A 41,874-nucleotide genomic window follows, 5' to 3' on the forward strand; every position below is an offset into this window, starting at 1 on the left:
CGTCCGCGAACCTGGAGGGCGTTAGCCCGGAAGGCGCGCCATCGGGGTGGCCTCTCTTTTGGTTACTTTTCCTGGCCACGACAGAGAAAAGTGACCCGCTGCCCGGCAGGGCTGCGGAAGCCCGCCGCAGGCGAGCACGCTGGCGGCACCGTCAATTCAGAGGCGAAGAGCAAAGCCACTGGATCCCTGCTTTCACAGGGATGACGAGCTGGGGAATGGCCGACGTTCTTCACGCTTCACGCTTGCTCAGCGTCAACAAGAATGACGAAACCCCACAAAAAAAGCCCGCCAATAGGCGGGCTTTTTTCCATCCAGCGCAAGCGCCTCAGAGGATGTAGACAAACATGAACAGGCCCAACCACACCACGTCCACAAAGTGCCAATACCAGGCCACCGCCTCGAACGCGAAATGATGGTCCTTGCTGAAGTGGCCCTTGGCCACGCGCAGCCAGATGATCGCCAGCATGATCGTGCCCAGCGTCACGTGCATGCCGTGGAAGCCGGTGAGCATGAAGAAGGTCGAACCGTAGACGCCGGACTGCAGCGTCAGGTTGAGCTCCCTGTACGCCTCCATGTACTCGTGCGCCTGGAAGTACAGGAACGTGGCGCCCAGCAGCACGGTCAGGCCGAGGAACAGCAGGATCTTCCCGCGATGGCCCGCCTTCAGCGCGTGGTGCGCGATGGTCACGGTCACGCTGGAGGAGAGCAGAATCAGCGTATTGAGCAGCGGCAGGCCCCACGGCGCCACCGTCTGGAATTCACCGCCGACGCGCCCCGGGCCATTGCCGCCACCGGGCCCCCAGCTCGCCGCGTAGTCGTTCCACAGGAACTCGTGGGTCAGCACGCCATGACCTTCACCACCGAGCCACGGCACCGCGAACATGCGGGCGTAGAACAGGGCGCCGAAGAAGGCGCCGAAGAACATCACTTCGGAGAAGATGAACCACATCATGCCCATGCGGAACGAGCGGTCCACCTGGCTGTTGTAGTGGCCGGCCAGCGATTCGCGGATCACCGAGCGGAACCAGCCGAAGAACATCAGCAGGATGCCGGCGAAGCCGACGATGAGCACCGTCTTGCCGAAGCTTGTCTCACCCGGTGGCGCGTTGAGCCAGTGCGCGGCGCCGAACACGGTGACGAACATGACGACCGCGGCCACGATGGGCCAATAGCTCTTGGTCGGTACGAAATAAGCGCCTTGCTGCTGACCCATGGTGCGACCCCGTGGATATCTCTCGTTTACTTCCGCTCCCGCCCTCGCGGGAACTTGGACCCGGAACGCCTCACCGGCGCCACGGACGGATACTGCGACGACAACGCCTCAGGAGTACTTCAGCCCCTGCAGCAGCGACAGCAGGAAGATCGCGATGGCGATGCCGCCGAATACCGCAGCCGTGCGTCGCACACCCTTCCTACGCGCTTCTTCGATCTCTGACTTGGAGTTCTGTTTCATCCGACTCGTTCCCGCAAGCCCCGGCGCGAGGCCGGGGCGGACATGCATGAATTAATCCTCGACGTGCCCGTGGGCCAGTTCGTCGTCGTGGATTTCCGGCGGCAGCGCAAAGGTGTGGTGCGGCGCCGGCGACGGCACGGTCCACTCCAGGCCCTTCGCGCCTTCCCACACGCGGTCCGGCGCCTTCTTCTTCGAGAACCACACCGCGTGGATGAGCACGCCGAGGAAGATCAGCTGCGAGGCGCCGAACAGGAAGCCGCCGATCGAGCTGATCATGTTGAAGTTGGCGAACGCAACGTTGTAGTCCGGGATGCGGCGCGGCATGCCGGCCAGACCCAGGAAGTGCTGCGGGAAGAACAACACGTTCACCCAGATCACGCTGTTCCAGAAGTGGATCTTGCCCCACGTCTCGGAGTACATGCGGCCGGTCCACTTCGGCAGCCAGTAGTAGGTGGCCGCAATGATGGCGAAGATGGCGCCGGTCACCAGCACGTAGTGGAAGTGCGCGACCACGAAGTAGGTGTCGTGGTACTGGAAGTCGGCCGGAACCAGCGCCAGCATCAGGCCGGAGAAACCACCGATGGTGAACAGGATCACGAAGGCGATCGCGAACAGCATCGGCGTCTCGAAGGTCATCGAGCCGCCCCACATGGTGCTGACCCAGTTGAAAACCTTCACGCCAGTCGGCACCGCGATCAGCATCGTCGCGTACATGAAGAAGATCTCGGCGCCCAACGGAAGGCCGACCGCGAACATGTGGTGCGCCCACACGATGAACGACAGGAAGGCGATCGAGGCGATCGCGAACACCATCGCCTTGTAACCAAAGATCGGCTTGCGCGCGAAGGTCGGGATGATCTCGGATACCAGGCCAAAGGCCGGCAGGATCATGATGTAGACCTCGGGGTGACCGAAGAACCAGAAGATGTGCTGGAACAGCACCGGGTCGCCACCGCCAGCTGCATTGAAGAAGCTGGTGCCGAAGTACTTGTCGGTGAGCAGCATCGTCACGGCGCCGGCCAGCACTGGCATCACCGCGATCAGCAGGAATGCCGTGATCAGCCAGCTCCACACGAACACCGGCATCTTCAGCAGATCCATGCCCGGCGCGCGCATGTTGAGGATGGTGGCGATGATGTTGATCGCGCCCATGATGGAGCTGATGCCCATCAGGTGAACCGCGAACACGAGATAAGCCACCGATTCACCCTGCAGCGACAGCGGCGGATACATGGTCCAGCCGCCGGCAGGGGCGCCGCCCGGCAGGAACAACGTCGACAGCAGCAGCGCGAAGGCGAACGGCAGGATCCAGAACGACAGGTTGTTCATGCGCGGCAACGCCATGTCCGGCGCACCGATCATCAGCGGGATCATCCAGTTGCCCAGGCCCACGAAGGCCGGCATCACCGCGCCGAAGATCATGACCAGCGCATGCATCGTGGTCATTTCGTTGAAGAAGTACGGCTGCACCAGCTGCAGGCCGGGCTTGAACAATTCCGCGCGGATCACCATCGCGAAACTGCCGCCGATGAAGAACATCAGCAGCGAAAACACCAGGTACAGCGTGCCGATGTCCTTGTGGTTGGTCGACATGCACCAACGCACGAAGAAGTTGCTGGGCGCGCCATGATGATCGCCGTGGTGATCGTCGTGGTGCTCATGTGTAGCTGCGTGGGCCATGCCTTACACCTCTACCTAAATGCGAATTCTGTGGAAGGACTGAGGGCTCAGCCCTGGTGGCCCTGGGAAACGGGAGCGTCAGCCGCCTGAGCGGTGGCGGGCGCGGCAGCGGTCGAAGCTGCGGCCGGCGCCTGCGGATTGGCCTGCGCTTCCTGCTCGGCCAGCCACTTCTCGAACTCTTCCTTCGGCAGCGCCTTGACCACGATCGGCATGAAGCCGTGATCCTGGCCGCACAGCTCGGCGCACTGGCCGCGGTACACGCCCGGCTCCTTGATGTTGGTCCAGGCCGCATTGACGATGCCCGGGATGGCGTCCATCTTCCAGCCCAGCGCCGGCACCCACCAGGAGTGGATCACGTCGCCCGCGGTGATCACGAAGCGGATCTTGGTGCCGACCGGCACCACCAGCGGCTTGTCGACGTTGATCAGGTAGGTGTTGTAACCATCGACCTGCACGGCGCGCGGATCGAGGCCCGAATCGAGCTGGCGGGTCTCGTCGCTCTCGCGGTCGAGCTTGGACATGAAGCCGACCTTCTCGATCGCCTTGCCCTTGTAGTCGACGTAGTCATAGCGCCACTTCCACTGGACGCCGGTGACCTTGATGGTCATTTCCGAGCCGGTGGTGTCGGCAAACGTGCGCAGGCCGCCGGTCGCCAGGTAAGCCAGCACGATCAGGATGATCACCGGGATGGTGGTCCACACGATCTCAAGCGTGGTGTTGTGCGACCACTTCTCGGCCACCGCGCCGCGCGACTTGCGGAAGCGGAACATGGCGATGAACATCGCGCCGAACACCAGCATGCCGATGACGACGCAGACACCGAGCGCGACGTTGTTGAGGAAGTACGGCACGGGCGACCATTCGGACGCGCCGCGCGTCATGTTCAACTGCCAAGGCCGCGGATTGGCGAATGCCGCGCCGCCGAACGTGGTGAGCGCGAAGAGTGCGCATGCCGCAACCGCTCGCTTGATGCCGCCAGATGTCATGTCGTGATGCACCTTAGAGTCTGTCTTCATAGTCCAAATGCGCCGCGTTGCTTACCAGTGGCCGGCAGGTGGTAGTCCGTGGTGCAGCTCATGCTGGCTGCATGAGCAAACCGCGGGCTAGCGCATGGTGGCCACTGGTAAGCAACCCGGAGGGCCGGGTCTGTTTGCCCGCAGGGCGGCGTCATCGCTCGGTCATGTATCGACATACATTCCCTCTCTCCTCCTTGCCCCGCGGGCAAACAGCTCCCGGCGCGGCGTACTTGGACTATGAAGACAGACTCTTTTGAACCTACCTGCATTGCTGTCGGTTGAGCTCCTTCAGCAACACCTCGAGTTTCCTTGACAGCTCGGCACGCTCCTCTCCCCCGAGAAAAGCCCCGATTTCCAGCTCCCGTCCGTGCGACGCCAGCAGCAGACGATCCCTCCCCGGACCGGGCCTCAGCTGCACGCGCACCCAATACGTCTGAAAGCGCGCACAGCGCCGACCTGGCAGGGATTGCACCTCCAGCGACGATCCGTCGAGGGTGATGCGTTCACTGCGGTCGCCGGCCCGCCAGGCCACGCCAAGGGCGAAGGCCACCGCGGAAGACTCGAGCAGTGCGAAGAGCGGAGCAAAGACATTCCCCTGCCACGCCCCCAGCACGGCCGTCGTCAGCGCCAGCGCCGCCAGAACTCCGATCAATCGACGCAGATCGCGTCGGCTAAGGGCACGATTGGGCTTGAGCCACAACGTCGCGCACGGCAAGCCGGCAGCAGCTGGTCGAAGCACGATCATGAGAACCCGGCGTGCCTGGAACGCCCTGATCATAGGCTGCGATGGCGTCGATGAGCAAGAATGACGCAGGCACTTGATTTGAAGCAGAGATGAACTACGCCTCTCATGCTTCCTGCTGTCGCAGGCGCGCGATGGAAGCTGAGTTTGCGCGGCAGATCACAGGCCTAGCCCTATCGCGTCGCAAAGCGACCCTGGATTGGACCCGGGGTGCGACCGTTTGCCACAGGTGCGCACATCGCATCCGGCGGCGATATCGCGTACATCGACGGCGCTTTTTTTCGGGGCGTCGCGACAGGGTTCATCGCGACGCACGATGAGCCGAAAGCTCGTCGCTGCACACCTATATATAAGGCTATCGCCCTTTTTCTGCCGCACCGCAACACCGCGTACGGATGCGTGTGTATTACCCCGCGCGTACAATCCCGCGATTCCCCACCTGCCTTTTTGGCTACATCTCTGTGACCCAGCCCATTCTCAGCCCCGAACTTCCGACCGGTGTCGAGCCGGCGCGTGCGCGCATTACCGCCAACTGGCTGCGCGACGAAACCGAAGCGGTCAACGACCTGCTGGCCCAGGCGACGCTGCCGCCGGTCGAACGCGAGAAGGTGATCGACCTCGCCGCCGACCTGGTGACGCGCGTACGCGCCCGCGCCAAGGACCAGAGCGCCGTCGAATCCTTCATGCGCCAGTACGACCTGTCTTCCGAGGAAGGCGTGCTGCTGATGTGCGTGGCCGAAGCCCTGCTGCGCATCCCCGACAAGACCACCGCCGACAAGCTGATCCGCGACAAGCTGGGCGACGCCAACTGGAAGAAGCATCTCGGCCAGAGCGAGTCGCTGTTCGTCAACGTGTCGACCTGGGGCCTGATGCTCACCGGCAAGCTGGTGACGCTCTCGGAGGAAACCCGCCACGACTTCACAGGCGCGCTGCGCCGCCTGGTCGGTCGCGCGGGCGAGCCGGCGATCCGTCTCGCGGTGCGCCAGGCCATGCGCATCATGGGTCACCAGTTCGTGATGGGCCAGACGATCGGCGACGCGCTGGACCGTTGCGCGCAGAAGGAATATGCGGTCTACCGCTACTCCTACGACATGCTGGGCGAGTCGGCGCTCACCAGCGAAACCGCCGAGCGCTACCAGCAGGATTACCGCAACGCGATCGCTTCCATCGGTTCGCGCGGCCCGTTCGCCAACCACACCGATGCGCCGTCGATCTCGGTGAAGCTCTCCGCGCTGCATCCGCGCTACGAAGTGGCCAAGCGCGAGATTGCCCGCCGCGACCTCACCGCCAAGCTGCTGGAGCTGTCGCAGCTGGCGATGAAGCAAGGCATCGCGCTGTCCGTCGACGCGGAAGAAGCCGATCGCCTCGAACTGTCGCTCGACATCATCGGCGACGTGTTCGCGCATCCCTCGCTGGAAGGCTGGAACGGCCTCGGCATCGTGGTGCAGGCGTATGCGAAGCGCACGCCGTTCGTCATCGACTGGCTGATCGAGACCGCGCGCGCCACCGGCCGCCGCTGGTACGTGCGCCTCGTGAAGGGCGCCTACTGGGACGCCGAAGTGAAGCGCGCCCAGGAAAACGGCCTCAGCGGCTACCCGGTGTATACGCGCAAGCCGAACACCGACGTGTCCTACCTGGCCTGCGCACGCAAGCTGTTCGACGCGGGCTCGGATCTGATCTATCCCCAGTTCGCCACGCACAACGCGCACACCATCGCCGCCATCTATCACCTTGCGCAGGGTCGTCCGTACGAAAACCAGCGCCTGCACGGCATGGGTACGGACCTCTACGCCGAGGTGATCGGCAAGCAGAACCTCAACGTGCCGTGCCGCGTGTACGCGCCGGTGGGTACGCATGAGGACCTGCTGCCCTACCTGGTGCGCCGCCTGCTCGAGAACGGCGCCAACACCAGCTTCGTCAACCGCGTGGTCGACGAAACGCTGCCGGTGCGCGAACTGGTCGCCGATCCGTGCGAGACCGTGCGCTCCTTTGCCTCCATCCCCCACCCGCGCATTCCGCTGCCGGTGAACCTCTACGGTGAACTTCGGAAGAATTCCATGGGCGTCAACTTCTCCAACGACAACGAACTGAAGGCCCTCGCCGAGGCAATCCAATCGAAGAACGGTCCGTGGACCGCCGAGCCGCTGGTGCCGGGCGCCAAGAGCGCCGGCGCCACCGTGTCGGTGACCAACCCCGCCGACCGCCGCCAGTCGGTGGGCAGCTATGTCGCTGCCGACAGCGCCACCGTCGAGAAGGCGCTGGCCAATGCGGTCGCCGCCCAGCACAGCTGGGATCGCCTGCCGGCCGCCAGCCGCGCCGCGATTCTCGAGCACGCCGCTGAGCTGCTCGAAGCGCGGCGCGGCGAGTTCATCGCTTTGTGCGTGCGCGAAGCGGGCAAGAGCCTCCCGGACTCGATCGCCGAGATCCGCGAAGCCGCCGACTTCCTGCGCTACTACGCCACCATGGCGCGCCGTCTGTTCGGTCACCCGGAACAGCTGCCCGGCCCCACCGGCGAGAGCAATCAGCTGTTCCTCAACGGCCGCGGCGTGTTCGTGTGCATCAGCCCGTGGAACTTCCCGCTGGCGATCTTCCTCGGCCAGGTCAGCGCCGCGCTCGCCGCCGGCAACGCCGTGATCGCCAAGCCGGCCGAGCAGACCAGCCTGATCGGCTACGCCGCCGTGAAGCTGCTGCACGAAGCCGGCGTGCCGGCCGAAGTGCTGCAGTACCTGCCGGGCGACGGCGCCACCGTCGGCGCCGCGCTCACCCGCGATCCGCGCGTGGCCGGCGTGGCCTTCACCGGCTCCACCGAGACCGCGTGGGCGATCAACCGCGCGCTCGCCGCGCGCAACGCGCCGATCGCCGCGCTGATCGCCGAGACCGGCGGCCAGAACGCGATGATCGCCGACTCCTCGGCACTGCCCGAGCAGATCGTCAAGGACGTGATCTCCTCCGCCTTCCAGTCCGCCGGCCAGCGCTGCTCGGCTGCACGCGTGCTGTTCGTGCAGGAAGACATCGCCGACAAGGTGTGCGACATGCTCGCCGGCGCAATGGCCGAACTGAAGGTCGGCGATCCGGGCCAGCTGTCCACCGACGTGGGCCCTGTCATCGACGAGGACGCCAAGAAGATCCTGGTCGACCATGCCGCACGCATGGAGAAGGAGGCGAAGAAGATCGGCGAAGTGAAGCTCGACGCCGCCAACACCGGCAACGGCACCTTCTTCGCGCCGCGCGCCTATGAAATCCCGGGCCTGTCCACGCTGACCCGTGAAATCTTCGGCCCCGTGCTGCACGTGATCCGCTGGAAGGCGGACGAGCTGCCGAAGGTGGTGGAGTCCATCAACGCCACCGGTTACGGCCTCACGCTCGGCATCCACAGCCGCATCAACGACACCGTCGACTACATCCAGGGCCACGCGCGCGTCGGCAACTGCTACGTCAACCGCAACCAGATCGGCGCGGTGGTCGGCGTGCAGCCGTTCGGCGGCGAAGCCCTGTCGGGCACCGGCCCGAAGGCAGGCGGCCCGCACTACCTGCTGCGCTTCGCGGGTGAGCGTACGCTCACCATCAACACCACGGCGGCCGGCGGCAACGCCTCGCTGCTGACCATCGGCGAGTAATCGCCCGACGGGCCGGCGCCAACGCGCCGGCCCGTTTCTCTCGGAGGTCGCATGCGGATTGCCCGGCTGCTCGCACTGACCTTCGTGACCTGCGCCACCACCGTGCACGCGCAGCCGCAAGACTTCACCCTCCCCGATCCCAGCCAGCTCGGCGTCACCGCCAACGTTCGCTACCTCGACGCCGCCGGACGGCCGCTCGACTATGTGTCGTTCATGCGGCAAGTCAACGACGGCAACCGCTACGCCAGCACCCGTGATGCGCAGACCGGCGCCGCGATGCTGCGCATCGCCGGCCCGGCCCCCGGCCATCACGGCATCCGCATGGCCTTCGGCCGGGGCGATGCGTTTCCGCCGTTCGAACTGCCCGCGCTCAACGGCGAACTGCATCGCCTCGGCGACTACGGCGGGCGCTATACGCTGGTGAGCTTCTTTTTCGCCGAGTGCGCGCCATGCATCGCCGAAGCGCCGATGCTGAGCGCGTACGCACGCGAACATGACGACATGAACTTCGTGGCCATCACCTACGAGGACGCCGCCAGCGCGAAGCGGTTCGCCAAGGAGCGGAATCTCGACTGGCCGATCCTCCACGATGGCCAGGGGCTCATCGACGTGCTCGGGGTCAGCGTGTACCCGACCCTGATGCTGGTGGGACCGGATGGGCGCATCGCCGGCGCCGCCGTCGGCATCGCCATGCGCGACGATCCCACCAAACGTCTGGCCGACCTCACCGGCTGGATCGAGCAGTGGAAGCAGTCGGCGGCAGCGCGCCAGCCCGACGCGCCACACTGAGGGGACAGACGCGGCGCGGAGCCACCGTCTTCCTCCCTATCGGGTGACCAGATCCGGCGAAGCGCCCTCGCCAGCCGGCGCTTCATCGACACACTCCAGCGCAGCATCTTCCACCGGCTGGCGCAGCAGCAGGTCGCAGTCACGTTCGTAGTTGTTCAGCACGCGCCACGGTGGCATGCGACCTTGTCGCGGCAGTGACGGCGCACCGCGTTGCACGTAGCCGGAGGTGAGCGACGCCATGATCGACTCTTGCTGCCGCTCGTTCGCCGGCGCGCGGGGCGTGACCACCTCGATGTGGCGCTTGCGCATCATGGCCAGCAGGCGGCAGACGTAGCTCGCCGCGAGATCGGCCTTCAGCGTCCACGGCGCGTTGGTATAGCCAAAGATGCAGGCGAAGTTGGGCGTGTCCTGCAGCAGCACGCCCTTGTAGGTCACCAGTTCGCCCATAACGCGCGGCTGGCCATCCACCTCGAGCGCCATGCCGCCCAGCGTCTGCATCTCCAGGCCGGTCGCGGTGACGATGATGTCGGCCTCCAGCTCGTCGCCTGACTCAAGGCGAACACCACGCTCGGTGAATTCGGCGATGCCATCGGTGACCACCGAGGCCTTGCCGCTCTTGATCGCGTTGAACAGATCGCCATCGGGCACCACGCACAGGCGCTGGTCCCACGGCGCATAGTCGGGCGTGAAGTGCCGCATGTCGGCATCCGGCCCGAGCTGTCGACGCACACCGGCCTGCAGGAGGGCGCGCACCTTGTCCGGCCAGCGCCGCGCCGCCTTGTAGATCAGCCGGGTCAGGAAGATGTTGCGACGGCGCGCCAGGCGGAACACCAGCGATTTGGGCAGCACGTGCTCCAGCACGGCGGAGATCTTGTCGAAGCTCGGCAGCGACAGGAAGTAGCTGGGTGAGCGCTGCAGCATGGTGACGTGCGCCGCGCCGTCGGCCATCGCCGGCACCAGCGTCACCGCGGTGGCGCCGCTGCCGATGATCAACACGCGCTTGCCGTGGTAATCCAGTCCTTCGGGCCACTGCTGGGGATGCACGCACAGGCCACGGAACCGCGCCGCCTGCGGAAACGCCGGCAGGTAGCCACGATCGTAGTTGTAGTAGCCGGTGGAGACGACGAGGAAGCGACAGCCGAAGGTCCGGATTGCGCCGGTGGCTTCCTCCAGCGTCTGCACCGTCCACTGTCGCGCCACACCGGACCAGGTTGAGGACACCACCTTCAACCCGTACTGGATGTGCCGGTCGACGCCGTACTCGCTCGCAGTCTCCATGACGTAGCGCCTGATCGACGCGCCATCGGCCATCACCTCGAAGGCATGCCACGGGCGGAAGCCGTAGCCGAAGGTGAACATGTCCGAGTCGGAGCGGACGCCGGGATAACGGAACAGATCCCAGGTGCCGCCCATCGCGGCGCGTCGCTCGATGATCGCCACGCGCAGGTCCGGGTGGTGGGTGGCGAGCTGGCACGCCATGCCGATGCCCGAGAGCCCGGCGCCCACGATCAGCACGTCATAGACAGCGGTGGCGCCTGGTTCCATGCCTGCGTTCCTGCCCGTGGTGGATGACGCGACCGGGAGGCATCGTCGAGCGATGCCCTCGGCAGACGATTCAGTACGGCGTCGGCTCGATCATCGCGCGTTCGGCGCTGCACTGGGCGCCCGCATTGGAAGGCACGGCGCGGCGGTAGTCCGCCAGCTCGGCGCGCGCCTCGGCCAGTTGCTGCTGGAACGCTGGCGAGGCGTGCAGCGTCGCCACCACCGCCGCGCCGTTCATGCTGCCCGCCTGGATCGCACTGAGGTTGTGCACGCCACACACCACGCGGCTGTCGCCATAGGCGCGGGCGCGCAACAGCAGGTCGGTGGCGCGATCCGGCGCCAGCTCGGCGAGCACCAGCCCCACCGCCCAGCCGCGCGCGGCATGGCCGGAGGGATAGTCGTAGCTGTGCGCCAGCATCATGGTCGACTGGCAGGTCGCTCCCGGATCGAGCAGGAACGGTCGCTGGCGCTGGTTGGCCTGCTTGGCGGGGCCGGTCGAGGCTTCGGCCGCGCGACTGGTCTCATCCACCAGCGCCGCCAGCCGGGTCAGCCGGGTCGCGTCGAGCGACACTCCCATGGCGCAGCTGAAGGCGGCCATCAAATGAGGCGTCGCGTAATCCACGTCCTGCTGGGCGAGGGTCCAGCGCGGGCTGCCTTCCAGCGTGCGGGTGGCGCGGAATACTCCACGGTCGGCCTCGTAGCGCGGCGTACCCGCCTTGGGCGCGGTCGGGAGCACCACCGCCATCTGCAGGTCGACCGTCGGCGTCGTTGCCGGCGCGGCCGACGTCGCCACAGGCGTCGGTGTCTTCACCGGCGTGCACGCCGCGATCAGCGCCAACACGGACAGCGCGCCGGTCCCGACAACCGGCTTCAGGATCCTGCTCATTGACACGCTCCCCCTCGATCCTTGGTGCAATGCATGAAGCGACTGGCGGTTCGCCATGATATAGATCAAGTCCGCGTCGGGATGGTCCGACGCCCCAGGGGGTGGGAGTTAAGCACGATGAGGTCCGTCGCGGCCGTCACCGGCCATGCCATCGACGATCCCGCGCTGTCGACGCTCAGCGGCGACGCGCGCTTCACCGTGGCCGAGACGCCGCCGAACATCCTGGTCCATCTCACCCAGCTCGCCCTCTCGCACGGCCTGCGCTGTGACAGCTGGTTCGCCGGTTCCGGACTGACCCGCGAGCAGCTCAACGACCCCACCCTCCGCGTGTCCTATCGGCAGGCCCGTTCGGTCATCCAGCGCGCCCTGCGGACGACCGGCGATGGCGGCCTGGGCCTGGCCGTGGGCCAGGGCGAGACGTTGGGCAGTTTCGGGCTGCTCGGCCTGGCCATGATGACCTCGGCCACCTTCGGCGAGGCCATGCGCGTGGGCATCGTCCACCATCGCGTTAGCGGCAGCCTGATGGACGTGAGCTTCGAGGAGATCGGACCGCGCGAGGTCGCTTTGGCGGCATGGCCTCGCTTCAACGATGCGCCGCTGCTGCCGTTCCTGTGCGAGGAGCTGTTCGGCAGCGCGATGGCGATCGCGCGCGAACTGCTGGGTTCGCCGTTCCGGCTGAACCGGCTGGAGGTCACCTACCCTCGCCCGGCCTATGCCGATGCCTACGCCGACTATTTTCAGTGCGAGCTGGTGTTCGGCGCCCGCTACAACCGCGTGATCCTGGACGTGCAGTGGCTGCAGCAGCCGCTGCCGGCGCACAACCCGCTCACCGCGCAGCAGGCGCTGGCGCTGTGCAACCAGCAGTACGACGCCAACGGCGCGCAGCCGGAGATCGTCGCCTCGGTCGAGCGCCTGTTGCGCAGCCACCTGCGCCAGCAGCCGCGCCTGCCGGACGTGGCGCGCATGCTCAACATGAGCGAGCGCTCGCTGCGCCGTCGCCTGGCCGAAGGTGGCCGCATCTTTCGCGAGATCCATGACCGCGTGCGCGCCGAGCGGGCCCTGGAACTGCTCCACGGCGGCACGCTCAGCGTGGCTGAGATAGGCCAGGAAATCGGCTTCAGCGACCCCCGCGAGTTCCGCCGCGCGTTCAAGCGCTGGACCGGCATGCCCCCGCGCAGCGCTCGCCAGCAGGCCGCCTAGGCCGAACCGCTTTCCTTCGCTCGCCCCACCTGTAGGAGCGCCCGCCGTGCGCGAAGAGCCTGCAGGGCGGTGACGCCGCGACTCCCTGGCGCCCCGGCTCGGCAGTTGCAGAACGGCCAGCCAACGCCACGCTGGCCGATTTGCCCCCCATCCACGCCACTGCCGCCCTCCCCGGCGCGCCGGCATTTGGAGACAGTGAGGCGTCATGCAGACAGCCGTTACCGGGGAGTGAAGGCGAACATGCGCAAGACCCATCTATCCGTCATCCTGCCGCTGCTTCTGGCCGCGTGTGGCCACGAGGCGCCGCCGGCGCAGAACAGCGCGGACGCCTCGTTCGAGGCCAAGCTGCAGCAGCAGTTGCTCGATGCGACGCCCGGCACGGTGATCAACATCCCGGCAGGTCATTACCACCTGCAGCGCGGCCTGAGCCTGCGCACCGACGGCGTCACCATCCGCGGCGCCGGCAAGGATCAGACCGTGCTGTCCTTCAAGGGCCAGCTGGTGGGCCCCGAGGGCCTGCTGGTGAACGCCAACGACTTCACCATCGAGAACCTTGCGCTGGAAGACACCAAGGGCGATGCGCTGAAGATCAACCAGGGCAAGAACATCACCATCCGCGGCGTGCGCGTGGAATGGACCGGCGGCCCCAAGACCACCAACGGCGCCTATGGCCTGTACCCGGTCAAGACGCAGAACGTGCTGATCGAAGACTCGGTGGTGATCGGCGCCTCCGACGCCGGCATCTATGTCGGGCAGTCGAACAACATCGTGGTGCGCCGCAACCATGCCGAATACAACGTCGCCGGCATCGAGATCGAGAACTCGGTGAACGCCGACGTCTACGAGAACACCACCACCAACAACAGCGGCGGCATCCTGGTGTTCAACATGCCCAACCTCTCGCAGGCCGGGCACAGCACGCGCGTGTTCAAGAACAAGTCCTACGCGAACAACACCGACAACTTCGCCGCCAAGGGCGCGGCGGTGGCCAGCGTGCCGCGCGGTTCGGGCGTCGTGGTGAACTCGAATGACAAGGTCGAGATCTTCGACAACGACATCGCCGACAACCAGACGGTCAACGTCATCATTTCGAGCTACTACTCCACCAATTACTTCAACAAGAAGGGCGTGGCGCCGGACTACAACCCGTATCCGAAGGGCATCTTCATCTACGACAACCGCTTCAAGGGCGGCGGCGACTCGCCGGACGGCATCAAGCTGAAGGCGCTGAAGACCGCGGTGTACGGCCTCACCGGCAAGCTGCCGGACATCCTGTGGGATGGCTACGTGGATGAGAAGACGCTGGTGAACGGCCTGCCGCCGGCAGGAGACCGCTTCTGCGTCCAGAACGGCGACGTGGGCGTGATCAACGCCGACGGCCCGCACGACTACAAGAATCCCAGCACCGACACCAAGGCGTACCAGTGCACGCTGCCGAAGCTGCCGCCGGTCGTGCTCGATCCGGAACCGAAGGCCTGAGGTAGTTGGCGATGACCAAGTGGTATCTGCGCGCCACGCTGCTGGTGGCGCTGCTGCTCCTGGCGGCCTGCCAGCGAGGCATGGACCCGGTGGCCTTCCATGCGGACGGCCGCCCGCCCCAGCTGAGTGACTGGCACGTGGTGGAAGTTCGCGGCAACAAGCTGGTGCTCAACCAGGGCGTGGTCCCGTATGACCTCAACACGCCGCTGTTCACCGACTACGCGCACAAGCTGCGCACCATCTGGATGCCCAAGGGCACGTCGGCCAAGTACAACCCGACGGACACCTTCGACTTCCCGGTGGGCACGGTGATCACCAAGACGTTCTATTACCCGAAAACGTCCAGCGGCAAGTTCACCGACGTGGCGCGTACCTACGACAGCTCGCGTGATTTCGCCGGCGAGGGACTGGACCTGTCCAACGTGCACCTGATCGAAACGCGCGTGCTGGTGCGCCGCGAGTCGGGCTGGGCGGCGATTCCGTACGTGTGGAAGGATGACCAGAGCGACGCGCAGCTCGCGCGCACCGGCGCCGTGATCCCGCTGACCCTGGTCGATGACAAGGACGCGCGCGAAGACTTCAACTACGTCGTGCCGGACGAGAGCCAGTGCGCCAGCTGCCACGCGCAGGACTGGGTCTCGCGCAAGGTGCATCCGATCGGCCCCAAGGCTCGCCACATCAACCGCGATTACCACTACGCCAGCGGCACCGAGAACGAGCTGGAACACCTGATGAAGGTGGGCTACCTCACCGGCGCGCCGGCTCCGGACCAGGCGCCGCGCAACGCCAACTGGGCGGATCAGCGCGCCTCGCTCGACGCACGCGCCCGCGCCTATCTCGACATCAATTGCGGCCATTGCCACAACCCCAACGGGGCGGCCAACACCACGGCGCTGACGCTGGACCTGACGGCGCCGGAGGATCGGCACCTGGGCATCTGCAAGCCGCCGGTCGCGGCCGGCCGCGGCACCGGCGACCACTTCTTCGACATCGTGCCGGGCTCCCCGGACGACTCGATCGTGACGTACCGCATGTCGTCGGCCGATCCCGGCGAAATGATGCCCGAGCTGGGGCGAAGCACCGTGCACCGCGAAGGCGTGGCGCTGATCAAGGCATGGATCGCGGCGCAGTCGGGGGGCTGCGTGGCGATCCACTAAGGAAATAGCAGCCGCGGCCATCGAGCCGCGGCCTTTTCATTTTGAGGGGAGAAACTTGCTGATGACCATCCGTCCACGTCCGTTGTCCGTCTGTCTGCGCCAACTGCTGTTCGGGGGAAGCGTGCTGCTGCTCGGCGGGGCGCCGCTCGCCGCCTTTGCCGACGACCAGGCCACCGCCGCTCCGCAGGACAACACCAGCGCCAACACGGGCACGCAGGCCAATCCGGACAAGGCCAAGCTGCTGGGCAACGTCACCGTCACCGCGCAGAGCCGCAGCCAGGAAGTGCAGTCGGTGCCGATTGCGCTGCAGATCGTGACGGCCCAGCAGATCGACACGCTGGCCGCCACCGACCTCAGCAAGATGGACATCTTCGTCCCCGGCCTGAACATCGACGCCAGCCAGCCGACCCAGCCGACCTATTCGATACGCGGCATCAGCACCAGCAACTTCGGCATCGGCACGGAATCGGCCGTGGGCGTGTACGTCGACGGCGTGTACGCCGCGCGTTCGGGCGGCTCGCTGCTGGCCTTCAATGACGTCGCGCGCGTCGAGGTGTTGAAGGGCCCGCAGGGAACCCTGTTCGGTCGCAACGCCGCCGCCGGCGCCATTTCCATCGTCACCAACGAGCCCACCGACAAGTTCGAAGGCGATGCTCGCATTCGCATCGGCAACGAGGGCCAGCGCTACGCCGACGCCCTGGTCAACATTCCGATCAACAAGGACATGGCGCTGCGCGTGAGCGTGCTGGACAACCAGAGCGACGGCTGGATCAAGGACGCCGCCACCGGCCAGCACTATGGCAAGAACGACGACTGGGGCAGCCGCATCGTTTACCGGTGGAACTTCACCGACAACACCCGCATGCTGCTGTCGTGGGACCACGAGAGGCTCAACCAGCCGCCTGAGCCGGCCATCGGCCTGATACCGCTGTCCAACGACACCAACGAGCGCGCGCCTTTCCCGGCCGATCCGTCGACCTACCTCAACCCGCTGCACGCCCCGCTCTACAACGATGCGATCGGCGCCGCCGAGACGCGCACCTTCAACGGCGTCACGCTCAGGATCGACCACTCATTCTCCTGGGGCGAACTGCAGTCGACCACGGCCTGGCGCGGCTTCGACACCTTCAATCGTGGTGACTACGACGGCACCAACCACGTCGTCACCTACCTCGACACCACCAACATCGAGCACAACAACAGCTGGTACCAGGAGTTCAAGCTGTCCGGCAACACCGACCTGATGGACTGGGTGGGTGGCGTCAGCTACTACCAGGAGCAGGCGCGGCAGACGAGCCAGACCAACATCAACACCGACAGCCTCGATACGCTGGCGCAGAACGTCTACGGCGTGGGCACGCCGCTGACCGAGATCAGCCAGGCATTCTCCGCGCTGGGCCTGCCCTACACCCTGCTCGGCGACCCGTGGCACGAGGCGATCAGCAACGACGGCAACTTCAAGGCCTATGCCGCGTTCGGCGACGTGATCTGGCACATTACCGACCGTTTCGACCTCACCACGGGCCTGCGCTACACCCGCGATGAGAAGGAGTTCAGCTGGTACAACATGCCGCGCAGCGCGCCGCAGTTCGACGCCACCGTCGCCGCGCTCAAGCAGACCGGCATCTACGGGTTCCTGCCACCCGACGCACAAGCGGTGCTGGCCGCGTTCAGTGGCAACGTGATCTTCCCGACCGACGTGGGCGTGCCGGCCTACGCCAGCAACACCTGGAACAACTGGAGCCCGCGCGTGGTGGCCAGTTACAAGTTCACGCCGGACGTGATGGGTTACGCCTCCATCACCAAGGGCTACAAGGCCGGCGGCTACAACAGCGTGCAGATCGGCTCGACGTTCGCACCAGAGAAGGTGATCAACTACGAGGCGGGCATCAAGAGCGTGTTCCCCGAGCAGAACGTGCTCGTCAACGCCTCGGTGTACTACTACCGCTACGACAACATGCAGTCGCTGGCGCTCGATCCGAACAGCCCCAGCTCCGGCGTGCCGATCTACGTGGTCAGCAGCAGCAACCAGGAAGCCAAGGGCCTGGACTTCGAGGTGCAGTGGCAGCCGCTGGAGAACCTGCACTTCGGTCTCGTGGGTGCGTATATCGACTCCAAGTACCGCAACGCCACCGCTCCCGACGGCGTCGACCTGACCGGCCAGCCGACAGGTGCGCCGTACTTCTCCGGCGCCGCCTCGGTGGCCTACACTTGGCGTAACGTGGCCAACGGCGACCTGCGATTCGACCTGACGCAGGGCTATCGTGGCCCGACGCGCTGCAACGACGATTCGCGACTGCAAGGCAACTGCGTGCCGGGCCTGCCCTTCCCGCTGGGCACCAGCCAGCAGCGCACCGACGCCCGCATTGGCTGGAGCTCGCCGGGGGATCGCTGGGGCGTGGCGCTGTATGGCAACAATGTCTTCAACAAGCGGTACGTGACGGGCATCAACAACATCAGCACCAGTGTGTTCGGCACGCCGTTCGCCTCCATCTCGCCGCCTCGCTTGTGGGGCGTCGAACTACGCGCGAAGTTCTGACCATGAAAGAGCCAAGTCCGAGTCTGCATGCGACGCTGTTGCGACTGCGCGAAGCGCAGTCGCGCGATCCGCTTCCCAACTGGGACACCCGCGCCGGCCGCCTGCGCCGGCTGGAGACGCTGCTGACCGAGCAGCGCGGCGCGTTCGCCGAGGCCATCAGCGCGGACTTCGGCCATCGGCCGGTGGAGGAGACCGACCTGCTGGAGGTGTTTCCCAGCCTCTCGAACCTGCGTCACTCGCTCAAGCGCGGCAAGCGCTGGATGAAACCCCGGCGCGGGCTGGCCAACCTGGCGTTCGTGCCCGGGCGCATCTCGCAGCTGCCGCAGCCGCGCGGCGTGGTCGGCATCATCGTGCCGTGGAACTATCCGCTGTTGCTGGCGGTAGGGCCGCTGATCGACGCACTCACCGCGGGCAACCGCGTGATGCTGAAGATGAGCGAGTTCACTCCGCGCTTCTCGCAGCTGTTCGCCGAGCAGGTGGCGCGCCACTTCTCCTCCGACGAGGTGGTGGTCGTGACCGGCGACGCGGAGGTGGCGCAGGCGTTTTCGGCACTGCCGTTCGACCACCTGCTGTTCACCGGCTCGACCGCGGTGGGCCATCACGTGATGCGCGCGGCGGCGGCCAACCTCACCTCGGTGACGCTGGAGCTGGGCGGCAAGTCGCCGGCCATCGTCGGCCCGGGCGCGCGGCTGGAGTACGCGGCCGAGCGCATCGTGCTCGGCAAGCTGATCAATGCCGGCCAGACCTGCATCGCACCGGACTACGTGCTGGCGCCGCGCGAGCACATCGACGCATTCATCGCCGCCGCGCGCGCCACGGCCCTTCGCTTCTATCCCAAGCTTGGCCCGCAGCAGCAGTACGCCTCGATCATTTCCGACCGCCAGTACGCGCGGCTCTCCCGCCTGCGCGACGAAGCCGTGGCGGCGGGCGCCACGGTCGTGCCGCTCAGCGAAGCCAGCGACCTGCCGGCCCAGCGCCTGCTGGCGCCGGTGATGTTGACGGGAGTGGACGACCGCATGGCGGTGATGCAGGAGGAGATCTTCGGTCCCTTGCTGCCGGTGCTGCCCTACGACTCGCTGGATGAGGCGCTGGCCTACGTCAACGGCCGTCCGCAGCCGCTCGCGCTATACGTCTTCGAAGATCACGGCGCCACCGTCGACCGCGTGCTGACGCAGACCCAGGCTGGCGGCGTGACGGTCAACGACACCATCTACCACATCGCCCAGCACGATCTGCCGTTCGGCGGCGTGGGTCCCTCGGGCATTGGCGGCTATCACGGCGAGGCGGGCTTTCGGACCTTCTCGCATTTCAAGCCGGTGTTCCATCAGGCCCGGCTCAACGGCGTCGGCCTGTTCAACCCGCCCTACGGCAATGTCTTCAAGCGCATGCTGAAGCTGCTCATGCGGCTTGGCTGAACCACGATTCGCTTCGTCGCGCGCCTTGTGCGAGACGACCACCGCACAGCAACGCGCTCCCAGCAGGAAATTCATCGCCCAAGAAAAAAGCCACCCCGCACGCGGGGTGGCTTTTGTTTTACAGCATCGCCTGGGCGATCAGAACTTGTACTGGGCCGACAGGCTCAGCAGGTTGCCGTAGTCGTCCGAGCTGCCGGTGAGCACGTCGCCGGTGGGGCTGGTGGTGTTCATGTGCGCCGCGTTCACGAAGATGTGCGCGTACGAGGCGTTGATCAGGAAGTGCTCGCTCGCCTTGTAGCCCAAGCCGACCGACACCAGCTGGCGGGTCGAGTCAGGCACGCGCGGGTCGCGGGTGGCTTCGTAGGTCGGCGTGGTGTCGATGGCCAGACCGGCACGCAGGGTCAGCTTGTCGTTGACGTAGTAGTCGCCACCGATCGCGGCGTACCAGGTGTTGCGCCAGTTGAACGTCTCAACGGTTGCCGGCTGCGCCGGGTTGGCGTAGTTCACCGTCAGGTTCTTGAACACGTCCCACTTGGTCCAGGACACATCCATACCAAAGCCGAACTTCTCGGCCTGGTGCCAGTAGCTGGCGGTCGCCACGGCCGGGGTGGTGAACGGCGCGGTGCCCTCGGTGTGCTGGAACGGGGTGCCGCCCAGCAGTGCGGAGGCAGCCGGCAGCAGCGCCTGCACATTGGCCGGCACGGTGAAGTTGGCCGTACCTTCCAGCGTGTGCGAGATCTTCGAACGGTAGTCGAAGGCCAGCCTGTCGTTCTGGCTGAGCCTCCAGAACGCGCCCAACTGCCAGCCGTAGGCCCAGTCGTCACCCTTGATGCGGGCGATGCCGTCCGAACCCGGCGGCACCAGCAGGTTGGCCAGCGACGGACCCACCAGCTGCGAGACCACGCCGTTGTAGTTGATGGCGCTGGTCAGCTCGGCCGAGGTCTTCTGCGCGATGCCGCTGACGCCCAGCGCAAAGTTATCGGTCACGTCGTAGGACACCGACAGGGTGCCGTCCAGCGATTCGAACTTGGACTTGATGGCGCTGTAGCGGCCGATCCAGGTGGAGTCGTACTCGGTCTGGAAGCCGAACGGCACGGTGAAGGCCGCGCCCACATGCCACTTGTCGGACAGCTGCGTGGCGAAGAAGAAGGCCGGCACCGGCATGGTGGTGCCGGCATTGCCGCCGTTGCCGCCAGTGATGGCGCGGCCCTGGGCGTCAACCGCCGAGCCGCTGAAGGTGGAACCGAAATTGATCGCGGTGACGTCGGCCTGGAAGTAGGTGCCCTTCAGGTCGGACATGGCCGCCGGGTTGTTGGCCACGACCGAGGCGTCGCCACCCGCGGTGGCCGAACCGGCGTAGGCGCGGCCCATGGCGGCGGCGCTGTCTTCATGCAGCTGGAAAGCACTGGCGTGGGCGTACTGCGGTGCAGCAAGCGAGCCCAGGATGGCCAGGCTCAGCGCGGCGAGGGTGAGCGGTCGGCTCGCGCGCGAAAAGGGACGGAAAGACATCTGCATCAGTTGCTCCTGCTTATTCGTTGATTTGACTCGGGACGTAGCGGGGGACTTGACGACAGGCCAATTTCATACGCGCGTTTGATACCCCTCGCCGGCACTGTGCCGGCTCGATTCGGGCCTTGCAAGTGCGGTCGCAGCAATCAAACGCGGTGATGGCCACCGATCCCCGCTGATCGATGAAGGATGGCCGGAGATCGACGCGCAGCGCAAGTCAGCGGGACGCACTTGCACGGGGCTGTTACCCTTACCCGTTGCCGCGCCGCTGCCTGTGCGCCCTCATCCTCCGATCCACGACGACGGGTGTCACCATGCACTGTTTTGTCTATGCCAGCCTGCGCAAACCCGACACCTACCTGTGGCTGGCCCGTCGCGATGACTTTGCCTGCATCCCCCAGTCGCTGGCGCTGATGTTAGGCGAACTGCGCCTGGCCCTGGAAGTGGAATTGTCAGGCCAACGCAAGCTCCCGCAGGAAGACGCCCAGGCCGTGCTCGAGAACCTGCAGAGCAAGGGCTGGCATTTGCAGTTGCCGCCGCAGCACGCGCTGGCCTCGGCCAATCATCCTGAATACAAGAGCGCGCCGAAGGATCGCGACAGCGACCCGTAAAGAGCGCGACGTCTACCGCCGTTAACGCCTGATTACCTTCTGGCCTCGTCACGATTCCTATACTCCGCGCCCATGGCCTATTCAAAAACGCGTCGCCCGCCTCCACTGCTGCAAGCCCTCGCCTGGTTCGTGCCCGGCTTGATCGCCACCGCGATCGCCGCACTTGGCGCGCATCCACTGGCCCTGATCCCGCTGCTCATCGCCAATGCGCTGACCATGGCGGCGGTGTGCCACGCGATCGGCTTCGACCCGGAGCCTCGCTTCGGGCGCACCGTGCTGCGACGTGGCGCGGCTTACCTGGTGATGTTCACCGGCTATGTGGTGCTGGTGTTTGCGCTGGTGGCGTGGCCGATGCTGCGGCTCAACCAGGCCCCAAGCCTGGGCGCCGCGCTGATGCTTGCCGGCGCGCTGGTGGTGGCGCTCGCGGCGCTGTGGCGCATGTGGCCGGCCTTCGGCCTGGTCTACGTGTGGGATGACGCCTATCCGGCGCAGAGCGACGGCTCGTGGATCTTCACCGCCACCGCGCGCAGCATCGCTTTCGGGCGGCACCTGTCGCGCGAGGAGCGCTTCTTCACCCATTTCCTGCCTGCGGCGTTCTCGCTGCTGGCGCTGGCCTTCATCGCGATCGCGCTGACCGGGCTCTACGGCGTGCTGCCGTCGGAACTGCGCACTGCGGCGCTCACCGTGTACGGCGTGCTGTTGATGCCATTGGGCTGCCTGGTGATCGCCAACCGCACGCTGCGCGCCCTGCTATGCGAGAGCCGCCGTCCGCTGCGCCAGCCGGCTGCCGGCGTGGTTGAAGCCGCGGCGGCTCCGCCGGCGCCCAAGCCGGCCCCGCAGTTGAGCGAACAGGAACGCACCGCCGGCACGCCGGAACAGGCCAAGGCCCTGCTGGCCGCTACCCGCGACGGCGACATCGAGCGCGCACTCGCGCTGGTGGAAGCCGGCGCTGATCCGAACACCGCGCCTGCCGCCGGCGAGCGCGACCAGCGCCCGGTGCTGACGCTCGCCGCACTGCCGCCCGACACGCGTCTGCTGCGCGCGCTGATCGCCAAGGGCGCCGACGTCAATCGCGCCAGCGGCGGACTCACGGCGCTGCTGGCCGCCACCCGCGACAGCTGGCATGGCCGCGCCGATGCGGTGATGACCCTGCTGGCCAATGGCGCCAGCCCGCTGGCCGCCGATGCCGAAGGCAACACGCCGCTGCACGGCGCCGTGCTGAGCGGCGAACCGATCGTGGCGGCGATGCTGCTCGATGCCGGCGCGGCCATCAACGCACTCAACAAGGCTGGCCTCAGCCCGCTCGCCGTCGCCTGCCGCGCAGCCAATTGGCCGGTGGCGAAATTCCTGCTGGAACGCGGCGCCAAGCCCACCCCGGCCGATGGCGAGCCGGCCCTGGTCGCTGCAGCTGGCGTTACGGACGACGACATCGAAGGCGTCAAGCTGCTGCTCAAGCACCGCGCCGCGGTGAATGCGGTGGACGCGCGCCACCGCAGCGCGCTGATGGCCGCCGCCGCCGAAGGCCACGAGCAGATCGCCCGTGCGCTACGGGCCGCCGGCGCCGACGTGAACCTGGCCGACCGCCACGGCAACACCGCCCTGATGGAAGCCGCGCGCGCCGGCGCAGTGGGCATCGCGAAGCTGCTGGCCGAAGCCCAGCCTGACGCACGCGTGCGCAACAGTCACGGCCATGACGCGCTGACCCTGGCCTGCCAGTCGCCGCAGGCCCACGCCGAGATGATCCGCGCCCTGCTCGCGCTTGGCGCCGAAGCCAAGACCATGGGCAGCGACGGCCGCAGCGCACTGGACCACGCCGCCGCCGCCGGCCGCTGGGATCTGGTCGCGCTGCTCGACCCGGAAACGCCCCTGCCCGCCAGCCTCGACCTGGATGCGCTGCCCGAAGGCGCCGATACGCCGGCCCACCTGCTCGACGCGCTGCGCTTTGGCCACTGGGCCATCGTCTCCACCTTCAGCAGCCGCGTGCGCGAGTGGCCGCAGTCGCAGCTCGCCCAGCTCTATCTGGATCTGGCCGCGCCTGGCCAGAGCGCCGGCCGCCGCTGGCTGCTGGACCATGCACTTGATCCCGAGGCTCGCCTGCAGCCGCAGCTGGTGGACGATGCCGAAGTGGGCGAAGGCCATGAGCCGACGCTGCCGCCGCTGGGCCGCCGTCTGTTCGACGCTCTGCTGCAACAGTTGCCCGCCGCCACCGAGGCCGTGGACGACCTGTTGCAGGCGGGCGCCACGCCGGCCGGCGCCGGCCTGCTGACGCAGGCCCTGCTGCGCCTGGAGGACAGCGCCCAGGGCGCGGCCCTGCCGCTGGCCATGCTCGAACGTGGCGCCGATCCGTTCGGCGCGGATGCGCGCGAACGCACGCCGGTGCACCTCGCCGCCACCTTCGGTCACCTGCCCTTGCTGCAGGCGTTGCTGGCGCGCGGCTGCGATCCCAACACCCGCGACAGCAGCGGCCGCACGCCGCTGTTCGCTGCGCTCGAACATGGTGAGCACGCCCTGCCGCTGGTGCGCGCACTGGTCGCGCACGGCGCCGATCCAGAAGCGATCGACGCCAACGGCGAGACGCCGCTCGGCCTCTCGCTGGAACATGCCGCCGTGGAGCGCTGGTTGAACTGGGGCGACTGGAAGCGCCCCACGCGCCCGTTGCGCGCGGACGATCTCCCGGTCGCGGCTGCCGCCGGCGCGCTCGTCGCGGTGGAGCGCCTGCTCGAGCTGGGTTTCGCGGTGGACACGCCGGACCATCAGGGCGCCACCGCACTGCTTCACGCCTGCGGCGCAGGCCATCGCGAAGTGGCGGCGGTGTTGCTGGAAAAGGGCGCTGATCCCGCGCTGGCCGCCACCAACGGCATGAGCCCGCTGGCCGCCGCCGTCAGCGCGCGGCGCGAATCGCTGGTGGCCCTGCTGCTGCAACACAACGTGGCGATCGACCAGCGCCTGCCCGGCGAAGCCACCGCGCTGATGATCGCCGCGGCGATGGGCTATCCGGAGATCACCGAGCAGTTGCTCGACGGCGGCGCCGAGGTGAACGCCGTCGACGGACGCGGCCACGCCGCGCTGCATGCCGCCGCGCAGTTCGGCTTCAACCACAACGACAGCCTGCGCGCACGCCGCCTGTTCGACGCCCTGCTCAAGCGCGGCGCGGACGTGGGCCTGGCCGACAAGGAAGGCAAGACCGCGCTGCTGTTGCTGCTGGGCGCCCACCTGCGCCCCGGCAGCGAATGCGATCCCACGCATATCGGCGCGCTGGTGCCGGTGCTGCTCGACGCCGGCGCCACCCTGGAACACGCCGACCAGCGCGGCGTCACCGCGCTGCACGCCTGCGCCATGCACGCCTTGCTGGCTCCGGCCCGCGTGCTGCTGGCGCGCGGCGCCGATCGACAGGCCGCGGATGCGTTCGGTCGTACCGCGGCGGACGTGGCCCGCGCGATCGGCTACGTCGACATCGCGCACGAACTGGCTGCGCGCAGCGGCTCGGCGATTCCCAGCGTGCGGCAGATCCTGAGGCAACCGGCCCAGCCGGCGGATTGATGCGGGCTCACGCGCGGCGCGTGACCCGGACCGGCGTCACGCCCTGCCGTCGGAACGCCACGGCCCGGCAACACGGGCGGTGCGGGGAGTGCGGGCAAACCATTGCGTCGTCTGCTCCGGCGGCGGCCGCAACGCATGCTCCGGCTGTGGCGGCAGCTGCCGCCAGGCGTTGACCACTGCGTCGAGCGGGATATCGTCCACGCGCCTGATTTCGGGCAGGCCGCCGAGCACGCTCACCGCGCTGCCCGTGGCGCTGCGGGGCGTCCACATCGCCGGCCAGCGATTGCCGAACAGCACCACCAGCGGGCAACCCACCGCGGCGGCCAGATGCGCCGGCCCGGTATCGACCGACACCATGCTGTGCGCCACCTGCATCAGCGCGCGCAGGCGATCCAGCGGCAAGCCACCCTTCGGGGCCACCACCTGCGGATGGGCCGCAGCGGCGCGAATGCCTTCGAGATATCCGGCTTCGGCCGCCGAGCCACACAGCAGCACGCGGGCGTCCGGCATGGCCTCGATGATCGCGCGCGCCAAAGCAGCCCAGCGCTCCACCGGCCACGACTTGTCATCGTCGTCGGCGCGGCGCACGCCGTTCCAACGCATGGTGCGCTTGTTCGCCGCCTGCAGCAGCACCAGCGGACGCCCCGCCATGCCATGCTCGGCCAGCCATTGCCGCACTTCGCGCTGTTCGGTTGGCGTGGGCGCGAGCCGTGGCGAAGCCGGCAGGCCGGAGGCGCCGGGCACGTCATAGAACGCCGCCGGCGTTTCGTCGGCAAAGCGCATCAGCCAGTCGGCCCAGTGTTCGTCCTGCAGCAGCGGCGTGTCTTCGATGAACACACAGTGCTGCGGAGCGATGCCGGCCAGCGCCAGCATCGGGCGCACCTTGGTGCGCGTGCGCACGTCGGGTTCGCAGATGTAGAACGGCGCGCCGCGCAGCGCTCGGAGCGACAGCGCCACGCGCAGGCGTTGCGGGTTGAACCACAGCGCGCCGGACTGGGTCGCGAAGTGCCTCACTTCGTGCACGTCGTCGCAGCCCTCGTACAGCACGCGCGACGTTTCACCCAGCGAGACCAGCCGACACGGCGCGCCATAGCGACGACGCAGCTTGTGCAGCAACGGCTGCAGCAGGATGGTGTCACCCAGTCGGCCGAAACGGATCACGACGGGATGAACGGGCGCACGTTGGCTCATGCACGGACACGAGGGTGTCGGGATCTACCCGATCCCGCGGATGGCCCACCCCCCGGCGGCACGACCCACAGGCGGGCGCCATCATTGAATATCCGTGTCGAAATGAGTTGCGCTTGCGGCGTAAGTTAGCAGCAAGTTTTCTTGCGACGGCATCGCCATCCGCCGCCTGACGCCCGTGCGCTCACCAACGCGGCACGGCGTCCCGCCGGACGGAGCTCAGCGTGTCACATCCTGGTCATCCGGCGTCACATGGGTGGGACGGTCGCGCTCACTTGGCGGCTCGGGCTCCGCATCGGCCTGGTACAGCTGGTCCAGGTCGACCAGCGCTTCGCGGGTGGTCTGCACGATGCGCGCGTCGTCGTCGTACACGAGGTACTGCCGCTTGAGCAGTTCGGCATCGTGGCGACGGAATCGCTCCACCTTGTCGGCCGCCTGCTCGGGCGACATGCCGAGCGCCTCCAGCGTCTGCCGCGTCATCTTGAGGCTGGAGTACAGCGTCTCGCGCACCGGGGCTTCCACGCCCAGGTCCATCAGTCGCCACACGTGCTGGCGATTGCGCGCACGCGCGATGATCTTCACGCCCGGATACAGGCGGCGCACCACGCGCGCCGTGCGCAGGCTCGCCTGTGGATCATCCACCGCCAGCACGACTACCTCGACCTGATCGGCCTGCGCGGCGCGCAGCATTTCGGGGCGCGCCGGATCGCCGTAGAAGATGTTGTCGGTGGCGCCGAAGCGCTGCACCAGGTCGATCTGCTCGACCGAATGATCCAGCGCCACGAACGGAATGCCCTGCGCCCGCAGGACGCGCGACACGATCTGTCCCATACGACCGTAGCCGGCGATGATCACGCGCGGCGAGTCCGCCTTGATGGTGTCGAACTCGCGCGTCTTTTTCGGCTTGGAGCCGAGCTGGCGTCCCATCGCGATCACCAGCAAGGGCGTCAGCGCCATCGACAAGGTGATCGCCAGTACCTGCAGGCCATGCTGCTCGCTGGTGATGAGGCCTTGCTCGCGCGCCAGCTTGAGCACCACGAAGGCGAACTCGCCGCCGCAGGCCAGCAACACGGCGAGGCGCAGTGCGTCCCGTCGGTCGAGCCCGCCAACAATGCGACCCAGCGGCCACAGCAGCGCGCCCTTCACCAACAGCAGGGAAACCACCAACGCCAACACCAGCAGCGGCTGGCGCAGCAGCAGCGACACATCCATCGACATGCCGACGCTGATGAAGAACAGGCCGAGCAGCAGACCCTTGAACGGCTCGATGTGCGATTCGAGGTCGTGCCGGTATTCGGAGTCGGCCAGCAGCACGCCGGCAAGGAACGCGCCCAGCGTGGCGGACACGCCGACCATTTCCATCAACCACGCCGTGCCCATCACCACCAACAGCGCGGTGGCGGTGGATACTTCCACGGCATCAGCGCGCGCCACGAAGCGGAACACCGGGCGCAGCAGATAGCGGCCGCCCACCATCACCGCCACGATCGCGCCCATCGTGCGCAGCACCGCACGCACGTCGAAGCCATGGTGGGCCGAGGCGCTGGCCAGCAGCGGCACTGCTGCGATCAGTGGAATGGCTGCGATGTCCTGGAACAGCAGGATCGCGAACGCCTGACGCCCGTATGGCACGCCGGCTTCCTTGCGTTCGGCGAGGATCTGCAGGCCGAACGCGGTGGACGACAAGGCCAGGGCGCCGCCGATGATGGCGGCCGCGTTGGTGCTGAGGCCCAGCGCGTAATAGGCAATGCTGCCGATCACCAGGCTGGTCGTCAGCACCTGCAGCAGTCCGGTGCCGAAAACCTGGTGGCGCATCACCCACAGGCGTTGCGGCGACACTTCAAGGCCGATCACGAACAGCATCAGCACCACGCCGAATTCGGAGGCCGTGTTGACGCCCTCGACATCCGAAACCAGGCCCAGCTCCTGCGGACCGATCACGATGCCGGCCACCAGGTAGCCCATCACCGAGCCCAGCTTGAAGCGCTTTGTCAGCGGCACCGCGATGACCGTCGCCACCAGGAATACCAGCGCCGTCTCCAGAAAATGGTGGCTATCCACTCGCACGCTCCATTCGGGGATCAAGCATTATTCCATGCGATTGCTGCTGTGACCTGATGGGTTTGCGCCGACGAGTCCGACGCACGTCACATCGACGCATCACGCCGCCAACGGCAGTCCCTGCCACTGCTGTGTCAGCAAGCCGGCAAGTCGCTGCACGGATGGTGACGACTCCGATTCCGCGCGATGCAGGCACAGACCCAGCGTACCCAGCGCGGGCAGCGGTGTTTCATACGGCGCCAGCGCCTGCACGCTCGGCGGCAAACCCAGCGGCGTGCGCAGCGACACGCCCAGCCCGGCCGCCACTGCGGCCCAGGTGCCGGCCAGACTGGCGCTGGTGAATGCGACGCGCCACGGGATGTTGGCGCGATCGAGTGCGGCGGTGGCGGCGCTGCGCATCACGCACGGCGCCTCGAGCATCACCAGCGGCAGCGGCTCGTCTCGCGGTGGCCACGATGCCTGCCCGTCGGCCGCTGCGATCCAGCGCAACGGCACGTCACCCAGGCGTTCGGCATGGGGCGTGATGACGCCGGCATCCCACGCCAGCGCCAGATCGAGGCGACCCGACGAAATGCGCTCGAGCAGCTCCGTATTCCGCGCGATGCGCACTTCCACCCGCACACGCGGATGCGCCCGCGCGAAGCGCCCGAGCACGTCGGTGAGCAGGCTCTCGCCGAAGTCCTCCTGCAGACCCAGGCGCACCCAGCCTTCCAGCTCGGCGCCATGCAGCGCGGTGGCCGCCTCGTCGTTGAGTTCAAGCAGGCGGCGCGCATAGGCCAGCATGGTCTCGCCCGCCTCGGTCAGCACCATGCCGCGCCCGGACTTGCGCAGCACGGGCTTGCCGGCCTGCTCCTCCAGTTTCTTCAGCTGCGCGCTGACCGCCGAGGTGGAACGGCCGAGCCGATCGGCGGCCTTGGCGAAGCTGCCCAGCTCGATGCCGGTGACAAAGGTGCGCAACACATCGAGGTCGAAGTTCACGCGTCGCATGGCTATCGTCCCATTTTTCTGGACTATCGGTTCAAGATTTTCCGATTTTCAGAACAGTACTGTCCGCCCTAGTCTGGCCACCGTCAACTCCCAACCCCGGAGGCCTCCCGTGACCCACCGTTCCGACCAAGGCCAGCGCAGTTTTGGCGATGTCGCTCCCGCACTGGCTGAACTCACCGACCGCGTGCTGTTCGACGGCGTCTGGCAGGACCCTTCCCTGTCGCCGCGGGACCGCAGCCTGGCCACCGTGTCCACCCTCATCGCCCTGGGGCGCACCGAACAGCTGCCGTTTCATTTGCGGCGAGCGATCGACAATGGCCTGACGCATGACGAACTCGCGGCGTTGATCACCCACCTGGCGTTCTACGCCGGCTGGCCCGCGGCGTCCTCCGCCGTCGCGCGGCTGCGCGAAGTGATCAAGGAGGCGCCCAGCCCATGATCGCCATGCAATACAGCTTCACCCTGCCTGCGGATTACGACATGGCCATCGTCAGGCGGCGCATCGCCGACAAGGGTCCCAGCCTCGACCACTTCGACGGCCTGCTGTTGAAGGCTTACCTGCATGCCACCCGGGGCGAGCAGTCCGCCGAGAACCTGTACGCCCCCTTCTACGTGTGGCGCGACAGCGAGGCGATGCAGCGCTTCCTCGGCAGCCCGGGCTTCGCCGCCCTCACCCAGGCCTTCGGCTGGCCATCGATACGCTGCTGGCAGGTGTGGGACGCCTATCTGTCCCCGCAGGCGCGCCAGGCACGCTTCGCCACGCGCGAGATCCGACCCATCGCGCCGTATGCCGCGCTGGATGCACTGCGCGACGAGGCCCGCGAGGCGTTGCACCGCGATACGGAAAGAGGCGCGCTGGCTGCCGTCACGGCATTCGAACCCACGACATGGAGCTGGGTGAGCTTCCGTCTGTTCGACGACATGCCCCCACACCCCAGCGCCGGCCAGCACTACGACGTCGGCCACGTATCCCAACCCTGAGTCCCCGGAGCCCCGCCATGCCCCTCGTTCGCATCTCGCTTCGCCGCGGCAAGTCCACCCAGCACATCGCGGCGATCCGCAACAGCATCTATCGCGCGATGATCGAAAGCTTCAACGTGCCGCACAACGATCGCTTCATCCTCGTGCACCAGCACGATGCGGAAGAGTTCGACTACGACCCGAACTACCTGGACATCGCGCGCAGCGACGACCTGGTGATCATCCAGATCGCCTGCAACAACACGCGCACGGTGGAGCAGAAGCAGGCGTTCTACCGACGCGCGGCGGAGCTGCTCAGCGCGGATCCGGGCCTGCGGCCGCAGGATGTGTTCATCAATTTGCTGGAGACGGCGAAGGAGAACTGGTCGTTTGGGAATGGCATTGCGCAGTACGCCTGACACTCGATGACGTGCCGCTGGCTCCAGCTCCCTCTCCCCTTGTGGGAGAGGGCTGGGGAGAGGGGGCAATCTTGCGACATGGCCACGCCAAAGCACGCTTGTTGAAACCTTGGGGCGAGCACCCGCCCCTCACCACCGTAAAGGTGGCAATGCCCTGCCCTCTCCCCAAAAGGGGAGAGGGTTCAAGCATTACTACTCCCCGCGCAACCACCGCGCCGCATCAATCGCGAAATACGTAAGAATCGCATCCGCCCCCGCGCGCTTGAACGCCGTAAGCGACTCCAGCACCACCGCCTTCTCATCCAGCCAGCCATTCAGCGCAGCGGCCTTCAACATCGCGTACTCGCCGCTCACCTGATACACGAAGGTCGGCACGCCGAACGTGTCCTTCGCGCGGCGCAGCACGTCCAGGTACGGCATGCCAGGCTTCACCATCACCGCGTCGGCGCCTTCCTGGATATCCAGCTCGATCTCGCGCAGCGCTTCGTCGCTGTTGCCCACGTCCATCTGGTAGGTGTGCTTGTTGCCCTTGCCGAGGTTGCCAGCCGAACCCACCGCATCGCGGAACGGGCCGTAGAACGCCGAGGCGTACTTGGCCGAATAGGCCAGGATGCGAGTGTGGATGTAGCCGGCCTCTTCCAGCGCATCGCGGATGGCGCCGATGCGGCCGTCCATCATGTCCGACGGCGCCACGAAATCCATGCCGGCCGCGGCCTGCGCGAGCGACATCTTGATCAGCGCTTCGATGGTCGGCTCGTTCATGACGTAGCCGTGCTCGTCGATCAGGCCGTCCTGGCCGTGCGTGGTGTACGGGTCCAGCGCCACGTCGCCGATCAGGCCCAGGTCCGGATACGCCTTCTTGAGCGCACGCGTGGCGCGCTGCATGAGGCCATCCGGGTTCCATGCCTCGCGCGCATCCTCGGTCTTGACGGTCGAACCCGGCGAGGGGAACAGCGCCAGCGCGGGAATGCCCAGTCGCACGCACTCGCCGGCGAGCTTGAGCAGTTGGTCGATGGACAGGCGCTCCACGCCGGGCATCGACGGCACCGGCTCGCGCTGGCCTTCGCCCTCGATCACGAAGGCGACCATGATCAGGTCGGTCGGCAGCAGGGTGTGCTCGCGCATCAGGGCGCGGGAGAAGGCATCACGGCGCATGCGGCGCATGCGGACGGAGGGGTAGCTCATGGGCAGGTTCTCGTGCGGCACATCCCGCCATTTTAGCGCCTCGGCCTCGCCGTGGCCGGCGGGACGCTTTGACGCGGTTCCTGAGACGATCCGCCCGCACCATGCATGAACGGCCGCATCGTCAAACACTCAACTGACACGTTCGCCGGTGCAGTCTCTCCCACCGTCCCCCAAGGAGTCCGACCATGAGCACTGCCCAAGCCCACCACAAGCACTGGCCGCTGGCTGCCGAGGCCCACTACCTTGGGCCGCATCAGGGCAGCGAGCCGATGGACATCACCGTGGTGCTGCGCCGTCGCGGCGACCATCCGGCGCCGACCGCTTGGCCACACCGCGCCACCGCGAAGCGCGAGGACTTCGGTACGCACTGGGGCGCGGACCCGGCCGATGCGGAAACCGTGCGCAGCTTCGCCAAGGCCCACGGCCTGACCGAAACCGGTTACGAGCAGCACCGCCGCGTACTGCACCTGCGCGGCACGCCGGAGGCGCTGCAGAAGGCTTTCGGGGTGGAACTGGGGCGCTATCAGTTCGACGACGGCAGCCCGGAGATGATTGGCTGCAAGCTGCCGCCCAGCCTGCCCTCCGCGCTGTCGAATTCGGTGATCGCGGTGCTCGGCCTGGACAAGCGGCCGGTGGCGCGGCCGCACTTCCGGCGGCCCGCCGCGCAGGTCACGACGACCTACACGCCAGTGCAGCTCGGACAGATCTATGAGTTCCCCACCACCGCCGACGGCACGGGGCAGACCGTGGCGGTGATCGAACTCGGCGGCGGCTTCACCCAGGCCGATTTCACCCAGTACGTCCAGGGCCTCGGCATTGCCAAGGCGCCCACGGTGAACGTGGTTTCGGTGGCGGGCGGCGCCAGCCAGCCCGGCGGCGACGCCGACGGTGAGGTGATGCTCGACGTGGAAGTGATCGGCGCGCTGGCGCCCGGCGCCACCATCGCGTTGTACTTCGCACCCAACACCGATCAGGGTTTCTACGAAGCCATCTCGCAAGCGGCGCACGACGCCACCAACCATCCGTCGGTCATCTCGATCAGCTGGGGTGGCCCGGAAGACAGCTGGAGCGCCTCCTCGCTGGCCGCCATGCAGACCGCGCTACAGGACGCCCTCGCGCTCGGCGTGACGGTCACCGTCGCCAGCGGCGACGACGGCTTCACCGATGGCGAAAGCGACGGTCAGCCGCACACGGACTTTCCCGCATCGAGCCCCTACTCGCTCGCCTGCGGCGGCACCAAGCTGGTGGCCAGCGGCGGCACGATCCAGAGCGAGACCGTGTGGAACGAACTGGCCAGCAACGAGGGCGCCACCGGCGGCGGCGTCAGCGCGAGCTTCGCGCTGCCCACGTGGCAGCAGTCCGCCAAGGTGCCCGTGGGCGCGAACGGCTTTGTCGGCCGCGGCACGCCCGACGTGGCCGGCGACGCCGACCCCACCACCGGCTATCAGGTGCGCGTGGACGGCCAGGACCAGGTGATCGGCGGAACCAGCGCAGTGGCGCCGCTATGGGCGGCGCTGATCGCGCGCTTCAACCAGGTGCAGGGCCAGTCGCTGGGTGATCCGCACGCAGCCTTCTACACCATCGGCAGCAGCGCCTTCCACGACATCACCTCGGGCAACAACGGCAAGTTCAAGGCGGCCAAGGGCTGGGACCCGTGCACGGGGCTGGGCACGCCCAAGGGGCAGACGTTGCTGGCCGCGCTGCAGGCGATGAAGACGACGACGGGGACGACCACCGCCTCCTCCTGAAAACTGAAGCTTCGCCGGTGGGCGACGCGCGGCATGTGCTGGACTCGGCATGCCGCGATCGCGCACAGTGCGCCCTGTTACATGGGTTCGTCCACCACCGGGTTGCGCAACGTGCCGATGCGCTCGATCGCCACCTCGCACACGTCGCCGGCCTTCATGTAGACCGGCGGCTTGCGTGCATAACCCACGCCCGATGGCGTGCCCATCACCAGCACGTCGCCCGCATCCAGCGTGATCGCCTCGCTGAGCAGGGCGATGGTCTGCGCCACGCCGAAGATCATGTCGCTGGTGGAAGCGCGCTGCATCACCTCGCCATTGAGGCGCGTTTCCAGCATCAGCCCGACGCCGCCCGGCGGCAGCTCGTCGGCGCTGACCACCCACGGGCCGAACGCGCCGGTGCCGTCGAAGTTCTTGCCCACCGTCCATTGCGGTGTGCGCATCTGGTAATCGCGGATCGAGCCGTCGTTGAAGATGGTGTAGCCAAACACGTGCGACAGCGCCGCCGCCTCGTCGATATGGCGACCGCCGCGCCCGAGGATCACCGCCATCTCGCCCTCGTAATCGAAGTCCGTGGACACACGCGGCCGCACCAGCGGTTGGCCATGACCGATCAGGCTGGTGGCGAAGCGCGCGAACAGCGTCGGGTAGCTCGGCGGTTTGAAATCGAACTCGTGCGCGTGGTCGCGGTAGTTGAGGCCCAGGCAGATGATCTTGCCGGGACTGGCGCAAGGCGGAAGGAAGCTCACCGTCGTGGCGTCGACGGCGACGCCCGATTGCAGGGCCTCGATGGCCGCCACTCGCTGCTGCCCGGAAAGCGCGGCAATCGCGCCGACATCACCGGGGAAGCCAGGCTCACCCTCGTACCGCGCGCGCCAGCCTGCCTCTGTCTCCACGGCCACGCCGATGCGGCCGGCCTGCTCAAAGCGCATCAATCGCATGTCGATGCCCCGGTGGGAGTAAGACGAGCACTTTAGAACGGTTCGGCCGCCCTCGCGAATGCCGTCCACGTGCCGCGCGACCACCATCCGCAGCGTACACACCGCCACCGACGGGGCGCCGGCAATTCGGCCATGGGCCAAAGGCACTATTGCCCCGTTGACGTGGCTCACGTTAGAAAGCGGCTGGCGCGCGCTGTCGCGCCGTTTTGCATGGAGGGGCTGTCCCAACGGCTCACGCAACGGTCCTGTCGACCGTGGATGGCGTGGCGCGCGGCCAGCCCGAAGTCCCCGAATGGAATCGAGGTGCCTTTAATGTGGCGAAATCCCGAAGAACTACCCTCCGTGCCGGCAATTGGCACGCACGAGGATCCTGCACGCCCGGTACGCGACGGCGCGCGCTTCTATGCCGACGAGGCGTTTCCGCTGCCGGCCGTCGAGCTGTTGCATTCGGTGGGAGCATGCGTGGAGACCGCGGCCGAGGCCCGGCTGTTGGGCCGCGACGCCGAGGCGCATGCGGCGCACGCACTGGCGCGCAACCTGGCGTTGTTCACCTGCGACCGCCGCTTCCTCGACGAGTCACGCTTCCCGCTGCAGCGCAGCCCGGCGATCTTCGTGTTCGAGTTCGGCGACGGCTCACCGCGCGACATCCGCCGCGCCTTCCGCTGCCTGGCCCCGGTGATCGCCTCGGCGCAATTCGGCGCCCGTCGCTGCAAGGTCGACGCGCATGGCGACGCCTGGATCGAGCACTTCCGCCACGGCGACGGCAGCCACACGCGCACCTGCCGCCGGCTGTGGCGCGGCAGGCTGCAGCAATGGGTGGAACCCACCGCCCTGGCCGGCTGATGCGCAGGCCGGCGGATGGACTAAGGGCACATCCCCGGCCAGGCAAGGCTGCCGTTGGATTGGCAGTCGGCCCTGGCTGTGCCGGGTTCGGGCACGGCGAGGTTGGGTCGCAACGGTGGATAGGACGGCGGCGGCGTCGGCTGATACGTGCCGGACCTTTCCGCCGCCCGCACCACCGCCGCCTTCGCCAACAGCCCTAGCGTTTCGGTTGACGCCTTGGCCAGCGCCGAGGGACCGGTCGGCAAGGTAGGCAGGCTGTCCGGCGCGGTCGCCCGTACCTGCCCCGTCGTCTCCCGCGCATGCACCGCGTCCGTCAGTGGGGTCTGGTACGACCCGCCCGCAGCCGCCGGCGATTGCGCCCAGGCGGTCTGGCCCATCAGGCCGGCCATGAGGGCGAGCCCGCAAAGCGGAGATGACAGTTTCAGGTGTCGCCATTCCATGTGTGCCCGTCCCTTGGTCCGTGGGCGAGAGGTCCAGCCCCGCGCCCCGATCATAAGCATCGCGGCTGCCCGGCGCCCCTCCGGCGCGGAGCACGCGGTAGCGGCGACAATGAAGCAACCCTTATGCTCCGGCCGCACGGAGGCGTGGCGCCCATGCCTTCCTCGACCACGGAGGTCCAGATCAGTGAGCACGCCCCCTTCGACCGGCAGCCTCGCCTGCGTCGGCATCGGCATCATGCTGGGCTCGCACATCACGCCGCTGGCGCGCAGCCATATCGAGAACGCGGACGTGGTGTTCGCCGCCGTCTCCGACGGCATCGTGGAGCTGTGGCTCAAGGAGATGCACGCGGACGTGCGCAGCCTCCAGCCGTTCTACGCCGAGGGCAAGCGGCGAACGCAGACCTATCGCGAGATGGTGGAGGCGATACTCGCCGAGGTGCGCGCCGGCAAGCGCGTGTGCGCCGTGTTCTACGGCCATCCCGGCGTGTTCGCCTGGGCGCCCCATCGAGCCATCAAGGTGGCGCGTGAGGAAGGCTATACGGCCTACATGGAACCGGGCATTTCCTCCGAGGATTGCCTGTATGCCGACCTCGGCATCGATCCGGGCAGCGTGGGCTGCCAGCATTTCGATACTACCCAGTACATGCTTTACCGCCGGCAGATCGACCCGAGCGCGTGGCTGATCCTGTGGCAGGTCGGCCTCGCCGGCGAGCGCACGGGACACCGCTTCGCCACCAGTCCCGCCCATCGCCAGGTGCTGGTGGACGTGCTGAGCCGCCACTACCCGCTGGACCACGAGGTCATTGTTTATCGGGCCGCCACGCTGCCCATGCAGGCCCCGCGGATGGAGCGCATGCCGCTGGGCCGGCTGCCCGGGGCCGATCTCGATAGCGCCGACACGCTGGCGGTGCCTCCGGTGCAGGCGTTAGTGGCCGATGCCGAGGTGCAAGCCAAGTTGGTCGCGCTGGACGCCTACCAAGCCGCCATCGCATAGACATTTGCCGCTGCAAACAAGGTTATGATCGCCTCCTCCCAGTACTCCCCGGGGAGAGGGGAATGGCAGGTCAGGGGGGATGTCGTCTTTCTCGCAAGACCATCAGGGGACAACTAGCCATGTCGAGCGTCATCGAGTTTCTGGAACGCATGGGTGCGGACGCGCGACTGCGTCACGCCTCGCAGGAAGATATTGCGCAGGCTCTGGAGGAGTCACAGGTCGACGCTTCTCTGGGCGCAGCCATCATTGCCCGCAGCGCTGACGAGCTTTACGCACTGCTGGACGTGGGCCCCATGTTCAAGACCATCGAAAACCCCGGGCGCGAAGACGAGGAAGAGCCTGCGGAGCCCGAGGAAGAAGAGCCCAGCGGACTCGCCGCTCCGGTGGTCCGTCGTAGCGCGTCCCTCGCGACCAATTGAGCTGCGCCGTGATCCGGCTTGGCACAACGAGTCGGAAGTTACTGGTGAGCTTGATCGCTCTCGCGGGCATCTGTGCGGGCATGGCCACATGGGCCATGCCCGCCTCCGAATCCTCGGCGCAGCTGCTGGAGCGCGCCGCGAGCATCAAGACCACCGATCACGACGAGTTCCTGCGCATACTCGCGCAACTCCACGAAATGCAAGACATCCTGCCAGCCGACCAACTATGGTCGCTGCGCTTTCTCGACGCGTGGCAGGCTGCTTTTGAAGGCAATGATTCGCGGGCTGTGACCGCACTGCGCGTGATTGCCGAACAGGCCAGCAGCCCCGCGGTGCGCCTGCGCTCGCTGGCACTGATGGTCAACATCTTCGGCTTCAGCCACCGCTACGAAGAGGCCTTCATCCAGCTCAACCGCCTGACCGAACTGCTGCCGCAAGTCTCGGACAAGGGTGCTCGTTATGCCGCCTTGGGCGAAGCGGCGCAGCTACTGATCTTCTCGCATCATTACAAGCAGGCGCTGGAGTACGCCGATCAGATGCTGCAGAACTTACCCACGGGCAAGAACGGCTGCCACGCGGCAAAGTACCGGCTTCAGGCGCTCGTCTACAGCGGTGATGCGCAGCTGACGACCGGCCAGTTTCAGCAAGCCATCGATCTCTGCACGCAGGACAATGATTGGATTTACGCCGCTGCCGTACGCAACGAAATGGCGGCATTTCTACTCCAACAGGGTCGCGCCACCGAAGCCATCCGCGTGATGGAGGAACACTACGACGAGGTGCGCAACTACCAGTACAGCGCCCAGACGCAGTACACAGAGCTGCTATTGGCGGAAGGCTATTTCAGCCTGAACGACCTGGCCAAGGCTCGCAAGTTTGCTCTGGCCAGTATCGACAGCAATGTCGAGAACACGTACAGCGAACCGTTGAGCAAGGCCTATGAATTGCTTTACCGGATCGAGAACAAACTCGGCCACAAGGCCGAAGCGCTGACCTACCACGAAAAGTATATGGCGGCGGACAAGGGCTATCTCAGCGACGCCACCGCCGGCGCACTCGCCTACGAAACCATCAAGCAGCAGGTGCAGGCGCAGAAGAATCAGGTCGACGTGCTCAACCGCGAGAACCAGATCCTGCAGCTGCAGCGACAACTGGACAGCACTGCGGTAAAAACCGGTCGGCTCTATATCGCCTTGCTGCTGACCGTACTGGTGTCCGCAGTACTCTGGTTGTTTCGCGTCAAGCGCTCGCAGCTACGCTTCAAGCGCCTCGCCACGCAGGACAGTCTCACCAACATCTGCAGTCGCCAACACTTCGTCGACGAGACCGAGCTGGTGCTGCGGCAAGCTGGCAAGGTGTCGCGCAGCGCCTGCCTGATCCTGCTGGATCTGGATCATTTCAAGCAGGTCAACGACACCCACGGCCACGTCATGGGCGACCTGGTGCTCAAGCGCGCGGTGGCGGCCTGCCAGCACCATCTGCGTAGCTCGGACCTGTTCGGCCGGCTTGGTGGCGAGGAATTCGCGATCATGATGCCCGACTGCTCAGCTACCACTGCGGTCGAGCGCGCCGAGCGCATCCGCGAGGCGATCGCCGCCACGCCGCTGTGGGGCGAGACGCGGCATGTGGTGATCACCGCCAGCTTCGGCGTGGCCTGCACCGACGCCAGCGGCTTCGAGCTGCGCCAGTTGATGATCGACGCCGACAACGCGCTGTACCGCGCCAAGCGCGGCGGTCGCAATTGCGTCGTCTATGGTGACGAGCCCGACGCGACGAAATCAGCCGCGACGTCGGCGCATGCATCGACGGATGAGGCCACGGCCACGACGGGCGCGCATTCGTAACCGTCGTCAGTTTAGAAAGACTCAAATGGTTCGTCATTCCCGCGCCTCCAAGAGGGGCCCGGAGCAGGCATCCAGTGTCTTTCAACTTCGAAGCTAAAGTCGCTGGGTCCCTGCCTTCGCAGGGACGACGGGCGGTGGGGCTTTCCGCCAGTTTCGGCGCTCTTTTGCTCGTCATTCCTGCGGAAGCGGGAATGACGGGCTGGAAGCCCTTTGCCTCAATCCCCCGGCGCCGGCGGAGGCGAACGCTCCAGCGCGCCAGGATTGGCCAGCACCGCCTGCGAGGTCATCAGGCCAGCCCAGCCATTGGCGAGCCGGACCGTGGGTGACGCGCCGGCGGGCGCCGTACCGCGGCCCGAATACACCAGCAGCACGCCATCGGGATGCTGCCGCGCCCACTCCACCTGATCGACTCCGGCCGCCGGCAGCGGCGATGGCAAACGCGCCAGGAAGGTCACCAGACCGGGTTCGTTGTCGGTGCGCGCCATCACCACGCCCTGCTTGTGCAGTTCGGCGACGCGCTGCGCCACGTCGGACATGTCCAGCGAACCCACCACTTCCAGGCGCACCAGCGGCACCATCGCCATGGTCAGCAACAAGGCGCTGAGCGCGGCGCAGCGCTCCACCTTCATCCGTCGCCCCAGCCACAGGCTGGCGGCCGACAACAGCAGCAGACCGCCACTGAGCGCATACAGGCCATGCGCGGTCTCCGGCGACATGCTGCCGCGTCCCAGCGGCACGCTGCCGAAGATCGACCACAGCAGCACGCCGGCGATCACCGCCAGCAGGATCCACAGGCGACGGGCCGAGAGCAGTTCGGGGTCCTGCCGCAGCCATGCGGTGAGCAGGATGGCCACACCCGGCAGCAGCGGCAGCAGATAGTGCAGCTGCTTGCCGCTGACCAGGCAAAACGCCAGCAGCGCCGGCACCGAGGCCGACAGGCCAAAACGCACCGCCTGCGAATGACGCCACGACGACGCGGCGGCGCCCACGCGCCGCCAGCGCAGCAGCAGGCTCCACGGCAATAGCAGCACCGGCACCCACGGCAGGTACCACCACACCGGACGGTTGTGCGCGAAGCTCTTCACCACGCGCCCGGCGGTCTGGCGCAGCAGCAGCTCGTGCGCGTCGGCATCGCTCAGGTGATGGACCGCGCCCCAGGCCCACAGCAGCACCGGCAAGCCACCAAGCACGGCGGCCAGCATCATCGCCAGCACCTCACGCCAGGAAATGCGTCGCTGACCACCGGCGGACCACCACGGCGCCGCCAGGATCGGCGCGGCCAGATGCAGCAGCGCCACCGGCCCCTTGGCGAAGATGCCCATCATCCCGGCAAAAGCCAGCAGCGCCAGCGCGCTGCGACGGCCGCTCTGCACGTAGCTGACGATCGCCACGAAGCCCAGCACCACGAACAGGCACAGCGTGATATCGAACATCACCACACCGGAGAACAGCACCAGGAACAGGAAGCCCAACAGCAGCCAGCTCGCGCGCGGGCCATCGCCGGGGGCCAGCATCCGGTCCAGCCGCCCGCACAGCGCGATGCAGCCGGCGCTGCACAACAGCACCATCAGGCGGGCCGACCACAGCGACACGCCGAACACGCTCCAGCTGGCGTTGATCAGCCAGAAAAGCAGCGGCGGCTTGTCGAAATACGGCGCGCCATTGAGATGCAGGGTGATCCAGTTGCCGGACAGGCGCATTTCCCAGGCCACGCTGAGGTAGCGCGTCTCGTCGATGGGCACGGCGGGAAGGATCGCCAGCAACGGCAGCAGCAACAGGATCCACAGGGCGGGAGGGATCCGCTGCCAGGGGCGGCGATCGAAAACTTGGGACATGGTGGAATCTTGCGAGGAATGGCTGTCGCGCATCTTAATTTCTTCCGGCGCTGGCGTTGAGTGCCGGCGGCGTCGCGGGGTGGGGGCTTGGGGAGGTTTCCCCGTATGTCGTTATTCGGGCGAAGGTCTTCCCTACTCGTCATCCCAGTGAAGGCTGGACGGAGCGCGAAGCGCGGAGAACGCCGGCAGGAGGCTACCCGTCTCCATCTGCGCCCCCTCGACGTCATCCCAGCGAAGGCTGGGATCCAGTGACTTGGCTCTTCGCTTTTGATTTGAGGTGAACGCACCTGGGCTCGCCTGCGGCGGGCTTCCGCCCTCCTGCCGGAGGCCGGGTCACTTTCTCTTGCTTGCCCAAGAGAAAGTAACCAAAGAGAACGGCACCCCACTCGGCGCTGGCCGGGCCTTAGCCCGACCAGTCCGTGAGGGGCGGCCGGGCTTTTCGACCGGGCTCCTGCCCGGGCGAAAAGTGCCTGGCGTCCATGCCAGGCACCCCTGCGGGGCCTTTTCGTCCACCCCTCACCGCCTCACAGGGGTATAGGTGACGGCTCGTGCCGCTGCGCGGCACATCGCTTCGCCAAACCCCATAGATCTGTGTAGGAGCTCACCCTGTCCGCGATCGCAGAGCTGACCGCCAAAGGCGTTCGCGCACAGGGTGCACTCCTACAGGGACGAGTCCGCTCTTGGCTCTTGGCTCTTGGCTCTTGGCTCTTGGCTCTTGGCTCTTGGTTCTTGGTTCTTGGTTCTTGGTTCTTGGCTCTTGGCTTTCGCTCCGGCTTTTGACTTCCCCTCCCCTATGGCGCGGCGGGCGGGTGGAGGAATAGCCCGAAGGGTGGCCGGC

32 protein-coding genes are annotated in these 41,874 nt (G+C 66.9%); 17 read left to right on the forward strand and 15 right to left on the reverse strand.

The features are described from left to right. Positions 1 to 325 precede the first annotated feature (325 nt). From DVT68_RS08900 to DVT68_RS08915, 5 genes are all read right to left on the reverse strand, one after another. Complete coding sequence (locus DVT68_RS08900; protein ID WP_114824722.1) at positions 326 to 1,213, reverse strand: cytochrome c oxidase subunit 3; 888 nt, start codon at positions 1,211 to 1,213, stop codon at positions 326 to 328. 108 nt (positions 1,214 to 1,321) lie between these two features. Next, the gene (locus DVT68_RS20800) at positions 1,322 to 1,453 is read right to left on the reverse strand and encodes a hypothetical protein (protein WP_267897415.1); all 132 of its coding nucleotides are present in this window, start codon (positions 1,451 to 1,453) and stop codon (positions 1,322 to 1,324) included. A 51-nt stretch (positions 1,454 to 1,504) separates the two neighbouring features. Further along, positions 1,505 to 3,133, reverse strand: a complete 1,629-nt coding sequence (gene ctaD / locus DVT68_RS08905) for a cytochrome c oxidase subunit I (RefSeq protein ID WP_114824723.1) — start codon at positions 3,131 to 3,133, stop codon at positions 1,505 to 1,507. 47 nt (positions 3,134 to 3,180) lie between these two features. Further along, a complete protein-coding gene (gene coxB, locus DVT68_RS08910) occupies positions 3,181 to 4,119 on the reverse strand; it encodes a cytochrome c oxidase subunit II (protein ID WP_114824724.1) in 939 nt (312 codons plus the stop codon). A gap of 289 nt (positions 4,120 to 4,408) precedes the next feature. Next, positions 4,409 to 4,894 carry a DUF2244 domain-containing protein gene (locus tag DVT68_RS08915; RefSeq protein ID WP_233523406.1) on the reverse strand — a complete coding sequence of 162 codons (486 nt, stop codon included), beginning with the start codon at positions 4,892 to 4,894 and terminating at the stop codon, positions 4,409 to 4,411. A gap of 458 nt (positions 4,895 to 5,352) precedes the next feature. Between DVT68_RS08915 and putA the strand changes: the two genes are divergently transcribed. Continuing rightward, positions 5,353 to 8,508, forward strand: a complete 3,156-nt coding sequence (putA, locus tag DVT68_RS08920; protein WP_114824725.1) for a bifunctional proline dehydrogenase/L-glutamate gamma-semialdehyde dehydrogenase PutA — start codon at positions 5,353 to 5,355, stop codon at positions 8,506 to 8,508. Between the two features lie 51 nt (positions 8,509 to 8,559). Then, positions 8,560 to 9,297: a TlpA family protein disulfide reductase gene (locus DVT68_RS08925; RefSeq protein ID WP_114824726.1), complete on the forward strand. Its 738-nt coding sequence runs from the start codon at positions 8,560 to 8,562 to the stop codon at positions 9,295 to 9,297. Positions 9,298 to 9,333: 36 nt separating this feature from the next. Here DVT68_RS08925 and DVT68_RS08930 read toward each other — a convergent pair whose 3' ends face one another. Then, a complete protein-coding gene (locus tag DVT68_RS08930) occupies positions 9,334 to 10,842 on the reverse strand; it encodes a flavin-containing monooxygenase (protein ID WP_114824727.1) in 1,509 nt (502 codons plus the stop codon). A gap of 70 nt (positions 10,843 to 10,912) precedes the next feature. After that, on the reverse strand, positions 10,913 to 11,725 hold the full coding sequence (locus tag DVT68_RS08935; protein WP_158543474.1) for an acid phosphatase: 813 nt from the start codon (positions 11,723 to 11,725) through the stop codon (positions 10,913 to 10,915). A 117-nt stretch (positions 11,726 to 11,842) separates the two neighbouring features. On the opposite strand from DVT68_RS08935, the gene DVT68_RS08940 reads away from it, so the two are divergent. The 5 genes from DVT68_RS08940 (at position 11,843) to DVT68_RS08960 (ending at position 19,515) form a co-directional block, all read left to right on the forward strand. Beyond that, positions 11,843 to 12,925: an AraC family transcriptional regulator gene (locus tag DVT68_RS08940; protein WP_114824729.1), complete on the forward strand. Its 1,083-nt coding sequence runs from the start codon at positions 11,843 to 11,845 to the stop codon at positions 12,923 to 12,925. Between the two features lie 240 nt (positions 12,926 to 13,165). Continuing rightward, positions 13,166 to 14,404 carry a parallel beta-helix domain-containing protein gene (locus DVT68_RS08945; RefSeq protein WP_114825315.1) on the forward strand — a complete coding sequence of 413 codons (1,239 nt, stop codon included), beginning with the start codon at positions 13,166 to 13,168 and terminating at the stop codon, positions 14,402 to 14,404. Positions 14,405 to 14,415: 11 nt separating this feature from the next. Further along, positions 14,416 to 15,561 (forward strand): SO2930 family diheme c-type cytochrome, encoded by a 1,146-nt coding sequence (locus DVT68_RS08950; protein WP_114824730.1) that lies wholly within the window; start codon positions 14,416 to 14,418, stop codon positions 15,559 to 15,561. A 61-nt stretch (positions 15,562 to 15,622) separates the two neighbouring features. Then, a complete protein-coding gene (locus DVT68_RS08955; RefSeq protein ID WP_114824731.1) occupies positions 15,623 to 18,100 on the forward strand; it encodes a TonB-dependent receptor in 2,478 nt (825 codons plus the stop codon). A gap of 2 nt (positions 18,101 to 18,102) precedes the next feature. After that, a complete protein-coding gene (locus tag DVT68_RS08960; RefSeq protein WP_114824732.1) occupies positions 18,103 to 19,515 on the forward strand; it encodes a coniferyl aldehyde dehydrogenase in 1,413 nt (470 codons plus the stop codon). A 138-nt stretch (positions 19,516 to 19,653) separates the two neighbouring features. Here DVT68_RS08960 and DVT68_RS08965 read toward each other — a convergent pair whose 3' ends face one another. Beyond that, a complete protein-coding gene (locus DVT68_RS08965; protein WP_114824733.1) occupies positions 19,654 to 21,030 on the reverse strand; it encodes an OmpP1/FadL family transporter in 1,377 nt (458 codons plus the stop codon). Between the two features lie 308 nt (positions 21,031 to 21,338). On the opposite strand from DVT68_RS08965, the gene DVT68_RS08970 reads away from it, so the two are divergent. Together DVT68_RS08970 and DVT68_RS08975 are read left to right on the forward strand one after the other, a co-directional pair. Next, positions 21,339 to 21,635: a YcgL domain-containing protein gene (locus DVT68_RS08970; protein ID WP_114824734.1), complete on the forward strand. Its 297-nt coding sequence runs from the start codon at positions 21,339 to 21,341 to the stop codon at positions 21,633 to 21,635. 996 nt (positions 21,636 to 22,631) lie between these two features. Continuing rightward, the gene (locus tag DVT68_RS08975; protein ID WP_425477488.1) at positions 22,632 to 25,175 is read left to right on the forward strand and encodes an ankyrin repeat domain-containing protein; all 2,544 of its coding nucleotides are present in this window, start codon (positions 22,632 to 22,634) and stop codon (positions 25,173 to 25,175) included. Between the two features lie 36 nt (positions 25,176 to 25,211). Here DVT68_RS08975 and DVT68_RS08980 read toward each other — a convergent pair whose 3' ends face one another. The 3 genes from DVT68_RS08980 to DVT68_RS08990 form a co-directional block, all read right to left on the reverse strand. After that, positions 25,212 to 26,366 (reverse strand): glycosyltransferase family 9 protein, encoded by a 1,155-nt coding sequence (locus tag DVT68_RS08980; protein WP_114824736.1) that lies wholly within the window; start codon positions 26,364 to 26,366, stop codon positions 25,212 to 25,214. Positions 26,367 to 26,582: 216 nt separating this feature from the next. Then, a complete protein-coding gene (locus DVT68_RS08985) occupies positions 26,583 to 28,424 on the reverse strand; it encodes a monovalent cation:proton antiporter-2 (CPA2) family protein (RefSeq protein WP_114825316.1) in 1,842 nt (613 codons plus the stop codon). A gap of 99 nt (positions 28,425 to 28,523) precedes the next feature. After that, the gene (locus tag DVT68_RS08990; protein WP_114824737.1) at positions 28,524 to 29,411 is read right to left on the reverse strand and encodes a LysR substrate-binding domain-containing protein; all 888 of its coding nucleotides are present in this window, start codon (positions 29,409 to 29,411) and stop codon (positions 28,524 to 28,526) included. 109 nt (positions 29,412 to 29,520) lie between these two features. On the opposite strand from DVT68_RS08990, the gene DVT68_RS08995 reads away from it, so the two are divergent. The 3 genes from DVT68_RS08995 to DVT68_RS09005 are packed head-to-tail and all read left to right on the forward strand — an operon-like array spanning position 29,521 to position 30,790. Continuing rightward, entirely contained in the window at positions 29,521 to 29,850 is a 330-nt protein-coding gene (locus tag DVT68_RS08995; RefSeq protein WP_233523407.1) for a carboxymuconolactone decarboxylase family protein, read from the forward strand. Beyond that, the gene (locus DVT68_RS09000) at positions 29,847 to 30,392 is read left to right on the forward strand and encodes a DUF4865 family protein (RefSeq protein ID WP_114824739.1); all 546 of its coding nucleotides are present in this window, start codon (positions 29,847 to 29,849) and stop codon (positions 30,390 to 30,392) included. Before DVT68_RS08995 ends, DVT68_RS09000 begins: the two co-directional genes overlap by 4 nt. 17 nt (positions 30,393 to 30,409) lie before the next feature. After that, complete coding sequence (locus DVT68_RS09005) at positions 30,410 to 30,790, forward strand: tautomerase family protein (protein WP_114824740.1); 381 nt, start codon at positions 30,410 to 30,412, stop codon at positions 30,788 to 30,790. Positions 30,791 to 30,982: 192 nt separating this feature from the next. On the opposite strand, the gene hemB is transcribed toward DVT68_RS09005, so the two are convergent. Then, positions 30,983 to 31,975, reverse strand: a complete 993-nt coding sequence (gene hemB / locus DVT68_RS09010; RefSeq protein ID WP_114824741.1) for a porphobilinogen synthase — start codon at positions 31,973 to 31,975, stop codon at positions 30,983 to 30,985. 185 nt (positions 31,976 to 32,160) lie between these two features. Here hemB and DVT68_RS09015 point away from each other — a divergent pair, with 185 nt between their 5' ends. Next, the gene (locus tag DVT68_RS09015; protein WP_114824742.1) at positions 32,161 to 33,723 is read left to right on the forward strand and encodes a S53 family peptidase; all 1,563 of its coding nucleotides are present in this window, start codon (positions 32,161 to 32,163) and stop codon (positions 33,721 to 33,723) included. A gap of 77 nt (positions 33,724 to 33,800) precedes the next feature. Here the strand turns inward: DVT68_RS09015 and DVT68_RS09020 are convergent, their stop codons facing one another. Continuing rightward, on the reverse strand, positions 33,801 to 34,661 hold the full coding sequence (locus DVT68_RS09020) for a fumarylacetoacetate hydrolase family protein (protein ID WP_114824743.1): 861 nt from the start codon (positions 34,659 to 34,661) through the stop codon (positions 33,801 to 33,803). 312 nt (positions 34,662 to 34,973) lie between these two features. On the opposite strand from DVT68_RS09020, the gene DVT68_RS09025 reads away from it, so the two are divergent. Further along, a complete protein-coding gene (locus DVT68_RS09025) occupies positions 34,974 to 35,504 on the forward strand; it encodes a DUF5615 family PIN-like protein (protein WP_114824744.1) in 531 nt (176 codons plus the stop codon). Positions 35,505 to 35,524: 20 nt separating this feature from the next. Here the strand turns inward: DVT68_RS09025 and DVT68_RS09030 are convergent, their stop codons facing one another. Beyond that, a complete protein-coding gene (locus tag DVT68_RS09030; RefSeq protein WP_147281690.1) occupies positions 35,525 to 35,944 on the reverse strand; it encodes a hypothetical protein in 420 nt (139 codons plus the stop codon). A gap of 184 nt (positions 35,945 to 36,128) precedes the next feature. Between DVT68_RS09030 and DVT68_RS09035 the strand changes: the two genes are divergently transcribed. The 3 genes from DVT68_RS09035 (at position 36,129) to DVT68_RS09045 (ending at position 39,201) form a co-directional block, all read left to right on the forward strand. Then, positions 36,129 to 36,938 (forward strand): SAM-dependent methyltransferase, encoded by an 810-nt coding sequence (locus DVT68_RS09035; RefSeq protein ID WP_267897416.1) that lies wholly within the window; start codon positions 36,129 to 36,131, stop codon positions 36,936 to 36,938. A 119-nt stretch (positions 36,939 to 37,057) separates the two neighbouring features. Then, positions 37,058 to 37,357: a hypothetical protein gene (locus DVT68_RS09040; RefSeq protein ID WP_114824747.1), complete on the forward strand. Its 300-nt coding sequence runs from the start codon at positions 37,058 to 37,060 to the stop codon at positions 37,355 to 37,357. Between the two features lie 44 nt (positions 37,358 to 37,401). After that, the gene (locus tag DVT68_RS09045; protein WP_114824748.1) at positions 37,402 to 39,201 is read left to right on the forward strand and encodes a tetratricopeptide repeat-containing diguanylate cyclase; all 1,800 of its coding nucleotides are present in this window, start codon (positions 37,402 to 37,404) and stop codon (positions 39,199 to 39,201) included. Between the two features lie 215 nt (positions 39,202 to 39,416). Here the strand turns inward: DVT68_RS09045 and DVT68_RS09050 are convergent, their stop codons facing one another. Continuing rightward, complete coding sequence (locus DVT68_RS09050; RefSeq protein ID WP_158543475.1) at positions 39,417 to 41,036, reverse strand: glycosyltransferase family 39 protein; 1,620 nt, start codon at positions 41,034 to 41,036, stop codon at positions 39,417 to 39,419. Positions 41,037 to 41,874 lie beyond the last annotated feature (838 nt).

The sequence above is a fragment of the Dyella solisilvae genome (assembly GCF_003351225.1).
GTDB lineage: Bacteria > Pseudomonadota > Gammaproteobacteria > Xanthomonadales > Rhodanobacteraceae > Dyella > Dyella solisilvae.

Bases quoted from the DNA above. Each gene is read 5' to 3' on its own strand.
- DVT68_RS08900 (WP_114824722.1), bottom strand. From the start codon at position 1,213: ATGGGTCAGCAGCAAGGCGCTTATTTCGTACCGACCAAGAGCTATTGG.
- DVT68_RS20800 (WP_267897415.1), bottom strand. From the start codon at position 1,453: ATGAAACAGAACTCCAAGTCAGAGATCGAAGAAGCGCGTAGGAAGGGT.
- ctaD (WP_114824723.1), bottom strand. From the start codon at position 3,133: ATGGCCCACGCAGCTACACATGAGCACCACGACGATCACCACGGCGAT.
- coxB (WP_114824724.1), bottom strand. From the start codon at position 4,119: ATGACATCTGGCGGCATCAAGCGAGCGGTTGCGGCATGCGCACTCTTC.
- DVT68_RS08915 (WP_233523406.1), bottom strand. From the start codon at position 4,894: ATGATCGTGCTTCGACCAGCTGCTGCCGGCTTGCCGTGCGCGACGTTG.
- DVT68_RS08925 (WP_114824726.1), top strand. From the start codon at position 8,560: ATGCGGATTGCCCGGCTGCTCGCACTGACCTTCGTGACCTGCGCCACC.
- DVT68_RS08930 (WP_114824727.1), bottom strand. From the start codon at position 10,842: ATGGAACCAGGCGCCACCGCTGTCTATGACGTGCTGATCGTGGGCGCC.
- DVT68_RS08935 (WP_158543474.1), bottom strand. From the start codon at position 11,725: ATGAGCAGGATCCTGAAGCCGGTTGTCGGGACCGGCGCGCTGTCCGTG.
- DVT68_RS08940 (WP_114824729.1), top strand. From the start codon at position 11,843: ATGAGGTCCGTCGCGGCCGTCACCGGCCATGCCATCGACGATCCCGCG.
- DVT68_RS08945 (WP_114825315.1), top strand. From the start codon at position 13,166: ATGCGCAAGACCCATCTATCCGTCATCCTGCCGCTGCTTCTGGCCGCG.
- DVT68_RS08950 (WP_114824730.1), top strand. From the start codon at position 14,416: ATGACCAAGTGGTATCTGCGCGCCACGCTGCTGGTGGCGCTGCTGCTC.
- DVT68_RS08955 (WP_114824731.1), top strand. From the start codon at position 15,623: ATGACCATCCGTCCACGTCCGTTGTCCGTCTGTCTGCGCCAACTGCTG.
- DVT68_RS08960 (WP_114824732.1), top strand. From the start codon at position 18,103: ATGAAAGAGCCAAGTCCGAGTCTGCATGCGACGCTGTTGCGACTGCGC.
- DVT68_RS08965 (WP_114824733.1), bottom strand. From the start codon at position 21,030: ATGCAGATGTCTTTCCGTCCCTTTTCGCGCGCGAGCCGACCGCTCACC.
- DVT68_RS08970 (WP_114824734.1), top strand. From the start codon at position 21,339: ATGCACTGTTTTGTCTATGCCAGCCTGCGCAAACCCGACACCTACCTG.
- DVT68_RS08980 (WP_114824736.1), bottom strand. From the start codon at position 26,366: ATGAGCCAACGTGCGCCCGTTCATCCCGTCGTGATCCGTTTCGGCCGA.
- DVT68_RS08990 (WP_114824737.1), bottom strand. From the start codon at position 29,411: ATGCGACGCGTGAACTTCGACCTCGATGTGTTGCGCACCTTTGTCACC.
- DVT68_RS09000 (WP_114824739.1), top strand. From the start codon at position 29,847: ATGATCGCCATGCAATACAGCTTCACCCTGCCTGCGGATTACGACATG.
- DVT68_RS09005 (WP_114824740.1), top strand. From the start codon at position 30,410: ATGCCCCTCGTTCGCATCTCGCTTCGCCGCGGCAAGTCCACCCAGCAC.
- hemB (WP_114824741.1), bottom strand. From the start codon at position 31,975: ATGAGCTACCCCTCCGTCCGCATGCGCCGCATGCGCCGTGATGCCTTC.
- DVT68_RS09015 (WP_114824742.1), top strand. From the start codon at position 32,161: ATGAGCACTGCCCAAGCCCACCACAAGCACTGGCCGCTGGCTGCCGAG.
- DVT68_RS09020 (WP_114824743.1), bottom strand. From the start codon at position 34,661: ATGCGATTGATGCGCTTTGAGCAGGCCGGCCGCATCGGCGTGGCCGTG.
- DVT68_RS09025 (WP_114824744.1), top strand. From the start codon at position 34,974: ATGTGGCGAAATCCCGAAGAACTACCCTCCGTGCCGGCAATTGGCACG.
- DVT68_RS09030 (WP_147281690.1), bottom strand. From the start codon at position 35,944: ATGGAATGGCGACACCTGAAACTGTCATCTCCGCTTTGCGGGCTCGCC.
- DVT68_RS09040 (WP_114824747.1), top strand. From the start codon at position 37,058: ATGTCGAGCGTCATCGAGTTTCTGGAACGCATGGGTGCGGACGCGCGA.
- DVT68_RS09050 (WP_158543475.1), bottom strand. From the start codon at position 41,036: ATGTCCCAAGTTTTCGATCGCCGCCCCTGGCAGCGGATCCCTCCCGCC.